Origin of the sequence: Candidatus Allofournierella merdavium (assembly GCF_944382735.1) — a bacterium.
Classification (GTDB): domain Bacteria; phylum Bacillota; class Clostridia; order Oscillospirales; family Ruminococcaceae; genus Allofournierella_A; species Allofournierella_A merdavium.
Window position 1 is genome coordinate 1 of record NZ_CALWND010000006.1, and the last position, 57,205, is coordinate 57,205.

Consider the following 57,205-nt stretch of genomic DNA (forward strand, 5'->3'; position numbering starts at 1 on the left):
TCATCTCCATAAAGCACGGTCATCCCGTAGGTGACCAGGTGCTTATAGCCTTTCGGAGAACTGTATACGGAAAAGCCGTCCAGATATTCATCGCCGCCAAGGGCCGCCCTGGATGTCAGCAGCGTTCCGAAATGATCGGGATCCTGCCCCGGATACAGCGTTTCAAAAGCGTCATCGATGGCCTGCCAGCCAGGCGAATAGGTTTCATCCTCTTTGATGCGCATTAGGAATTCTTCCTTTGTCATCGTATCAGCCTCCTTTTCGAATGGGAAAAAGCGCCCTGCGATGCACTGTCATGCAGGCAGGCCGACGCAAGGCGCGAAAAGGCCGCGCCGAAAGAACCACATCCTCTTGCCGATGGGGTCTCTTCTGCAGCGGGCATCTTTTTTCATATTGCAAAGCAGCGGATGGGGAAACTCCGGTTTTTGTGCGCATGGTTCTGCTCCGACAGGTTCATGTTCTTTTGCGGACCGGGGGCTGGATTCGAAGTAAATTATACCATAGATAAGAGCGTGTTTGGCGTGTTTTTGTGTGAAAGACCGGGATATTCATATTTGTTTTACGAATGGGACGGGGAGCCGGACTCGAACGGGCTCAGACCGCTCCGCGGCGCGGGGTGGCAGGACATACGCCATATTTCGGCAGGGTTGCCAATGCGCCGTTCCTTGTGGGATACTTCTGCCCATAAAAAGATAAACGATCCCTGTCGGATTTGGCGCGGCCGTTCCGTTTTAGCCGATGAGGCCGCCTCCTGTGCCGGGCCGTTTTGTGCGGCCTGCGTTTTTGCGACGTATTTTGCGCCCGGGCAGAAAATTTTTGCCGCAGGATGAAATATTGCCGTGCGCTCGTTCGCTTTTCTTTTGAAGGGAATAGCTTTTTTCCTGCGGGAACGGGCATCTGCCCGGCGGCAGGCCCCGCCGTCCGGCGGGGCCTGCCAAAAACACCTGCCGGCGAGTCGCCCCGCCGCCGGTCCCATCCCTTTTTCTATCATGACATCGCTGTGCGAGAAAGGAACTCCCATGTCTCACATTTCCCCCTTTAAACGCATCCTCAGCCTGCTGCTGGTCTGGGGCATGCTGTGCGGCCTGATGGCCTTCCCATCCGTGCAGGCGGCCGGCGGAACGCCGGATGCCGACGGATCGCTCTACAGCCAGCTTTCCGACACCAACAAAGAGGCGTATGACGCCATTTCCCGGCAGGTGGAGGAGCTGGCGAAAAACAGCACCGACCCCTCCGCCGTCTCCTTCACCCCCACCCAGGGGTCGCCCGACGGCGCCGCCATCTTCGCCTTTTTCCGGGATCACCCGGAGTGTTTCTGGGTGGACTCCTCCAAGCTGGCATGGACCGCGTCCGACGACAACGTGTACAGTCTGTGCACCGCGGTGACGGGCGAATCCTTCTTCTTCGAGGGCTTTGACGCGGCCACCCTGCCCGGGGTGCGCCAAAGCTTTGATGCGAAGGTACAGGAGATTATCGCGGGGATGCCTTCCGGCGGGGACGTGGTGGCCCAGCTGCGCTACCTGAACAACTGGATGGCCCAGCACAACGTGTACAATCCCCTGGGCATAGGGGCCAGCAACTACTCCCGGTGCGCCGCCAGCGGCATTTTGAGCAACAACGACCCGAACACCGCCCCGGTGTGCTACGGCTACGCCACCGCCTTCAAGGTACTGCTGGACGCGGCGGGCATCCCCAACGCCTACATTGAGGGCTGGGCCTACAACCAGAACAACTGGCCCAACGGCGAGCAGCACGCCTGGAACTATGTGCAGCTGGACAATGCGTGGTACGCCATCGACCCCACCTGGGATGACCCGAAGCTTACCGCGGGTCAGGCCCGTTTCCACTATTTCCTGGTGGGCAGCGAGACGGAGACCGAGACCTCCCTGAGCACGAAGGAGAAGTTCGGGCAGAACCACGACGCCAGCGCCGCGAAGTCGCCGGCATCGCAGTATTCGCTGACCTATCCCACCCTGTCCCGGACGGCCTCGGATCGGGTGGTCACCACCGGGTTTGAGCTGATCCAGGGCGGGACTTCCACGAAATATGACACCCTGGAGGAGGCGCTCCGCAACGCCGGCTCCGGCAGCACCGTCAAACTGTGGCAGACGGCCACCATCACCGGTGCGCTCACCATCCCGGACGGCGTCACGCTGGATCTGAACGGGCAGAAAGCGTCCGGCACCCCCAGTTTGAACGCTGTGGCGGTCTCGGGCGATGTTTCGCCCCTGTTCACCATCGAAGCGGACTCCCAGGCCTCCATCGTCAACTCCGGTTCCTTCACCTCGATCACCACCACAGACTCAGGGGCGTGCATCCAGAACGACGGCACGCTGAACCTGGGCACCAATCTGAAAATCGCCAGAGGGAAGTATATGATGGGCGGCGATCCCCTCTCCAGCCCCATCGGAGGAAACGCGCCGGAGTACACCTCCAATGCCTATGCCTCGCTGAGCGCCGCTTCACCTCATTTGCTGTTTGTCTATCAGGTGATGCAGCCCACCGTCTCCGGTTCGGGTTCCTACCAGGCCAGCGCGGGGGATACGGTGCAGAACCTGATCGACCAGTGCGCGGGCAGTATCCCCGCGCCCACCATTGAGTACTACATGCCCACCGGAACAAACGGCAAGGTGCCGTCGGAAACTGTCGGGCCGCTCAGCTGGAGCGTGGGCCGCTCGCCCAACGACGGCAACCGCATCCAGCCCACTGACCCGCTGGAGAACGGGGAGTATCTCTTTGTGGCCACGGCCTTCGGCTATCCGGTCACCTACGCCGTCCAGGTGAGCGGGGTGCCCGACCCGGCACAGCAGTACACCGTCACCGTCCAGGGCGGCAGCGGCGCAAGCGGCGGCGGTACCTACGCCGAAAACGACCCGGTCACGGTGACCGCCGGCACCAAAGAGGGCTATATCTTCCAAAGCTGGACGGCGCAGGGGCTCACCCTTGCCGACGCCACGAAACCCGAGATCAGCTTTGCCATGCCGGCGAACGACGTCACCCTCACCGCCAACTTTGAGCGGGACTATACCATCCGCGTCACCGGCGCCGCGCTGGCGCCCAAGACCTACGACGGCAGCGCCGCCGCCACCGTGACCAGTGTGGACTTCGGCGGCCTGCTGGAGGGCGAGCAGCTGAACCTGGGCACCGACTACACCGCCACCGCCGTTTTTGACAGCGCCAATGCGGGCACGGGCAAGACCGCCACCGTCACGGTGACGCTGACGGGCGGCAGCTACGTCTTTGCCGGCGGCGCAAAGACCGCCAGCTACACGCTGAGCGGCCAGAGCATCGGCAAAGCGGCCTATACCGGCGTGATCGCTCTTTCCGGCCAGGTGCGGGCCAACGCCTCCGGGCAGGTGGAACTGCCCCAGCCGCCGACCGGGGCCTCGTTCGGTGTGCCGGCCAGCGCCGCGGGCAGCGAAGCTGTCACGGGGCTGAGGATCGCCGGCAACACCCTGTTTTATGAGGGCGGCAGCGGCATCGTGAAGGATCGGACCTACACCGTCACCGTGCCGGTGAGCGGAGGCGTCAACTACAACGACTACAATCTCACCGTGACCCTTACTGGCTCGGATAAGCAGGCGCTTGCCATCGCCGGAGTCACCGCGCAGAACGGCAGCTACAACGGCGCGGCCCAGGCGGGCTACACCGGAAAGCCCGCCGCCGCGGGTTATGACGGCGCATTCACCGTCACCTACAGCACCCCCGACGGCCGGGCGCCCGTCAACGCCGGGACCTACACCGTGATCTTTGCCATCCCGGACAACGATCCCCGGTATGTGGGCCGCATCGCGCTGGAGTTCACCATCGCCAAGGCACCCCTGACCGTGGCGGCGCCCCGTCTGTCCGCTTATGCGGGGGACAGCGCCCCCGCCCTGGCCCTGGCCTACACCGGCCTGGTGGCCGGTGAGAGCGTGACGCCCTCGGCGGCTCCCGTCTTTACCGTCGCCAAAGCGGACGGCACCGGCATCGCCCTGGCGGACGCCATGAAGACCGCCGGCACCTACACGATCACCTGGAGCAACGCGGACAGCACCACCTTTGCCGGCGCGGGCAACTACCAGCTGACCAAGAATGCCGCCGGCACCCTGACCGTCTCCGCGCGGCCCGGCTCCGGCGATGCCCCCGCGGCAACGCCCGCGCCCACCCCTGTGCCCCCCGCGCCCACGGCCACCCCCAGGCCCGCGGCCACGGCCCGGCCGGCCGCCACCCCCAAGCCCACCGCCACGCCGGCTCCCGCTCCCGCAGGCCCCACCCAGGTGGAGGCGTCCCTGAAGGATGGCACCGCCGTGGTGGCCCTGGGCCAGGAGCAGTTTGCCCGGATCGTTGACCAGGCGGCAGAGCGTGCCAAGAAAGGCCAGGCGGCCCCCGCCGTGGAACTGGAAGTCACCGCCGCCCAGGGGGCCCGGGCCCTGCAGGTGACCCTGCCCGGGGCCGCCCTGGACACGCTGGCCCAGCAGGAGAAAGCCACCCTGACCATCGCCTCTCCGGTGGCCCGGGTCGCCTTTGACAGCCAGGCCCTCGGGGCCGTTGCCCAGCAGGCCGAGGGCGATCTGGTGCTGGTGGTCAGCCCCGTCGAAGCCGCCGCGCTGAACGAGGCCCAGACGGCCGCGGCCGGCGCGTTCCCCGTGGTGGAACTGACCCTTCAGTGCAATGGTGCCGTGATCTCCGACTTCCGGCAGGGCAATGCCACCATCACCATTCCGCACACCCTGGCCCAGGGCCAGCAGGCGGAGGGGGTCGTGGTGTGGTACCTGGACGAGGAGGGCGGCACCACCGCCTGCCAGACCAGCTATGACGAGGCCGCCGGCGAGGTGACTTTCGTTACCCCGCATTTTTCCAGGTACGTCATCGGCTATGACGAGACCCGGCTGCCCAGCCAGCCGGCGGTCCAGCAGCCCGAGCAGCCCCAGCAGGACGACACATCCCGGCAAAGCGGTTCTTTGCCGGTGCTGCCCATCCTGGGCGGGGTGCTCCTGGTGGTGCCGTCGGTGATCTTTGGGCTGTGGCGCTTTTTCCGGAATCGGTACGAGGAGTAAGCCCGTCCCTTCCATAAGGCCCCGCCGGCGCAGGCGCCGGGGGGCTTCGGCGGATGCCGGCAGGCCCTGCCGCCGGTTTCGCTGATCGCTTTTCCCGGCACCCATACCACCAAGGCCCGGTCGCACAAGACCGGGCCTTTTTTTGTCATTTTTTCGGGAAAAGCGTATACTCGTATCCGTGAGTGATCGGCGGACGACCTTGTGTTTTGCCGCGGAAAGGATACAGGTATGATCGGATTGGGGACTATTATCAATGTGGCGGCCATCGTTGCGGGCGGCCTGATCGGCCTGGCTTTCAGCCGGGCGATCAGCGCCAGATACCAGGAAACGCTGATGCAGGCCATCGGTGTCTGTGTGATCTTCGTGGGGATCAGCGGCGCGGTGCAGGAGATGATGACGGTGACCTCCGGCGGCCTGAAGAGCGGCGGGACGATGATGATGGTGATCAGCTATGCCGTCGGCTCCCTGCTGGGCGAGTGGATCGATCTGGAACATCGGATCGAGCAGTTCGGCAAGTGGCTGAAGGAAAAGACGGGAAACGCCGGCGAAAAACGCTTTATGGACGGATTCGTGACCGCCTCCCTGACCGTGAGCATCGGCGCCATGGCCGTTGTCGGCGCCATTCAGGACGGCATCTCCGGCGACTATTCCACCCTGGCGCTCAAGGCGGTGCTGGACATGGTGATCATCTGTGTCATGAGCGCGTCCCTGGGCAAGGGGTGCGTGTTCGCGGCCATCCCCGTGGGTGTTCTGCAGGGGACGGTCACCCTGCTCGCCAGGGCCGTTCAGCCGGTGATGACCGAGGCCGCGCTCTCCAACCTGTCCTTGACCGGGTCGATCCTGATCTTCTGTGTGGGCGTCAATCTGCTGTGGGAGAGAAAACTGAAAGTCGCGAATATGCTGCCGTCCATTGTCATCGCGGTGCTCTGCGCCTTTGCGGGCGTGTGACCCGCAAAGGCGGCCTCCGGCCCGGGGACTTTTGCATCGCCGGCTTGGCACACACCCCGGCGCAACCGATCGTTTACGGGATAGTTGATGGACAAAAACATCCCCCTTTTTTATAATGGAGTCAGGAAAAGGGGGCGGGTGCGATGACCATCGGAGAAAAGATCAAGGAGCTGCGAAAGGAAAGGGGCCTGACGCAGGAGGTCGTTGCGTCTGCCCTTGCCGTAAGCAGGCAGGCGGTGGCCAAGTGGGAAAGCGGCCGGAGCGTTCCCAGCACGGACAACCTTCTGAAGCTTTCGGGAATGTTTGGGGTCCCGCTGGAGGAATTGGTGGACGCAAAACAGCGCGAGATGCCGGCGCTGGAAGAATACGCGCGCAGAAAACTGGAAGAGGAACGGACCCGCGGGGAAATGAGAAAGAGGGTGTTCCAGAAGGGGAAAGAGCTTGCCGTCACCGCGGCGGCCTACGCGGCGGTGTATGCCGTGTGCCAGTTCCTCTTTTACATGGCGGGCGTCAAAAACTGTGTGTGGCATTGGATGCAGGCCTGGCATGTTCTGCCGGTCACCTGCGCCCTCACGGCGGCGGCGGTCCTTCTGGACAGGAAAATCACCGGCGTCTGCCTGTTTCTCGGCACGGTCGCGGCCATAGCCGTGGCCAATGTTGCGGGAGTGTCGGCCATGCAGCGCTCCCCCGTCGGATACAACAACGGGTGGGTGTTTTACCTGGCGACCGTGTACACGATCGCCGCTGTGGGATGGCTCGTGGAACGCAAGGCCGCGGGTGGGCGGCCCGGGCCCCGGCGGGGATGGCGCAGAGCGGTAAGCGCGGCCTCGCGCGTGTTCGTGTGCCTTCTCGTTTTGGGCAGCACATTCCTGGCCGTCCGTCACATCCAATACGGGATGGGCGCGGAAGAGGGCTATACAGCGGGCTTTGCCGCGGGCGCGGCGGACGCGCAGGCCGGAAAATCGATGAATTCAAATCGTTCCGCCGGGCGCTTTCCCGCACAATATGAATTTGGCACCGCCGCGTTCAAGGGGTACGCGGTGCACTGGTCGTCGGGCTACAAAAGCGGTTACGGAGCTTCCGCGGACTGATGCCGCTGTGCGGTGAACGGGAGAGCATTCGCCCGTGACGAAGAAAAGCGACGCAGAGCGCCGCGGGGCGGCAACGGGAGCGGATGCCCGGAACAAGTGGTTACTTTGCGATAAAACCCCGGCGAAAATTCGGCGAAGCGACGAAATCCGGCGCCGCACGCCCCGGGTGCCGGCGTTCCTCTTGACAAGACAGACCGAACAGGGTATATTGACTTTTGCTGGATACTACACAAATATGACGCACAGCTGAAAGGAGGCGGGCAGAATGACCAACAAGGGGTTCACCAATCACACGGCTTCGCTGAGCCGACGGGAAGAACTGTCCGCACCCCCTCTCTGCCTGTTGTGACGGGCAGACGTTCGTGCGATGCATTCCACGCTTCCGGCTTTGCGCCGGAGGCTTTTTTGTTTGTAAAAGGAGGGGAATCGTTTGAAGCGATCGAAACGGGCGCTGATCTGGCGTTTTTTGCGGCCGTATCTCTGGATCTTTGCGCTCACGCTGGCGTTTTCGGTGGGGCACACCGCGCTCGGCCTGCTCACGCCGCAGGTGGTGCGGGTGGCGGTGGACTCCATCCTGGGCGGGGAACCCTTCCCCGCCGCGGTGCAGGCGCTGGCGCCGGGGCCGCTCCTCGCGGCCGACCCCATGACGCAGCTGCTGGCGGCGGCGGGCATCGTGCTCGTGGTGGCGGTGCTCTCGGGCCTGTGCACCTACGGCAGCCGCATGGGCACGGCAAACGGCTCCGAGAACTTTGTCAAGTCGCTGCGGGACGAGCTGTTCCGGCACATCCAGCGGCTGCCCTATGCGTGGCATGTGCGCCACAGCACCGGGGAGATCATCCAGCGCTGCACCTCGGACGTGGAGGTGGTGCGCAACTTTGTGACCAATCAGCTGCTGGAGGTGTTCCGCATCGCCCTGCTGGTGGCCTTTTCGCTGGCGGTGATGCTGTCGATGAACGGCGGGATGACCCTGATCGCCGCCGGCTTTTTGCCGGTGATCCTGCTGTATTCGGCCTTTTTCTACTCCCGCATCGCCCGGCGGTTTCTCACGGCGGACGAGGCGGAGGGCGAGCTCTCCGCGCTGGTGCAGGAAAGCCTTGCCGGCGTGCGGGTGGTGCGGGCCTTCGGCCGGGAAGCGTTCGAGGTGGAGCGCTTTGACAAAAAGAACGAGCGGTTCGCGTCGCTGTGGATCCGCCTCGGGCGGCTGCTGAGCGCCTACTGGGGCGTGGGCGATCTCATCACCGGCCTGCAGATCCTCACGGTCATCTCGGTGGGCGTGCTGCAGGCGGTGGACGGGGCGATCACCCTGGGCGAATTTCTGGCCTTCGTGTCCTACAACCAGTCGCTCGTGTGGCCGGTGCGCAGCCTGGGCCGGATCCTCTCGGAGATGAGCAAGGCGGGGGTTTCCATCGAGCGCCTGGCCTATATCCTTGACGCTGAGCCGGAGCGGGAGCCGGAAAACGCCCTGACGCCGCCCATGGACCGGGACATCGTTTTCCACCATGTTTCGTTTGCCTACGGCGGGCAGCCGGTGCTGCGGGACGTGAGTTTCACCATCCCCGCCGGCAAGACCTTCGCGGTGCTGGGGGCGACGGGCAGCGGCAAATCCACCATGATGCACCTGCTGGACCGCCTCTACGATCTCCCGCCGGAGGGCGGGCGCATCACCATCGGCGGCGTGGACATCGCCCGGATCAGCCGCCCGTACCTGCGGCGGAACATCGGCATCGTGCTGCAGGAGCCGTTCCTGTTCTCCCGCAGCATCCGGGAGAACATTGCCGCCGTGCGCCCCGGCGCGACCATGGAGGAGGTGTGCCGCCACGCGGGCACGGCCCATGTGGACGACGCCATCCTCTCCTTTGCCCAGGGGTACGACACCATCGTGGGCGAGCGGGGCGTGACCCTCTCGGGCGGGCAGAAGCAGCGGGTGGCCATCGCCCGCACCCTGATGGGGGACGCGCCCGTCCTGATCTTTGACGACTCCCTCTCCGCCGTGGACGCCGAGACCGACGCGGCCATCCGGGCGTCGCTGCACCGGGCCAAGGGCACCGCCACGGTGATCCTCATCTCCCACCGCATCACCACGCTCATGCAGGCCGACCTGATCCTTGTGCTGCAGGAGGGGCGGGTGGCGGAGATCGGCAGCCATGAGCAGCTGATGGAGCGGCACGGCCTTTACCGCGAAATTTACGACCTGCAGATGACCGGGGAGGACCGGGATCTGCTGTTCGCCCCGGAAGGAGGGGAAAGCCATGGGGTATGACGAGCAGGACTATACAAAGTCCTTTGACATCCGCTCGTGGAAAAAACTGCTGCCGTTTCTGCGGCCCTACCGCGGCCTGGTGGCCGCGGTGATCGCGCTGAACGTGGTGTGCGCGGCCATCGACATCGCCCTGCCCCTGTTCCAGCGGTACGCCATCGACGAGTTCATCGAGACGGGGGACGTATCCGGCCTGCCGGGCTTCGCCCTCTTCTACGGCTGCGTCATCGGCCTGCAGGCGCTGGCGGTCATCCTGTTCACCCGCCGCTCGATGCGCATTGAGATGCAGCTGGGCCGCGACATGAAGCGCGCGTGTTTCGTGCATCTGCAGACCCTCTCGCTGTCGTACTACAATGTCACGCCGGTGGGCTATCTGCTCTCCCGCATCATGAGCGACACCAATCGCATCGCCAGCATGGTGGCGTGGAACGCCTTCGACATCCTGTGGGCCGTCTTCTACGTTCTGGGGGTGTTCGTGATCATGTTCCTCCTGCACCCGGGGCTCGCGGCGGCGGTGGTGCTCATCGTGCCGGTGATGTCCCTGCTGACGGTGTGGTTCCAGGACAGGATCCTGCGCTGGAACCGCCGGGTGCGCAAGATGAACTCCCGCATCACAAGCGCCTACAACGAGGGCATCATGGGGGCGCGCACCTCCAAAACGCTGGTCATCGAGGCGCAGAACGACCGCGACTTTCAGGCGGTCACCCAGGATATGCGCCTGTCGTCGGTGCGGGCGGCGCGGCTCTCGGCCGTCTACATCCCGCTGGTGATGTTTTTCAGCTCGCTGACAACGGCCATCGTCCTCGCCCGGGGCGGCGCGCTGGCCCTGGAACATCTGCTGCTGATCGGGACGCTGTCGGCGTTCACATCCTACGCGGTGGGCATCTTCGAACCCATCCAGCAGATCGCCCGCAACATCGCCGATCTCCTCTCGCTGCAGGCCAACATCGAGCGGGTGATGGGCCTGCTGGAGCAGCAGCCGCTCATCACCGACACGCCCGCGGTGATCGAGAAATACGGCACGGTCTTCCTGCCCCGGCGGGAGAACTGGGAGCCCATCCGCGGGGACATCGAGTTCCGGGACGTCTCCTTTCGCTACCCCGACGGCGGCGAGGACGTCCTTTCCCACTTCAACCTGAAGATCCCCGCCGGGTCCACCATCGCCATCGTGGGCGAGACGGGGGCGGGCAAGAGCACGCTGGTCAACCTGGCCTGCCGCTTCTTTGAACCCACCTCCGGCCAGGTGCTCATCGACGGCAGGGATTACCGCGAGCGCAGCCAGCTGTGGCTGCACAGCAGCATCGGCTATGTGCTGCAAAGCCCGCACCTGTTCTCCGGCACGGTGATGGAGAACATCCGCTACGGCCGTCTGGACGCCACCGACGAAGAGGTCATGGCGGCGGCCAGGGCCGTCTCGGCGGATCAGGTGGCCATGAAGCTGGAAAAGGGTTACCAGAGCGATGTGGGCGAGGGGGGCGACCGCCTCTCCACCGGCGAAAAGCAGCTGATCTCCTTTGCCCGCGCGGTGCTGGCCGACCCCCGCATCTTTGTGCTGGACGAGGCCACCAGTTCCATCGACACCCGGACGGAGCGCCTCATCCAGGACGCGACGGAGGTGCTTCTCAAGGGGCGCACCTCCTTCCTGATCGCCCACCGCCTGTCCACCATCCGCCGCGCCGACCTCATCCTGGTGGTGCGGGACGGCGCGATCGTGGAACAGGGCACCCACGACGAATTGATCCGCAAAAAGGGGTATTACCGCGACCTGTACCGCAGGCAGTTTGAACAGGAGCGGATGCAGCGGATGTGATCGCAGGCCGGGCGGCGCCCATGTCCGGAAACAACAAAAAGCCGCAGGGAAACCTGCGGCTTTTCTCTCTCTTCGCGCTCCGGTCAGGCGTGCGCCGACACGCTCCCGGCGCACGCCGGCGCGGCCGGCGCCTCGGCGGGGGCCGCCGGGGCGGACGTCTCCGGATGCGGCGTGTCCCCGGCTTTCAGCAGCGTTCCCCGGCGCTTGGGGTCGTCGTTCGGCTTTTGCATCAGGGTCGCCATCGCGTATTGCAGCGGGTCACGGGCCTTCAGATAGCGGCGGTCCTTCATCGGCACCCGGTCTCCCGCCCGGATGCGGGCGGCGATCCGGGCGCACAGCCGCCGCACCCGCGCCTGTTCGGACAAAAACTCGCTCATCGACTGGATGGAGGATTTTTCCTCTTTCTGTTTGGGCCGCAGCAATTCCAGCAGGGCTTTCTTCTCCGGGTCGAGGACCGGGCCGGAGGACCACTCCAGCCGGTCTGTGACCCGCGCCGCCGGGCCCTTCTGCGGCGGCGCCTTCGCGGCCATGGCCTGTTTGCTGCGCTTTGCGGCGCTGACGACCCGCCCGCCGTTTGTGACAGTCAATGACATGATGAATGCTCCTTTCCCGCGCGTTTTGCCGGTCGGGCATCGCCGCCGGCGCGGCGGGCGGCGATGCGGTATCTGTTTTATATATCGTCTGCTTCGGGCAGATGGATAACCGTGCTGTGGGCCGAAAAGGGCCGCGCCGCCCCGTACAGGCGCTTTTCGGGGCCCGGAGCCCCGCCGGCGGGGAGGGAAAAGCTGCCAAAAGTAAAGTTGACAACTCAACTTTTTGCCGCTATACTGTAAAAGTTGAATTTACAATTTATTAAAATCGGGAGGGGCTGTCCTATGGTGGAGCGGTTCGAGCGGTTCAGCGCGGCGATCGCCGAGATCTCGCGCTGCTGGCACAGGCTGGCCGGCGAGGAGATGAAGGCCTATGGCCTGAAAGGCGCGCACGCCACCTATCTCACCGCCATCTACCGCAGCCCGCAGGGGATCACGGTCCCCGAGTTGTGCGAGCTGTGCATGAAGGATAAGTCCGACGCGTCCCGGATGCTGGCCATCCTGGAGGAAAAGGGCCTGGTGTACAAGGAGGGCAAGCACAAGAGCGGCTACGGCGGGGTGATCCGCCTGACGCAGGAGGGGAGGCAGGCGGCGGAGCAGGTGTGCCGGCGGGCCAGCCGCGCGGTGGAACTGGCCGGCCGGGATCTGACCGACGAGACGCGGCAGGTTTTTTACGGCGCGCTGGATTCCATCATCCGGAACCTCCGGGTGCTCGCCGAGGAGGGCATCCCCGAATAAACGGTTCCAAGGAGAAAACCCGCTGTGAGGGTGGAACCGGGTAGCATGAAAAAGGCCCAAGGCGCCTTTTTCGCGCCGGCGCGGGGCCACGCGCCGGAGGCGCCCGGGGGAAAGGGCCGGTTTCACCTGTTCGCCGGCGGGATAAAAAGGAGGAAGCGAAATGAACGAATGCTATGAGGCCCTGTTCACCCCCTGGAAGATCGGCAATGTGGAAATAAAAAACCGCATCGTGCTGTGCCCCATGGGGGGCACCTCCCTCTTCGGCTGGATGGAGCCCAACCACTTTGACAAGGAGGCGGCCAACTTCTTTCTGGAGCGGGCGAAAAACAACGTGGGCCTCATCATCCCCGGCATCGCCCCCATCCGGGACACCCTGGGCGGGCGCTGGCTCTACCAGAACAAGAAGATGTTCCGCCAGCTGAAAGACTACATGGAGGAGCTCCACGCCACCGGCGCGAAGCTGTTCGTGCAGCTCACCGCCGGCATGGGCCGTGCCTGGGGCATCTCCGACGAGGTGCTGCCCATCCACAAGAACCCGGTGCTGAAGGTGCTGGCCAAGCCCATCCTGGACACCGACTACCAGCTGGCCAGCCCCAGCCCGCTGCCCTCCCGCTGGGCGGAGGGCGTCACCTGCCCCCAGATGACCGTGGCCCAGATCCAGGAGATCGTGGCGGCCTTTGCCAAAACGGCGGTCCTCTGCAAGGAGGCCGGGGTGGACGGCGTGGAGGTGCATGCGGTGCACGAGGGCTACCTGCTGGACCAGTTCGCCCTGAAGTACACCAACCACCGCACCGACGGCTACGGCGGCAGCTTTGAAAACCGCTACCGCTTCGCGGTGGACATCCTCAAGGCCATCAAGGCGGCCTGCGGGGCGGACTATCCCGTCTCCCTGCGCTACAGCGCCATCTCCAAGGTGAAGGATTTCTGCTACGGCGCGCTGCCCGGCGAGGAGTACGCCGAGATCGGCCGGGACAGGGAGGAGAGCCTGCGGGCCGCCCGCTATCTGCAGGACGCGGGCTACGATATGCTGGACGCCGACAACGGCACCTACGACTCCTGGTACTGGTCCCACCCGCCCATGTACATGCCGCTGAACTGCAACCTGGAGGACGTGGCCGCCATCCGAAAGGTGGTGGACATCCCGGTGGTGTGCGCCGGCCGCATGGAGCCGGACACGGCTGCCCGGGCCATCCAGGAGGGCCGCATCGACGCCATGGGCGTGGCCCGGCAGTTCCTGGCGGACGGGGAATGGGTCACCAAACTCCTGGAAGACCGGCTGGAGGAAATGCGCCCCTGCATCTGCTGCCACAACGGGTGCTTCAACCTCTCCCACTTCAAGGGCCACGCCAACGCCCAGACCCTGCCGGACACCCGGGGCATGGCCCGCTGCGCGTTGGACCCCCGCACCATGCAGTCCCGCAAATACCGCATCGAGCCCGCCGCCCGCCCCAAAGCCGTCGCGGTGATCGGCGGCGGCATCGGCGGCATGGAGGCCGCCCTGGTCTGCGCAAAGCGGGGCCACAGCGTTACCCTCTATGAAAAGAGCGGGAAGCTGGGCGGCGTGTTCAATGCCGCCGCCGCCCCCTCCTTCAAGGAGAAGGACCGGCAGCTGCTGGCCTGGTACGCCCGGGAGGTGGCCAACTGCCCCGGCCTCACCGTCCGGCTCAACACCGAAGTGAAGGATATCGCCGCCCTGAACGCCGACGAGGTGGTGGTGGCCACCGGCGCGGTGCCGGTGAAGCTGCCGGTGCCCGGCGCGGACAAGGCGGTGGAGGCGGTGGACTACCTGCTGGGCCGCAGGGCCGTGGGGCAGAAGGTGGTGATCGTGGGCGGCGGCCTCACCGGCTGCGAGATCGCCTATGATCTCTATCTCCAGGGCAAGGAGCCGGTGATCGTGGAGCAGAAGAACGACCTGATCGCCGTGGCCGGGGTGTGCCTTGCCAACGCCAGCTATCTGAGGGACTTCTTCCGTACCAACAAGGTGCCGGTGCATCTGGAGAGCGCCGTGGCCGAAATTCGGGAAAACGGCGTGACCATCACCGGAAAAGACGGCCAAAAGCAGGACATCGGGGCGGATTCCGTCATCCTGTCGGTGGGCTACCGCCCGGCGCCGCTGGCGGCCGGGGGCCGGCATGTGCACCTGGTGGGCGACGCCGCCAGGGTGGGCAACCTGCGCACCGTGATCTGGCGGGCCTGGGATGTGGCCATGAAGCTGTGAGGGAGGCGGAAAAATGAAACTGACACAGGAACAGCAGGCCCTGCTGAACGGGGCAAAGGGCGCGGCCATGGCCAAGGTGATGAAGACCCTGGTCATGTACGGCGAAATTTTCGGCGCGGAAAAGCTGGTGCCCGTCACCAGCCGCTACAACCATCTGGTCACCTCCTTCGGCCTCAAGGCCCTGGGCCCGGTCTACGACCTGATGGACCAGCTGATCGCGGCGGGGGCGGTGTCCGGCCAGAAGTTCTCGGCGGACCCCCGGCCCCTGGACCCCAAGGTGCCCGCGAACTTTTTGCAGAATCTGGTCTTCAAGAAGTTCATGTACAGCCGGCAGGACTTCTACGAGGGCCAGCTGAAGGCCCTGGGCCTGAAGGACGAGGACGCCTTCAGCTGCGCCTGCTATCTGGACGAACAGGGCAACCGCCCCGAAAAGGGGCAGGTGCTCAGCTGGGCCGAGTCCTCGGCGGTGGTCTACGCAAACTCGGTGCTGGGGGCCCGGTGCAACCGCAACTCCGGCATCATGGACCTGATGGGCTTCATCGCGGGCTTCGTGCCCTATTTCGGCCTGCTCACCGACGAGGGCCGCAAGGCCACCTGGGTGGTGAAGGTGGAGACCGCCCAAAAGCCCGAGGCGCAGCTGCTGGGCTCCGCCATCGGCATGAAGGTGATGGAGGACGTGCCCTATGTGGTGGGGCTGGACCGCTGGCTGGGCAATGAACTGGACGACGAAGCCTGCGCCTATCTGAAGGACTTCGGCGCGGCCACCGCCTCCAACGGCGCGGTGGGCCTCTACCACATCGACGGCCTCACCCCCGAGGCCAAAGAGCAGGGCAGGGCCCTCATCGCCCCCGGCGCGAAGGAGTACGTCATCGACGACGCGGAACTGCGGCGGGTGAGGGAGGGCTATCCGCTGGTGTGGAAAAACCCCGCCGCCAAGCCGAAGCTGTGCTTTGTGGGCTGCCCCCATCTGAGCCTGCGGCAGCTGAAGGACTGGACGGCGGCGCTGGAAGAGGGGCTGGGAGCCGCCGGCCGTAAAAAACTGGCGGTGCCCACCGTGTTCACCACCGCCCCCGGCGTGAAGGCGGCCTTTGAGGCTACGGAGTACGGCCGTCGGCTGGCGGCCACCGGGGCCGTCCTCTCCTGCATCTGCCCGCTGATGTACATGAACAACCCCCTGTGCGCGTCCATGCCGGTGATCACCTGCTCCAACAAGCTGCGCACCTACACCACCGCCCGCTACTACACCGAGGCGGAAATTCTGGAGATCATCACGAAAGGAGAGGGCCGCAAATGAAGGAATTCCACGGACGCGTGGTCGCCCCCGGCTGTGTGAGCGCACCCGCCCTTGTCTCCCATGGGGGGCTGAACACCCTGGCCTCCTTCCAGAAGGCGCTTCAGTTCGGCGACAAGGCCGCCACCTGCGGCGACCAGAACAACCCCGACCTCTACGGCAAGCCCATGGCGGGCAAGGCCCTATGCCTGCCCCGCACCATCGGCTCCACCACCGGCGGGCTGGTGCTCTACTGCGCCTGCTCCATGGGCCGGCAGCCGGCGTGCCTTTTGTTCTCCGAGCCCATCGACTCGCTGGCCGCCGCCGGCTCGGTGCTGGCCGCCGTCTGGCTGGACAACGCCCAAATGCCGGTCATCGACTGCCTGGGCGAGGCGTTTTTGAACTTTGTGCAAGACGGCATGACCGTCACCGTGAAGGAGAACGGCCTGGTCTGCGTGGACGAGGCAAACGGCTGAGCCGCCGCGGTGAACAAGGCAAAACGGAGGGCCGCCCCAAAGGGGCGGCCCTCCGTTTTGCTGTGACTGTTGGGGGACGATGTGCTCAGCACAGATCGGCCCTAAACGGAAAGCGCGTCGTAAATTGGCGAGTACAGCGTGAAATGAAAACAAATTTTTCCAAAAAGTGGGGAGGCCAGATCAAATGTGTAATATGCACTATAATGTTAATGAAAAAAGGTGGAAAATATAGAAAGTATGCGTATATGAAAAAAAGTTACATTTTTTAATTGACGGAGTAATATTTTTTCATGTATAATTCAGATAGGGTAACTGCTTTCTGTGCAGAAAGCAAAGATAAAAAAGGAGGAAAAGAAATGAAAAAACTGGTCACAAAAATCGCGGCCCTTCTGCTTGTTCCGGGACTGCTGTTGTCAGCGTGTGGCGGTTCTCAAGGAAGTACTCCCGCCTCCAGCCCTTCGGGGAACAGCCAGAATCCTGTAACCATCGAGTTTGCCCAATGGTGGGACAATGAATTGCCCGAAGGATATCTCCAAACGCTGATCGATAAATTCGAAGAGCAAAACCCGAACATCAAGGTGGAGATGATTAGCGCACCTTATGCATCCATTCAGGAGCAGCTTGTGGCTGGTGCAGCGACCGGTACGATGGCCGATGTAGTTGGCCTGAGCGGCGGATGGGTCAACGACTTTGTACAGCAGGGGGCGATTGCCAATCTTACGGAGCTGATGCAGCAGGCGGGATATGATGATTCTCAGCTTGCGTCGCAATGTCAGATCAATGGCGCCACCTACATGATTCCGGTGGTGACGTTTGTTTATGCGCTTTACACAAATACGAATCTGCTTACGGCGGCAGGCATCAGCGAGGTCCCGCGGACGCGGTCTGAATTTATCGCCACGGCCAAAGCAATGACAAATGCGAGTTCGAACACATACGGCTGGGCGCTTCCGCTCTCCCTCGAAGCACCCAACGGTGTGCAAAATGACGTCATGACTTGGGCTTGGGCCTCTGGAGAAAGTGCGCTCAAAGACGGGATGCCGGACCTGACGAATGAGGGGATTCAGAAAACGATCGAATTTGTTAAGGAACTCTATGATTCGGGGAGTGTGTCGCCCGGCGTTTTCTCCATGAAGGAACAAGATAAGGTGGAAGAATTCTGTAGCGGTCGGGTCGGCATGATTGTTAGTCCCATGGGACATATCAACACCATCAAGACCACCAACCCGGAGCTCAACTTCAGTGTGTCGTCGATCCCCGTAGAGGACGGCTTTGACGGCGAGCGCGGAGTCCCGTTCAGTATGTGGGGAATCGGCGTTTCGGAAAACAGCGAGCACAAAGAAGAAGCCTGGAAACTAATCGAGTTTCTGATGAGCCCTGACGCAAATTCTGAATTGTGCACGAATGCAAAGGCCTTCCCTGGCAATTTAAACGCCAAACCAGGATTTGTGGATGATGATGAGTTGTTTGCTTCCGCGTTTGAAATCTACAAAAATGGTCGACTGAAGAATGAATTCATTGGAATGCCTGTGGCGACCGAGCTGATGCGTGTGTTTGATGAACAGATGCAGTTGATGCTGGAGAACGAGCAGTCTGTGGAACAGATGCTCGAAAATGCACAGAACGAGTGGGTGGAACGCTTTAAATGATCAAACGTGGTCTGGCATCACAAAACAAGCGTGTTTCGAATGACGGAAGTGGACGCTTGTGAGCGATACATCGATGCAGGTGGGGAGGCGTTGCCTCCCCACCGTTTAATAAAATCAAAAGCCGCAAAAAGGGGGAGACCCAATGAAAAAACTGAAACAGCAGAACAGAAAGACGACGATGTTCAAGTTCAAACGCACGGCAACACCATATTTGTATCTGGCTCCAACGATGGTTTTGTTTTTTGCGCTGATGCTTGTGCCGGTAGTGACCGTTGTGGGGTACTCCTTTTTTGATAACGTTATTATGAACAGGCATCCTGTTTTTGATGGGTTGAACAATTATCGGATGATTTTGACGGATCCAGTATTCTATGAAAGCCTTTTGAACACAGCGATCTTTGTGGGGATGAGCGTGGTGGCCCATATTACACTGGGGATGTTTTTTGCCCTGCTGCTGAATTCCAGCCTGCTTCACGCCATACCGAAAGCCATTTACCGAGTGATATACATTATCCCGTGGGTATTCACTGTGTCGATTATTGCGGTTTTATGGAGACTGCTGTTGAATCCTAATGGCGTTATCACATACTTTTTGAATGTGCTCGGAACGGTACAAGGGCACATCGATTGGCTCGGCTCTCGCGACACCGCTCTCGGAGTGGTGACGTTTGTTAACATCTGGAGCGGATATCCATTCTACTTGGTGAGTATTTTGGCAGGGTTGCAGGGAATATCCAACCAGCTGTATGAAGCCGCAACTGTGGACGGCGCTGGGACTTTCCAAAAACTTGTGTTCATCACGATCCCGCAGTTGAAGCCTATCCTGATGAGCCTTACGATCCTGGACTGCATCTGGACAACGCAGCAATATGCACTGGTTTGGATGCTCACCGGGGGCGGCCCCGTGCACGCAACGGAAATGATTAGCACCTACACATACAAACTGGCGTTTAGCAGCTATGAGTTTTCGCGGGCTTCTGCCAGTGCGGTCATCGTTCTGATGATTTCGCTGCTGCTCATCTTCCTGTATGTAAAGGCCCAAAAAGCGAGGGAGTCAACATGAAGAGAAAACAAACAATGATTATGTTGCAAACGGCAATTTATGTCATTTTGACGATCGGGGCGTTTTTTTCGGCTTTTCCTGTGATTTGGATGCTGTCCTGCTCTTTTAAAGAGAATTCATCCATCTTTGATTATCCGCCGCGTCTGATTACCGAAACATTTTCGCTGGATGCCTACGCGGCGATCCTAACAAACAGCACACAGCTTCGATTTTTTATCAACAGCTACCTGGTCTCGATTTTGGTGACGGTATTAACTCTGGTCCTGGCGTCGTGCGCTGCATACAGTTTCAGTCGATACGATTTTCCGGGGAAAAACGTTTTGAACACGGTGATCATTGGCGTTCAAGGGCTGCCGCAGATTACCCTCTTGATTCCCTATTTTGGGTTGATTGTCACATTGCAGTTGTATGATACATATCTGGCGCTGATACTGACCTATATGATTTTTACGCTTCCCTATGCGATTCTCATTCTCACAAGCTATTTTAACACGGTTCCGAAAGAACTGGATGAAGCGGTGAAAATCGATGGGGCGAGTTCGTTTTGTACGTTATGGAAGATTATTCTTCCCATTTCGAAGCCGGGGATCGTTGCCGTGGGGATACGGACGTTTATGCAAGCGTGGAATGAGTACCTGTTTGCCCTTACATTGACGAAGTCTTTGTCCATGCGAACGGTACCAGTGGGCATACAGATGCTGATGGGAGAGTATTCCTACCAGTGGAACGAAATGATGGCGATGAGTATTCTTGGATCGCTGCCGGTCTTGATTTTGTATTTAGCTTTTCAAAAGTATTTTATTGGCGGTCTGGCGGCAGGCGCGGTCAAAGAATAAAGTGGAGGGAACAACGATATGTTGATTAGCTTAAAAGAAATCCTCGCGCCGGCGCAAAAGTATGGCTTTGCCGTGCCTGCGTTCAACATTGCCAATTTCGCAATGTTCGGCGGAGTGATCTCAGTATGTGAGCGAACAAACTCCCCCGTGATTATCGAGATTCACCCAAACGAATTGAATCACATAGGGCCGTATATGGTAAAAGGGATTCTGGAACAGCTGGTGAGAAGCCCAATCCCGGCTTGCCTGCATCTGGACCATGGGTCGACCTTCGATCAGGTTATGCTGGCGATCAGGCTGGGGTTTACATCGGTTATGATCGACGGTTCTCTGCTGCCTTATTGGCAGAATGTGGAACTATGCACAAAGGTGGCGCAAGCGGCACACGCGGTGGGGATTTCTGTTGAGGGTGAGTTGGGCACTATTGGTATCGCGGCAGCCTGTGACGAGCCTGGTGCGAATGAGATCGTATATACCAGCCCGCAGGAGGCGGTGGCGTTTGTTAAGGACGCTGGGATCGATGCCCTGGCGGTCGCAATTGGGACCTCACATGGGCTTTATCCAAAGGACAAGAAGCCAAAATTGCGGCTGGATCTATTGCGTGAGATCGCAGAAGTCGTGGACATCCCGCTTGTGCTGCACGGGGGATCGAACAATCCTGATAACGAGATACGGGCGGCGGTGAAAATCGGCATCAGCAAAGTAAACATCGCCAGCGATATCAAACAGGCATACTACCAGCAGATGAGAGTCGTGCTGAAGGACGATAAGATTTTGGAGCCCAAAAAGATCCAGATGCCTTGCATTGAGACGATGTGCCGGGTGGTAGAGTCTAAACTTCGGCTGCTGGGCACTTTGGGGAAAGCTGATTATTACAGGTGAGATTATGGAGCCTTTGACTGTTTTGGGGTTTAATAACTGCATTGACTATGAGATGGTGTGGAATGGGAAAAGGATGGAATCTCTCGTCAAAGAACACGGCATCCATCAAAAAGACATTCAAATGCCCAGGATCATAAACGACGAACGATCCATGATAGTTGCGCTCTTGTCGTTTCTGGAGTCGGGCACTGGCGGTGAGTGCACGGTGGAAAGAATGAGTGTGCTTCAACGGCTGGCCAGGCGGTTTGAATATCGGTGCACACTGGGTGGCACCTCCGTAAGAGCTGCGATTACACTGAACAACCTGAACTGCAAAGGAACGGTCCATCTGGCTGCCCAAAATCAGGTCGTTCGCGACCAGTTTCCTCAAGGGTGGAAGATCCTCTGCGGAAGACAACGGGATGAGCTGTACCCGCACATCATATTTCAATACCGTAAAAATGACAGGGTCTGCGTCAATGACATCGATATCTGTGCAAAACGCAGCAATCGCGTGATTTTCAGTTGTGATAAAAGCTGTGCGGAACTGGTGCTGAGCCAGGAACTCTCCAGTATCTTTAAGAATACCAGTGTGCTGATGGTTTCCGGGTTCCACACGATCTCGGATCGCGTGCTAGCGGACAAACGCCTTGATGAGTTGTGCGACGCAATGAACAGTCTGCCCGCTGCGGCGTTCGTGTTATATGAGGACGCTTGCTGCCGCAATGAGAAAGTGGGAGAAGCGATCCTTTCGCACCTGTTCGGAAAAACCACGGTGTTCAGTCTGAATGAAGATGAACTGTCTCGGTATATCGGAGAGCAGGTCGATATACTCAATCCAAACGCTGTTCTGAATGCGCTTGAGAGGCTGAGGAAGATCACAGGTAGCGGGCATATACTACTGCACACACGTCACTATGCGATGATTACCGGACAAAACGCGCGGGAATACAGGCGTGCGCTTGAGAGCGGCAACGTCTGTGCGGGCCTGCGGTTTATGCACGGGGACCAATGGACGCTTGAGGATTATCGTGACGGGTTTTTATTGCCACGCTGCCCGTCAGGGTGCCAGTTTGAGGAAAAAATTGTGGCTTTGGGCAGGGAAGATACCTGTTGTTGCCCAAGTTTATTGACAGATGAAAGGAAAGGTATTACGATTGGTTTAGGTGATACTTTTATTGGTGGGTTTTTGTACCGGATCATGCCCAAATGAACAGCACGCAGGCTTTGCAGAAGAAGGTGAGGAATTATCCAGTATTGCTACGATGATGATGTGATCACCATCATAAAACAAAAATATGATGTTATTTTTTTGGCGGAAAAAAAGGTGGCCGATTTTATTATCGAAAACCCGGATGATGTGGTCAATTATAATGTGTCTGAACTTGCCAATGCAAGCGGTGTTAGCGATGCCACTGTGATCCGCTTTTGCAAGCACATTGGGTTTCAGGGATACAACGAAATGCGGATTCGCCTTTCCCGTGACCTTGGCCGCCTGCAAACTGCCGCGCCCCGGTTTGGCCTGGAAGATTTCGACTCAGTTGATGAGATTTTGCAGGAATTCATTTCCAACACGCTCTCCCTGAGCAAGGAAATAGATATAGACACCCTGCTGGCCTGCGCAAAAAGGATTCGGGAAAGTGCAATGGTCCATGTCATTGCGGTGGGGAACACTTCGCCCCTTGCAATGTACACAGGCTATCGGTTCGAGCGCCTAGGGATACGTTGCACATACAATTCCATGCCAGAGTACTTTCTGAACCATATCAATCTGGCGGGCCCGCAGGACCTGGTCCTTGCGTTGTCGCTGTCCGGCTGCTCCAAACAAATCGTTGGGGGGCTGGAACTGGCAAAGGAAAAAAAACTTCATACAATCGTTATTTCCGGGCACAAGTATTCACCTGCCGCGCGGCTGGCGAATGTATTGATTTTGTGCGGAGTGATGCGCGGCTCTTCCCAGCAGAGCATCGAGCTTTCCCATTTGAACCTCATGGCCGTGATAGAACTGTTGCTGCACTGTCTGGAAAAAACCAGCCCCGCGACTGATCTGTACTCCGAGAAGCTGGTCAATATCCTCTCGGAGTACAAAATGTAAAACCATGCGAGTGATCCTCGCTTGAGGGCCGGCAAATTCGAGAGCCAGGGCGTGGGTAATTATGATGTTTGGATGCGTTCTTGCAAAATCTGAAAAGCGACCCTTAGCGTGCAATGTGGCAGAAAGCTTAAGAGGGCGTTAGGGGCTTGAAGCCTTTTTCGACAGCCGCATCCGAGACGACGTATTAAAGGCGGGTGCACCCGCCGCGGCGAACAAGGAAAAACGGAGGGCCGCCCCAAAGGGGCGGCCCTCCGTTTTTGGTCTTTGTCGCTGGATGCGGCGCCTTGTGGGCCCAGGCGCCGCGGGAAGGTGCGGGGAAAATGCGGGGGATCAGCGGACCAGTTTCTTGAACTCGTCGGCGACGAACTGGACCTTGGGCCCGATGATGACCTGCACGCTGGTCTTGCCCGGACGGACAACACCGGCGGCGCCGGAGGCATTGATCTTCTTTTCGTCCACCAGCAGGCGGTCCTTCACTTCCAGGCGCAGACGGGTGATGCAGTTGTCCACGCTGGTCACGTTCTCGGCACCGCCCACGCCCTCCAGGATGGCCTTGGCCATGGCGGCGTAGTTGTCGCTGCCCAGTTCGATCTTCATCTCGGCCTCGGCGTCGTCGTCCTCACGGCCGGGGGTCTTCAGGTCCATCACGGTGATGACGACGCGGAAGATCACATAGTACAGCACGAAGAACACCAGGCCGATGGGGATCAGCAGCCAGGGATTCTGGGCGAAGGGAGCCTTGAAGCTCAGCACCCAATCGATGAAGCCGGCGCTGAACTGGAAGCCCGCGCGGATGGGCAGCGCGGCCACGATGCCCACCGACAGGCCGGTGAGGATGGCGTGGATCACATACAGGACGGGAGCCAGGAACATGAAGGAGAACTCCATGGGCTCGGTGACGCCGGTGAGGAAGGAGCACAGAGACACAGACAGCAGGATACCGGCGGTGATCTTCTTGCGGTTGGTCTTGGCGGTGTGGTACATCGCCAGGGCCGCGCCGGGCAGGCCGAACATCATCACGGGGAAGAAGCCGGCCTGGTACATGCCGGTCACACCCAGCACGCCGCCGTCCACGGTGCCCCAGAACTTGCCGATGTCGTAGATGTTGGCCACGTCGAACCAGAACACGCTGTTCAGGGCGTGGTGCATGCCGATGGGGATGAGCAGGCGGTTCAGGAAGCCGTAGATGCCCGCGCCGATGGCGCCCAGGCCCATGATGCTCTCGCCGACCCACACCAGGAAGCTGTAGATGACGGGCCACAGGAAGTACAGGGGGATGCAGGCGATCAGGGTGAAGATGACGGTCATGATGGGCACGAAGCGGCGACCCGCGAAGAAGCCCAAAAAGTCCGGCATGTTGGTCTTGTAGAACCGGTTGTAGCAGCCGGCGGCGATCAGGCCGCACAGGATGCCGATGAACTGGGTGTTGATCTTGCTGAACGCGGCGGGCACCGCGGCAGCGTCAACGCCCATGATGGAGGCCACCACAGCGGGGCTGAGCATGGTCTGCACGGTCAGCCAGGAGATGATGGCGGCCAGGGCGGAGGTGCCCTCCTGGTCCTTGGACATGCCGATGGCCACGCCCAGGGCGAACAGGATCGCCATGTTGTCGATCAGGATACCGCCGGCCTTGATAAGCAGCATGGCGATCATGCTGTTGGCGCCCCATCCGGAGGGGTCGATCCAGTAACCGATGCCCATCAGCACGCCGCCGATCGGCAGGCAGGCCACAGGCAGCATCAGGGATTTGCCCAGACGTTGCAGAAAACGCATCATAAGTAATATCCTCCTAACACTGTCGTCGAACCGGGGCGTTTTGCCGCCGGTTCAGAATATCAGCAGGGGCGGCCGGCCCACAGCCGTCCCTCTTTGCCGCGGATCAGAGATTGGCCTTCAAAAACTCGGCCATGGACGCGGCGGCCGCGTCCTCGTCGGGGCCGTCAAAGGTGAGGGTGAGCTCCATGCCCTGTTTGGCGGCCAGCTTCATCACGCCCAGAATGCGCTTGGCGTCCACCGAGGCGCCGTTGACGCCCACCGTCACGGCGCAGGCGTGCCGCGCGGCCTCCTTCACCAGCAGGCCGGCGGGGCGGGCGTGCAGCCCCATCGCGTCGGTGATGACATATTTGATCTCTTTCATGGTTTATACCTCGCTTTCGCAAACTTTCTTGCGCAGTTCCAGCACCCGGCTGGGGGAGACGGAAAGCTCATCGTAGCCCATCCGCAGGAAGGTCTCGGTGAGGGAGATGTCCGCGCCCAGTTCGCCGCAGATGCCCGCCCAGATGCCTTCGGCGTGGGCGTTGTCCACGATGGTCTGCAGCAGCGCCAGCACCGCCGGGTGGTGCGCGTCGTAAAATTCGTCCAGCTTGGCGTTCTGCCGGTCGATGGCCAGGGTGTACTGGGTCAGGTCGTTGGTGCCCACGCTGAAGAACTGCACCTCTTTGGCCAGTTCCCGGCTCATGATGGCGGCGGCGGGGGTCTCGATCATGATGCCCAGTTCCACCTCGCCGAAGGGCACCCCCTCGGCGGCGAGCTCCGCCTGTATCTTGCCGCAGAAGGCCTTGATGCGGCGGACTTCCTCCACCGAGATGATCATGGGGAACATCACGCTCAGCGGGCCGAAGGCGCTGGCCCGGTAGATGGCCCGCATCTGGGGGCGGAAGATGTCCTCCCGGGTCAGGCAGATGCGGATGCCGCGGTAGCCCAGCGCCGGGTTCTCCTCCTTTTCCAGCCCGAAGTAGTCCACCTGTTTATCCGCGCCGATGTCCAGCGTGCGGATGACCAGCGGCCGCCCGGCCAGCTGCTCCACCACGCTGCGGTATCCCTCGAACAGCTCCTCCTCGGTGGGAAAGCTGCTGCGCCCCAGATACATGAACTCGCTGCGCAGCAGGCCCACGCCCTCGGCGTCGCAGTCCAGGGCGGTCTTCACGTCCTCCGGGCTGCCGATGTTGGCCAGCAGCTTGATGCGCCGGCCGCCGGCCGAGACGGTGGGCACCCCCCGGTAGGCCTCCAGCCGCAGGCGATAGGCCTGGGCTTCGTCCCGCTTTTGGGTCATGGCCGCCAGGGTCGCCTCGTCCGGCTCCACATAGTAGCGGCCTTCGAAGCCGTCCACGATCATCTGCTTGCCCTCCAGTTCCGGGTCCAGGGCGATCTGCGCCTGCACCAGGGAGGGGATGTTCATGATGCGCGCCAGGATGGCGATGTGGCTGTTGGAGGACCCCTGCCGGGTGATGAAGGCCAGGATCTTGTCCTTGGGCAGCTGCACCGTCTCGCTGGGGGTCAGGTCCTCCGCCACCAGGATGCCGGGCGCGGTCATGGAAAAGCCGCTCTTGCCGCCGCAGAGGATGGTCACGATGCGCTCGGCCATATCCCGGATGTCCACCGCCCGGGCCTGCATATAGGGGTCCTCCAGCGCGGCGAAGGCGGCGCTGAAGGCGTCGCCGGTCTCCCGGGCCGCCTGGGCGGCGCTGGCGCCGCCGGCGATCATGTCCCGCACGCCGTCCAGATAGTCCATGTCGTCCAGCATCATGATCTGCACGTCCAGGATCATGGCCTGTTCCTCGCCGATCTCCCGGCGGGTCTTTTCGAACAGCCCGGTGAGCTGGGCGCGGGCCGTCTCACGGGCGGCGTCGAATTTTTTCTGTTCCGCGGCGGCGTCGCCGCAGGCGCCGGGCAGCTCCCGCTGCTCGCGGCGGTAGACGTAGGCGGGCCCGATGGCCACGCCGGAGAACACCGGCCTGCCGGTTCCCTGTTGCATACTCGTTTTCCCCCCTCGCGCCGGGCGCGCGTTACTGTTTTACCAGGGTCAGCACCACGTCGCCCTCCTTGACCTCGGCGGCCGGATGGGCGTTCACCGCGGCGTAATCGGCGGTGTTGCAGATGACCATGGGGGTGATGGTGTCGAACCCGGCGGCGGCGATGGCCTCCCGGTCGAACTCGATCAGCAGCTGGCCGGCGCTCACATGATCGCCGTTTTTTGCGTGCACGGTGAAGTGCTTGCCCTCCAGCGAGACCGTCTCAAGGCCCACATGGATCAGCACCTCGGCGCCGCAGTCGGCCTTCAGGCTCACCGCGTGGCCGGTGTCGAACATCAGATCCACCGTGGCGTCGCAGGGGGCCACCACCCGGTCGGAGGCGGGGCGGATGGCCACGCCCTTGCCCAGGATCTCCTCCCCGAAGGTGGGGTCGCTCACCTCGCTCAGCGGCACGGCCTGCCCGGCCACCGGCGCGCCCAGCCCGATCTCGGCGGACTTCTTTGCAAACAGCTTGTCAAAAATACCCATTGTGTGTTTCGTTCCTTTCCGTTGTGCCCTTGGCTGTATCTTCGTTCCCGCATGGGGGATGGCTGTGGGGGCTGCCGGCTCAGACCAGCCGGCAGGTGCGGTGCAGGATGGCCGCCAGATAGGCCTGCTCCTCGGGGGCGAGGGTGTTCCGGGTGCGCCGCTCCAGGCCTTCCACGATCTGCTGCGCGCAGCGGAATTCGTCCGGATAGCACTGCCGCACCAACGCCACGAACCGCTCGTCGCCCCGGGGCGGGATGTCGCCCGCGAAGGCCCGCAGCACCAGGAATTTCAGCTGCACGGTGAACTCGTCGTAGAACCGGCTTTCGGTGTCCAGCCGCAGATGGGGCCAGCCCTCCAGCGTGGTGAGGATGTCGTGGAGGGTCTGGGTGATGCGCAGCGTGTCGCTGATGGAGTTTTCGTATTCCGCGTTCACCAGATGCAGCGCGATGCTGGCGGCCTCGTCGTCGGGGAAGTGGACGTCCAGCTCCCGCGCCAGCAGTTCCAGCGCGTACTTGCCCACCGTGTACTCCCGGGGATAGAAGGTGCGCACCTCCGCCAGCAGCGTGTTCTGAAAGGTGGTGCCGCTGCGCAGCCGGTCGATGGCAAAGCAGATGTGGTCGGTCAGGGTGAGGTACACACTGGGGCTGAGCTTGCGGCCAAGGTCCTGGGTGGCCCGGTCCACGATCACGCTGCAAAGTTCGATCTGCTGGGCGGGCAGGGTGGAGAACAGGTCGGTCAGGCGGCGGGCGTCGTCCGGCGTTTCCATCCGGAACCGCTTTTCTACCTTGGTGTCGTCCAGTTCGTCCCCGGCCCGCAGCGCAAACCCCAGGCCCCGCCCCATGGCGATCCACTCCCGGCCGTTTTCGTCGCGGCAGGACACAACGTTATTGTTGATGCATTTCAATACCTGCATACAATCGACCTCGCTGGCAGAAACAAAAAAGACCACATTCAAAACCGTTCCATCAATGGAATTTCCATGGAAAAGTTTTGAATATGGTCTTGCCTGCCGAACAGTAACAACCCAACACTTAACACCCTAAGCTTATCAATCGGTTCAAAGATTGTCAACAATTCCGGCAAAAAATACGGTGATTCTGCCTAATGCACAAATGCGGCTGGAATAATTTGTCTGTTTTGCGGATTGAAAACCGCCGAAAGATCGTTACATGGCCTGCAAAATCTGCTTTGCCCGCCGCACCAGGGCGGCGTCGGCGTATTCCCGCAGGTACTCGTCCGCCACCGGCAGGCCCATGGGCACCCCTTCCCGGCGAAAGCGCATGGGGCTGGGCACGGCCCGCTTGGCGGAAAAGTGGAACTGGCGCACGCCGGCGCGGGCGAGCAGGGCCAGGTTGTCCGGCCCCACGCCGCTGCCGGCCAGAATGGCGATGCGGCCGGCGGCGCGCGCCGTCAGCTGCCGCAGCAGTTCCGCGCCCTGAGGGGCTTTGGCCTGCTGGCCGGAGGTGAGGATGGTGTCGAACCCCAGGGCGATCGCGTCTTCCAGCCCCTCAAAGGGGTCGCGGCACAGATCGAAGGCCCGGTGGAGGGTGTGGCACATGCCGGCGGAGGCGGCGACGCAGTCGGCCAGGAAGGGGCCGTCCAGCCTGCCGTCGGGCAAAAGGGCGCCCAGCACCACCCCGTTCGCGCCCAGGGCGCGGCACTGCTCCACCTCCCACAGGGTCGTCTCCTTTTCCGCGGGGGTGAAGCAGAAATCGCCGAAGCGGGGGCGCAAAAGCACGTTCACCGGAATGCTTACCTCCCGCAGCACCTGGCGCACCAGCCCCAGGGAGGGGGAGGTGCCGCCGATCAGAAGGTTGGCGCACAGCTCCAGCCGGTCGGCGCCGCCCTCCTGGGCCGCCAGGGCGGATTCCAGCGAGTCCACACAGATCTCCAGCAGATGTTCCATTTCGCTCTCCTCGTTTCGTGGAAATAGGGCCGCCGGCGGCCCGGTATGGATATTGTACACCATCCTTGGCGCTCTGGCCAGCCCTCTTTTCCGCAAAGGGGAAAAGGGCGGAAGGCGAAAAAACAGCCGCCTCCCCGGCGGGGAGGCGGCTGCGGTTTGGTTTCGCGGCGGGGCGCTCACAGCACCACCATGCCGATGGACAGGATCACGATGTGGACCACCAGCATGGCGGCCAGGGGTTTCCAGATGTATCGCACCCAGGTGGAAAACTCCACGCGGCAGATGGAGATGGCGCCCATCAGGGTGCCGCTGGTGGGGCTGATGCAGTTGATCAGCGCGCAGGAGCCGCTGAGCACACAGACCATGATCTCCGGCACCAGGCCCAGGTTCTGCGCCAGCGGGCCCATGATGGGCATGGACACGGTGGCCAGGCCGGAGGAGGAGGGGATCAGCACCGACAGCAGCAGATACACGATGTAGGACACGCCGGTGAACAGGAGGGACGAGGTGCCCTGCAGCGCGCCGGAGGCCTTTTCCAGAATGTACATGTCCAGCCCGGTGCTGCTCATGATGACCGAGACGCCCCGGGAGACGGCGATCACCAGCGCCACGCCGATCAGATCGCCCGCGCCGCCCAGGAAGGAGTTCACGATCTCCCGCTCCTTCAGGCCGTATACCAGGCCGATCACGATGGCCATCACCAGGAACCAGGCGGTCAGCTCGCTGAAGTACCAGTCGCCCAGGTTGACGCCGGTCAAAAAGCTGGTGTGGTCGAACAGGTGGATGTCGAAGGAGTTCCAGGGGATCATGCCCACGATCATCACCACAAAGGAGATGCCGAAGAGCACCAGCACCACCTTCTGCCGCAGGGTGAAATCGGCGGAGGCGTCCGGCTGTTTGTCACCGCTGTACTCCTTTTCCACCGAGGCCCACTCGTCCTCGGTCAGAAGGGACGCTTTTCTGTCCGCCTTGACTTTGTTGGCGTAGCGCACCACAAAAACGGCGCCGATGAGGTAGCACACGATCCAGGAGACACAGCCCGCCAGGATGATGATGGTCTGGTTGGACTCGATGCCCACCGAGTTCAGCGCGTCCACGCTGGCGGAGACGCTGAAGGGGTTCACCGTGGCGCCCAGGGTGCCCGCCGTGGAGCCCAGCAGAATGGTGGAGGCGGCGATCAGCGGGTCGAAGCCGGCCGCCACCATGGTGGAGGTGACCAGGGCATAAAAGGCGATGGTCTCCTCAAACATCCCGTAGGTGGTGCCGCCCACGCTGATGAGGAACATCAGGATGGGGATCATCCAGGTCTCCTTGCCGTTCAGCTTCTTCACAACGGCGGTGATGCCGGCGTTCAGCGAGCCGGTCTTCATCACAACGCCCAGAAAGCCGCCCAGCACCAGCACGAACAGGGATACGCCCAGGGCGCTGGCAAAGCCGTCGATGGGGGCCATGACCACGTCGGACACCTTGGCCGGCGTGATGGCCGGGATGAACTGGGTAATGATGGCCACCACGATGGTGAGCAGGATCAGCACCGTGAACGCGGTGGGCATACGAAACTGTGTTTTCCGCTTTTCCACAAAAATTGCTCCTTTCGATCGGTGGAAACTGGTGCCCCTCCGCGAAATGCCGCGGCAAACGCTGCGCATAAACGCGAAAAGGCGGTTGACAGGGCTGAAAATGCTTTGTAGAATATGTTCATGGAATACATTCGATGAGCTGATTCTGTCACTCAATTGTCAAAAAACAACCCTTTCCGTAAAAAGTTTTTGGCGGAGGGGCAAAGGAAACAGATTCGCAGGGAGGCAGATTCACAATGAATGAACTGTTACAGCGCGCGAAGGAGACGCAGGCGGAACTGGTGGAAAACCGCCGGTGGCTGCACTGCCATGCCGAGGTGGGCTTTGAGCTGCGGCAGACGTGCGCATTTGTGGAGGAAAAACTGAAGGAGATGGGCTATGAACCCCGGCGGATGAGCGGAGCGGGCATCGTGGCCACCGTGGGCAAGCAGGGCGGAAAAACCGTGCTGCTGCGGGCGGATATGGACGCGCTGCCGATGAAAGAGGAGTCCGGCCTGGAGTTCGCGGCCACAGGCGACGCGGCCCACACCTGCGGGCACGATGTGCACACGGCCATGCTGCTGGGGGCGGCCCGGCTGCTGAAGGAGCACGAGGCGGAACTGAACGGCTGCGTGAAGCTGATGTTCCAGCCGGACGAGGAGGGCACCAACCCCCTGGGCTTTTCGGGCAGCCAGGCCATGCTGAAGGACGGCGTTCTGGAAGATCCCCATGTGGACGCGGCGTTCTCCATGCACATCTGGTCCAACACGCCCTATCCTGCGGGCACCTTCTTCTCCCGGCAGGAGGCGCTGATGTCCTCCTGCGACACGGTCACCGTCACGGTCACCGGCAAGGGCACCCACGGCAGCATGCCCCAGGACGGCGTGGACCCCATCAACGCCGGCGTGCATGTGTACCAGGCCTTTGAAAACCTGATCGCCCGGGAAGTGCCGCCCTATGAACAGTGCTCGCTGACCTTCGGCCAGTTCCAGAGCGGTTCCGCGGCCAATGTGCTGCCGGAGACCGCGCTGCTGGTGGGCACCCTGCGCACCGTGTCGGAGGACACCCGCGCCCGGCTGAAAAAGCGGATCGAGGCCATCTGTGCCGGCATGGGGCAGGCCTTCGGCGCCCAGATCGGGGTCACCTTCACCCAGGGCATCCCCTGCGTGTACAACGCCCCGGCCCTCACCGAGAGCGTGCTGCGCTATACCCGGGAGCTGACCGGCGAGCCGGTGGTCACCCTGAAGGTGCCGCTCTCCAGTTCCGACGACTGGAGCGAGATCTCGCAGAAGGTGGATTCCTGCTATCTGCTGCTGTCCAGCGGCACCGCGGAGGAGGGCTATCCGTACTCCCAGCACAACCCGAAGATCCGCTTCAACGAGGACGTGATGTACCGGGGCGCCGCGGCCTATTGCAGCGTGGCGCTGAACTGGCTGCGGGAGAACGGCTGATCCGCCGCGTGCGGCAGCCTGCGGAAAAAAACCGCCCGCGGGCCTTTTGGGGGCCCGCAGGCGGTTTTTGTGTTCGCCGTCGGTTGAGAACGGCGGCGGAACTTGTTATAATGAGTTACAACGAGGTGGGGCCCCATGGAAAAGAAACCGACAAAGCGCGCGCTGCAGGCACAGGAGACCAAACGGAAGATCTACCGGTGCGGCGCGGAGTTGTTTCGAAAATACGGCTATCAGAATGTGAGCGTGGAGCAGATCGCCCAGGCCGCCGGGGTGGGCATCGGCACGCTGTATCACTATTACCCCTCCAAGGCCGACCTGTACGGGGAGATGTTCATCCGCGCGGACGACTTCTTTTCCGCCTTTGAGGACGCCGCCGCGCTGCAAAAGCCCCCTGAGGAGGTGCTGATGGAGTACTTCCGCCAGTACGCCCGCCTGAACGAGGGCATGGGGGTGGAGTATGTGCAGCTGCTGGTCTCGCCCCAGAACCGGGAGGTCTTTCAGGGCAACCAGAACTTCGAACTGATCCTGGAGCGCCTGCTGGAAGGCTATCAGCGGGCCGGCCGGCTCAGCCGCCGGTACACGCCGGCGCAGTGGCGCACCTACCTGATGGTCTGCGCCCGGGGCGTGGTGTTCGACTGGCCCATCCACAACGGGCCGGGGTACGACCTGACCACGCAGATGGATTTTGTGATGGGGCAGGCACTGCGCCCGCTGCTGGAGGATGCAGAATAAAAACGACGGGCCGCCCGCGCGTATGCGCGGGCGGCCCGTTTGTTTCGGGCAAACCGCCGGCCGGACAAGGGGGCGGCGGTCATACCTTTTTGATCAGGCGCGGTTTCTGCTTTTCCGGTTCGCCCTGGGAAAGGGCCCGGTCCAGCTTTTCCAGGGCGGCGGTGAACACCGCCAGTTCGTCGTCGCTCAGGCTTTCCAGCTCGCTGAAAAAGCCCTTGAAGGAGGCCTGGTTGATGGCGGCGGCGTGCCGGCGGTAGATCTCGGCCCCCATGTCGGAGGGGCGCAGGATGATGTTCTTTCGGTTGTTTTCCGCCTGGTATTTGTCCACAAGGCCCAGTTCGCACAGCAGCTTGGCGATCTTGGAAAAGGTGCTCTGGGGGATGCCCAGCTGCTCGGAGATACAGTTCATGCAGGAGTCGTCCTCCTGGTGCTCCAGAATGTATTCGAATACCTGCCATTCCTGCGCGGTCAGGGAGATGCCCTCTGTGAGGGGGGCGCGTTTGCTGAAGGTCCGCTGCACAATGTTCGTGTGGCGCACCAGCGCGGCCACCAGCGGCCGGTAGCGGCCCATCCATTCCGTACCCAACGTGTGAGACGCCTCCTTTGCGGGGAGTTTCAATTCACTAAGATACTATCACAGAGGCAAACGCCGTGTCAATGCGCGCGGCGGCAGGAACGCCCGCACGAAAAATATGCGCAGAAAAAAAGCGGGGGAGGGACGCCGCACAGCGTCCCTCCCCCTGTGGTCGGCCGTCACGGCCGTGTCACAGCGCGTCCATATCCCGGCTGGCCACCAGGTCCGCCCCGGTGCCCAGCAGGTCCGGCAGGATCACCTGGCCCCGGCGCACCGGCGCGGTCAGCCGCACCTTGGCCACCTCGGCCATGGCGTCCATCAAAAGGCCCTTGGGGATGGCCCGGCTGGTCTTCACCGGAATCCGGGGATACAGCCCGCCCGCCACGCAGACGGTGGTGGTGAGCACCCGGGTGGGGTTGCGCAGTTCATTCTGGCCGTACTCCGCGCCCTTGGGGCAGGAATTGCCGGTGACCGCCCAGCCGTTTTCCTCGTCCACCTTCAGATGGCAGCCCCTGGGGCAGACGATGCAGATCAGTTCTTTCATGGCGTTACACCTCCTGGATGCGCAGGGTCAGCGGGCCCCGGGCCTGTTTCAAAAGCTGCGGCGGCAGCCCGATCTGCTCCATCTCGCCGGGGGCCATGTGCTCCCGCTTGAAGCGGGCGATGGTCTTGCCGTCGGCGTCGGTGGCAAGGATCTGGGCGTCCTTCGTCACCCGGTTCACCCGGAAGAACACCTGGGCGGGCTTTTCCAGCGCGTCCAGCCGCAGGTGCTGGGGCACGGTGTAACTCACCCCGTCGCCGTTTTGCAGCTCCAGCGCGTCGCCAGCGGCCCGCTTGCCCTGCACATAGGCGGCGGCCGCCGCGCCCGCCCGCTCGCTCTCGGCGGAGACGTAGTCCACCAGGTCGTGCACATGCACCACATTGCCGCAGGCGAAGATGCCCGGCACGCCGGTCTCCATGTTTTCATAGACCACCGCGCCGCTGGTGCGGCGGTCCATGGTGATGCCCGCCTGCCGCGTCAGCTCGTTCTCGGGGATGAGGCCCACGCTCAGCAGCACCGTGTCGCAGTCGAACACCATCTCGGTGCCGGGCACCGGCCGGCGGTCGGGGCCCACCTGGCTCACCGTCACCTGCTCCACCCGCTGATGGCCCTTGATGTCGGTGATGGTGTGGGAGAGATAGAGGGGGATGCCGTAGTCCTCCAGGCACTGCACGATGTTGCGGGTAAGGCCCCCGGAATAGGGCATCAGTTCCACGCAGGCCAGCACCTTGGCCCCCTCCAGGGTCATGCGGCGGGCCATGATGAGGCCGATGTCGCCGGAGCCGAGAATGACCACCCGGCGGCCCACCATGTAGCCCTCCATGTTCAAAAAGCGCTGGGCCGCGCCGGCGGTGAAGATGCCGGCGCACCGCTCGCCGGGGGTGCTGATGGCGCCCCGGGTGCGCTCCCGGCAGCCCATGGCCAGCACCACGGTTTTGGTCTCCAGCACCATGTAGCCGTCGGCGCCGTTGATGGCGTGCACCTGATGGGGCGCGCCGCCTTCGCCGGGCACGATCTGCAGTACCATGGTGTCCAGCCTGGCCTCCACGCCGGTGGCCCGCAGCATGTCAATGTACCGCCCGGCGTACTCCGGGCCGGTGAGTTCCTCCTTGAAGCGCTGCAGCCCGAAACCGTTGTGGATGCACTGGTTCAGGATGCCGCCCAGTTCCCGGTCCCGCTCCAGCACGAGGATGTGCTTTACTCCCTCGTCCCAGGCTTTGCAGGCGGCCGCCAGGCCGGCGGGGCCGCCGCCCACCACGATCAGATCATACATTTCCGTTCCCTCCCGTCTTGGTCTTGCCCGTCAGGATGTAGCTGCCCGCCTGCTCCAGCAGGACGTCGGCCTGGTCCAGACCCAGTTCCCGGGCGATGATCTCCTGTACCCGCGGGCCGCAGAAGCCGCCCTGGCAGCGGCCCATGCCGGCGTTGCACCGGCGCTTGACGCCGTTGATGGACCGGGGCGGGATGGGGCTGTGCAGCGCCGCCACGATCTCCCCCTCGGTCACGGTCTCACACCGGCAGACCACCCGGCCGTAGCGGGGGTCGCGGCGGATGAGTTCGTTCTTTTCCTCGGCGGAGAGCTCCTTGAAGACGATGTGCTCCCGCTTGTCCTGGAAGGAGGGGTCGGGCTCCAGGGTCAGGCCGTCCGCCGCCAGCATTTCCGCCGCCAGTCTGGCGATGGCCGGCGCGCTGGAAAGGCCCGGGCTCTTGATGCCCGCCAGGTCGATGAACCCGGGGTGGGCCTTGCTCTCCTCGATGATGAAGTCGCTGCGGGTGGTGTTGGCCCGCAGCCCCGCAAAGTTGCGGATGTTCTGCCGCCACTCGATGCCCGGCACGCTGCGGGCGGCCTTGGCGCGCACCTCGGCCATGCCGGCGGCGGTGTTGCCCAGGTCCAGCCGGTCCTCCACGCTCTCGGCGTTGGGGCCGCAGATCAGGTTGCCGTGCACCGTGGGGGCCACCAGCACGCCCTTGCCCTCCGGCCCGGGGCACTGGAAGATCACCCGGCTCACCCGGCTGTGCTCGGATTTGTCCAGCAGGTAGTATTCGCCCCGGCTGGGCAGGGTGTGCCAGTCGGCGGGCTCCAGCATCTCGTGCACCCGGTCGGCGTCCACGCCGGCGGCGTTCAGCACAAAGCGGGCGGACACGTCGCCCTGGGGCGTGTGCAGCACAAAGCCCCCGTCCACCGCCTCGATGCCGGTGACCGGGCAGTCCCGCCGCAGTTCCACCCCGCCGCGCACGGCGGTCTCCGCCATGGCGATGGCAAAGCCCCAGGGGTCGATGACCCCGGCGCTGGGCGCCAGCAGCGCGCCGCACACCTCCTCGGAGAGGCCCGGCTCCATCGCCCGGGCCTCCTCGCCGCTGAGCAGCCGCAGGCCGGGCACGCCGTTTTTGCAACCCCGGTCATAGAGGGTGCGCAGGGTGTCCATCTGCTCGGGGGCGAAGGCCACCACCAGCGAGCCCACCCGTTTGAAGGGCACCTGCAGCTTTTCGCAGATCTCGCCGGTGAGCCGGTTGCCCTCCACATTGAGCCGGGCCATCAGGGTGCCCGGCTCGGGGTCGTAGCCGGCGTGGATGATGGCGCTGTTGGCCTTGGTGGTGCCGGCGGCGATATCCGCCGCGGCCTCCAGAACCGCCACCCGCAGCTTGTAGCGGGCCAGCTCGTAGGCCGTGGCCGCGCCCACCACGCCGCAGCCGATGATGACAACATCGTACATAGAAAAACCTCCCAAACCGAATTGTCGTCAGCCGGAGCCGCTGCCCCGCGATCGACAAAATAAAAAAGAGCAAAGCAAACACCCCCCGCCATGCGGGAAACGGGCTGCTTTACTCTCAAACACGAAGCAGTTGTTCATTTGACAGTGCCAATTATACCAAACCGGCGGCGCAAATTGCAATAGGCCGGGATCGTTTCAGCGAAACAGAGATCTTTTGTGCGCGCTGATGCGCGTTCTGCACAAAAGTTTGTCAATAAATTCTCAATGTCGTTTCGTCCTTTAATGTAATAAAGGGCGAGGGGAGAGGCCTCCCGGAGGTCACAAAAATAATCGTCCGCAGAATCAAAAAGTATTCAGATTGACAAATAAACATTTCGGATGTAACATAAAATTGCTTTGAAGGTCCGCCGGAGCGTTTGAGGAGGGGGGCAAAGGCAGCAGTGCCTTTGCGCCCTTTTTTTGCGGCGGCCAGAGAAAGGAGGGAGGACGCGCGCCCGGGCGCGGGCATACAGGCGGGCAAAGCCGCCTGAGAGCAGGAGCCAGGAAACGACAGGAGGAATCGACATGGAAACGACGACAAAGAAAAAGATCTTCGATTTGAACACGGCGCTGGGCTGCAAGCGGCTGCTGGCGGTGCTGGTGGCCGTGATGCTGGTGTGCAGCCTGTTTGCCCAGCTGCTCACCACCGACGGAGGGCGCATCAAGGTGGAGAACATCTCCATCGACGCCCGGGGCGCGGTGCTGGAGGGCGAGCTGTTCTATCCCGTGGGCACCACCGACGAGGACAAGTATCCCGCCGTGGTGATCGTGCCGGGCGCGGGCGTCATCTACGCCCAGATGCGCAGCTTTGCCCAGGAACTTGCAAAGCGCAATTATGTGGTGTTCAACATCAACGCCTACGGCTCGGGCGCCAGCGAGACGCCCGTCTACAACGAGAACGACCAGGGCATCCTGGAATACAATATCTTCGGCACCCCCATGGGCTGTCTGGACGCGGTGGACTTTGTGCGCACCCTGCAGTTCGTGGATCAGGAGAACATCGGTGTGATGGGCCACTCCCAGGGCTCGCGCCGTTCGGGCTACGCGGCGCTGATGGACTGCGGCTACTACACCCTGAACGACATCCTGCTCACCGTGCTCAACGAGAAGCTGGGCGTGGAGATCAGCGCGGCGGACATTGAGAAAAACGCCGACGACATCGCCGCCGAGCGGCTGGACGAAAGCGGCCTGAACGCCTACAACATCCTCAAGGAGCAGGAGACCCAAAACTATAACACCATGATCCGCAGCGCCTGCCTGGTGGGCTCCACCGCGGAGTACGTCAACCCCACCGCGGTGGTAACGGTGGCCGGCCATGAGGTCACCCGCAGCTGCCAGGTGAATCTGTGCATCATCAACGGCACCTTCGATTACGGCTATGTGGGCTTCAATACCTCGGAAGACCTGAAGAACGCCTGGTACATCGCCCCGGAGGACGAGGTGGTGCAGGGCGCCTATTACAGCCTGAACGACGCCGCCGGCGCCAACGAGATCATCGGCACCTACCGGCAGGATACCGCCGCCGACAATCAGGCCCTGGCGGACGCCATCCGGAACCGCACCCTGCGCACGGTGCTGCTCACCAACGAGACCCACTCCAAGGAGTTCTTCTCCAACCAGACCACGGCGATGGTCATCGACTACTTCAACCAGACCCTCTCCGCCGACCCCGCCCGCGCGGTCACCGACCCCGGCGAGATGACCTTCATGTGGCGTGAGGCCTTCAACTTTGTGGCGCTGCTGGCCATGGTGGCCATGCTGGTGCCCATCGTCCGCCTGCTGGCCATGACCCGCAAATACCAGCCCTGTGTCAGCGGCCGGGCCACCATCCCCGCCGCCCGCAATCAGAAACTGGGCAACATCCTGGTGGTGGTGGGCACCATCCTGCTCAACGGCGCGGCCATCTACTTCGGCAACGCCCAGAAGGCGCCCTTCACCTTCACCGCCAGCGGCTTCTTCCCCCTGATGATCACCTGCTGGGCGCCCATCTACTTCCTGGAGTGGCTGGCCATCTTCGGGGCGGTCATCGCGCTGGCCTACACCCTGGTCACCTCCAGCTTCGCCAGCCTCAAGGCCTTTGTGAAGGAGATGTTCACCTGCGGGCCCAAGATCATTCTGAAGGACCTGGGCATCGCCGCGGTGTTTGTGGCGGCGGCGTATCTGATGATGTCCCTCACCCGGTACCTGTTCTATCAGGATTTCCGGCTGTGGATGGTCATGTTCTCGCCCCTCACCGCCGACCAGTGGCTGATCGTGGCCCGGTATGCCCTGCTCATCCTGCCCTTCATGTTCGTCACCAACCTGGCCACCAACTACCTGTCGGACATGACCATCGGCAAAAAGGGCCCCACGCTGGACGTGGTCATCACGGTGGCGCTGGCGGTGGCGGGCGTCTGGGCGCTGTGCGGCATCACCCACATCGTAGACTACAGCGGCATGATGCCCGGCAAGTCGGTCACCTCCTTCCTGCTGACCTACGGCGCGGTGCTCTTTTTGCCCATCCTCACCTTTGTCAGCCGCAAGGCCTACCAGCTGACCAAAACGGTTTGGGTCGGCACCTTCGTGAACACCATTCTCATGGCCTGGATGCTGGTGTGCATGTCCGGCACCAACGGCTCCTATGTGCCCCAGACCTGGATCACCAACTTCCTGGGCTGACGGGTACGCCTTGTACATTTTGAATAGAAAAACGCTTTTCGGATGGTGGTATATAACAAAAACCACAGGGCCCGCTTTACAATGGTAAAAATATCTGCGATAATATATATCGTCCAAACGAGAGCGGAGCGGGGCGAACGGTGGTTCGCCCCGCTTTTTCAAATGGTTTATTTTTTGTCAAACCCGGCCGCGCAGGCCGTCAAGGGAGTGTTGGGGTTGGAGAATGCACAGGCCAAAAAACAGCGCATGGTGGACTGCCCGGTGATCGCGGCGGTGAAGGACGAGGCGGGCCTTGCCGCCGCGCTGAAAAGCGAGTGCGAGGTGGTCTTTCTTTTGTTCGGCACGGTGGTGAACATCCCCGACCTGGTGGAGCGGGTGCGGGCCGCCGGCAAGCTGGCCATTGTGCACATCGACCTGTTGGACGGGCTGAGCCAGCGGGAGGTGGCGGTGGACGGCCTGGCGCGGATGTGCGCGCCGGACGGCATCATCTCCACCCGGCCCGCCCTGGTGCGCCGGGCGCGGCATCTGGGCCTGCTCACGGTGCAGCGGGCCTTTATCCTGGACTCGCTGGCCCTGTCCAACCTGCCTGCCCAGCTGGCGGTGGGCAAGCCGGACTTCATTGAAATATTGCCGGGCATCATGCCCCGGGTGATCACCGAGATCACCCAGGCCACCGCCACGCCGGTGATCGCCGGCGGGCTGATCAAATACAAGGACGAGGTCATGGCCGCCATGCGGGCGGGGGCGGCGGCGGTGTCCACCACCTGCCCGGCGGTCTGGGAGATGTAAAATGGCCCGGCGGGCGCAATGCCCGAAGCGGGAGAAACATATACAGAAGGAGGCGCCACGCCGTGAAGAAGTATGTGATCGCCCTGGATCAGGGCACCACCAGCAGCCGCTGCATCCTGTTCGACGAGCATCAGAACATCGTGCAGCTGGCCCAGAAGGAGTTCACCCAGCACTATCCCCATCCCGGCTGGGTGGAACACGACCCCATGGAGATCTACTCCAGCCAGTACGGTGTGCTGATGGAGGTGCTGGCCCAGAGCGGGGTGGACGTGCGGGAGATCGCCGGCATCGGCATCACCAACCAGCGGGAGACGGCGATCGTGTGGGACAAGGAGACTGGCCGCCCGGTGTACAACGCGATCGTGTGGCAGTGCCGGCGCACCGCCGCGCTGTGCGAAAAGTTGAAGGAGGACGCGGAGTTCACCGCCTATGTGAAGGAGCGCACCGGCCTGTTGGTGGACGCCTACTTCTCCGCCACCAAAATCCAATGGATCTTGGAGAACGTGCCCGGCGCCCGGGAGAAGGCCGAGGCGGGCAAACTGCTCTTTGGCACGGTGGACACCTGGCTCATCTGGAAACTCACCGGCGGCAAGGTGCATGTGACCGACTACACCAACGCCAGCCGCACCATGCTTTACAACATCCGGGACCTGTGCTGGGACGAGGCCATCTGCGCCCGCCTGGGCATCCCCATGGCCATGCTGCCCCAGGTGAAGGGCTGCAGCGAAATTTACGGCTGCATGAACATTCAGGGGGTGGAGGTGCCCATCGCGGGCATCGCCGGCGACCAGCAGGCGGCCCTCTTCGGCCAGACCTGCTTTGAGCCGGGCGAGGCGAAAAACACCTACGGCACCGGCTGCTTTTTGCTGATGAACACCGGCGACCGGATGTACCAGAGCAAAAACGGCCTGCTCACCACCATCGCCGTGGGCATCGGCGGCAAGGTGCAGTACGCCCTGGAGGGCAGCGTGTTCGTGGGCGGCGCGGTGGTGCAGTGGCTGCGGGATGAGCTGCACCTGATCACCGAGGCGTCGGACACCGAGTACTTCGCCACCAAGGTGAAGGACTCGGCCGGCGTCTATGTGGTGCCCGCCTTCACCGGCCTGGGCGCGCCCCACTGGGACATGTACGCCCGGGGCGCCATCCTGGGCCTGACCCGGGGCGCGGGGCGCAACCACATCATCCGGGCGGCGCTGGAGTCCATCGCCTACCAGACCGCCGACGTGCTCTGGGCCATGGAGGAGGACACCGGCATCCAGCTGCGGGAGCTGCGGGTGGACGGCGGCGCCTCCGCCAACAACTACCTGATGCAGTTCCAGGCGGATATCGTCTGCCGCACCATCCGCCGGCCCATGATCCGGGAGACCACCGCCCTGGGGGCGGCCTATCTGGCCGGTCTGGCCACGGGGGTGTGGTCCAGCCTGGACGACATCCGCAGCCAGTGGACGCTGGATAAACTCTACGAGCCGGCCATGGAGGAGGAAAAGCGGGCCAGGCTGGTGGCCGGCTGGCACAAGGCCGTGGCCCGCGCGAAGGATTGGGTGGAGGACTGAGCCCCCGTCATATTGGTGTTTTGCCGCCCCCGGCGGCCCGCACAGGGCCGCCGGGGGCGGCTTTTGCATACCGGGCGAGGATTTGGGAACACTGACACCAAACCGCGCGCCGCGCGAAAAAAGGAGAGAAAAGGAATATGGCTATGACCAAAAAGGAGCAGAGCCTGTTGAAGGACCTGCAGAACGAGGAAAAACTGTGCGCCGAGAAGTACCAGAAGGCCGCGGAGGCGGCCTGCGACCCGGCCCTCAAGACCATGCTGGGGCAGATCGCCCAGGCGGAACAGAACCACTACGACACGGTGACGCAGATGCTGGCGGGCAAGGTGCCCGAACCCCAGACCACCCAGCCCAAAGCGGCAAAACAGCAGCCGGCGCCCGGCCAGTCCGCGGCGAACCGGGCGGGGAAAAAGAAGGACGCCTATCTGGTGGCGGACCTGCTGGCCACCGAGAAGTATGTCTCCGCGGCCTACAACACCTCCGTGTTTGAATTCTGCGACGAGAAGAGCCGCCAGGTGCTCAGCGGCATCCAGCAGCAGGAGCAGCACCACGGCAAACAGCTGTTTGACTATATGCAGGTCAACGGCATGTATCGCTGACAAAAAAAGACGGGTCCCGCCAGGCACAGCGGGGCCCGTTCCCCTTTGTATGGCAGCTTTCACCGGGGCCTATGCAAACAGGGGAACATCTGCTATACTTATATAAAATAAGGAGATGCGCCCGGCTTTGCGGAAGGCCGGCGCAGGGAGGAGCGAACATGGAACCGATCGCGAGCATGGCCCCGGCGGCCACGCCGGCCCCGCCGGCCCCGCTGAGCGGCGCGGAGGCGATGTTTTTCGAGAACTTCTATAACGGGCTGCACGAGGGTCTGGTGACCCTGGTGAATCTGTCGGTGGTGCTGCTGGAATTCATCGGTGTGGGCGTCATTGTGGTGGCGGCGCTGCAGGGCATCTACAACTATGTGCGCCGCGACCCCCTGACCCGCCTGAAGCTGGCCAAGGGCATGGCCATGGGCCTGGAGTTCAAGCTGGGCAGCGAGATCCTGCGCACCGTGGTGGTGCGCCAGTTCAGTGAGATCGCCATCGTGGGCGCCATCATCGTGCTGCGGGCGGCGCTGACCTTCCTCATCCACTGGGAGATCAAGACCGAAGAGGCCCAGATGGAGCAGGAACTGGAGCAAAAGCAGGCCCTCATCCAGGGCGGCGAGGAGACCGCGGACCGGCAGCAGGAATGAACCCGGCGCGAAAAATCAAAAAAATTCGTCCCTCCGCATTGACGCGGGGGGATGAATCGGTTATAATAGCAAAAGCGCCCTGCCGGGCGGCCGTGTCACACGGCGTCTCCCGGCGGTTCGTAACGGGATGCGGCGCGGTTCTCAAAACGACAGGACGCGGCCGGCCTCCAGCCAACGGGATGTAGCGCAGTTCGGTGGGCGAAGCCGAGCGCCGCCGGTGGCGGATGCAGCGAGGCGGAGCCCTTGATGCGCAACCGAGCGGGCCAGCCGCCCTTTGGTGCGGCGCCGCACGCGACGATTGCGCGAAGGGAGCTGCGGTCCTCTTTATCTGTGCTTTTGGGTCCGATCGGCCTGAAAGTGAGATCAATGACGGGATGTAGCGCAGTTCGGTAGCGCGCCTGCTTTGGGAGCAGGATGCCGCAGGTTCAAATCCTGTCATCCCGACCATAGGCGGCTTTAGCTCATCTGGTAGAGCGCCACCTTGCCAAGGTGGAGGTAGCGAGTTCGAGCCTCGTAAGCCGCTCCATACGCCTCTGTAGCTCAGTTGGTAGAGCAGGGGACTGAAAATCCCCGTGTCATTGGTTCGATTCCGATCGGAGGCACCACGTCGGAATGGACTTCGCTCCATTCAAAAAGCCCAGCCGTTTGGCTGGGCTTTTCTCATACCGCTCCGTCATTCCTCCTTCTCCCCATGAAATTTTGCTTGCGCAAATTTTCATGGGGGCCCCGGCCGCCCGGGGGGCGGCTGTCTGGACTCCGCACCATTCAGAACACCCGGCCAAAAGGCCGGGCTTTTCTCATACCGCTCCGTCATTCCTCCTTCTCCCCATGAAATTTTGCTTGCGCAAATTTTCATGGGGGCCCCGGCCGCCCGGGGGGCGGCTGTCTGGACTCCGCACCATTCAGAACACCCGGTCAAAAGGCCGGGCCTTTCTCATACCGCTCCGTCATTCCTCCTTCTCCCCGCGAAACTTTGCTGACGCAAATTTCCGCGGGGGCCCCGGCCGCCCAGGGGGGCGGCATCGCGCTTGCGGCGGCGAAGGGCCGCGGCGCAAGGTTTCGGGCGAGCAAAACCCTGCGGGGCAAAATCGTTCCTTCGGCGGCTGAAATCGGCACACAGGGCCGAAGATGTCGTTCCCTTTTGGCCTGTTCTCCTGTATGATCGTATCAGCAGCTGCGAAAGAACGATCATAAAAGGAGAATTTCACCATGAACACGGATAAAATTTTCGCGGAAGCCATTGCCAACGAATACGCCCCCAAAGGCACCTCCAAAGTGGTGGCCCTGCGCAAGCTGGACCGCCGGGCAAAGGGCCCGGCCAACATCTTCGCCTACAGTTTCGGCGTGCTGATGACCCTGGTGCTGGGGCTGGGGATGTGCCTTTCCATGCAGGTGATCGGCGGCGGTGTGCTGCTCACGGGGGTGGGCATTCTGCTGGGGCTGCTGGGCATCGTGGGGGTGGGCCTCAACTACCCCATCTACAAAAAGCTGCTGCGGGCCGGCAAGGAGAAGTATGCCTTCGAGATCATGCAGCTGGCGCGGCAGATCAGCGATTCGGCGGAATGAGCAAGGGGAGGGCGGCAGATGAACAAGTCCGAGAGCAAATATTTCAACACCGCCCTGCGGATGGACGAGGCCCTCATCGCACTGCTGGAAGAAAAGGATCTGGAATACATCACGGTGAAGGAGATCTGCCGCCGGGCAGGCGTGAACCGGTCCACTTTTTATCTGCACTATGAGACCGTTGCCGATTTGGTGAGCGAGGCGCTGGAGACCATCGACCGGCGGTTTCTGTCCTATTTCCCCCGGGGGCAGCAGGAGGTGCTGGAAAACCTGGGCAGCCGCCGGCGGGAAGAACTGGTGCTGGTCACCCGGGAGTACCTTGTGCCCTATCTTCACTTTATCCGGGATAGCAAAAAAGTCTACCGGGCGGCCTTCCGCAACCCGGGCAGCGTGGGGGCGGACGCCCGCTACGGGGAACTGAAACGGCATATCCTCGGCCCCATTCTGGAGTGGTTCCAGATCCCGGCGGCCCACCGCCCCTATTATATGGCCTACTATGTGGAGGGCATCGCCGCCATCGTAAAGGAGTGGCTGGGCCGGGACTGCGCGGACGATGTGGAGATGATCGCCGGCATCATCGAGTCCTGTGTGCGCCCCCGGGAGGGCGGCCATGAAGTGTAACGGCCCGGCCGCGGGCGCCCTCCGGGCGTGGCGGGAGGACTATGTGCGCCGCACCCTGCTGGGCGCGGAGGCCTCCGCCGGCTGCACGGCGCTCTTTGCGGCGTACAACGGGTATCTGGGGCTTTTCCACCGGTCGGCCTGGCACGGGAGCATCGGGGTGTTCTACCTCCTGCTCACCGCCGTCCGGGGCATCGCCCTTCTGGCGGAAAAAAGGAACCGGACGCTCCCGCCGGAGCAGCAGGACCGCTGCCGCAGCAGCGCGTTCCTCCTCAGCGCCGGGCTGCTGCTGGCGCTGGACCTGGCGCTGATCCTGCCCATTTCCATGATGGTGGTGCTGGACAAACCCGTGTCCATGGGGCGCATCCCGGCCATTGCCATGGCCGCCTACACCACCTGGAAGATCACCATGGCTTCCCTGCACCTGGGCCGGCAGCGGCGCCGGCCCTGCGGCAATACACTGGCGGGGGAACTGCGGACGGTCAACTTCATCGACGCGCTGGTGGCGGTGCTGACGCTGCAGAATACCCTCATCATGGTGATGGGCACCGGGGAGGAGAACGGGATGCTTTCGCTCTCGGCCGTCTCCAGCGGGATTATCTACGCAGCGATCGTGGCCATCACGCTGCGGATGCTGAAAAAGGGGCTGCAACAGAGAAAAACATGACTGAAAAGAAGAAACGCCCACCGGCGGAACGGGGAAAAGACCGTGTCGCCGGTGGGCGTTTTCTTTCGTGCCACAGGGCTTATCCCTTCGCCGGCAGCCGCAGTTCACAGCGGAAGGGCGGCCCGGCGAAAAATTCCGCCCGGCCGCCGTGGGCGGCGGCGATCTGGGCCACCAGCTGCAGGCCGGTGCCGTGGGCGGCGCTCCCGTCCGGTTCCGCCGGCCGGGCGGGGGCAGGCTTTTCGGCCTCCATGATCCCGCCGTCCACCCAGAGCAGCAGCCGGCCCTTTTCGGCCCGCGCCCCCAGGCGGATGGCGCAGCCGGGGGCATTGTGCCGCACGCAGTTGGTGAGCAGATTGTTCACCGCCCGCCGCAGCAGGAAAGGATCCGCCTCGATCGCCGGCAGCGGCTCGTCCGGCAGGTCTACCTCCAGATCGAACCCCTCCGCCATGCCTCCGTTGAGAAAATCCGCCGCCGTCTGCCGCACAAAGGCCTCCGGCCGCAGTGCCGTGCGGCGCAGCGGCTGCATGGCGCAGTCCAGCCGCATGGTCAGGTTCAGGTCGTTCACCAGATCCCGGATGACCTGGCTCTGGGCCCGGACGGCGGCCGCCTGCCGCCGGCGGGCGGGGGGCAGGTCCGACGCCTCCTCCAGCTGGGCGGCGTAGCCCATCACCACCGAGAGGGGGGTGCGGATGTCGTGGGACACGCCGTTGATCCAGCCCGAGCGGGCGGTGTCCCGAACCTTCTGAGCCTGCCAAAACCAGTGGCGCACCGCCAGGCAGGCCAGCCCCAGCACGCCGCCCAGCGCCAGCCCAAAACAGCCCAGGAACCAGACGGGGGCCCGCAGCAGGGCCCGGGTGTCCAGGACGATGTCGTGTTTCCACACGCTGCCTTTTGGCGCGCCCTCCACCAGCAGCCCGTCCTCCCGCACCCAGCAGCGCACCGGGTAGTCCTCCAGATACCACCGGGTGAAGGAGGCCACGTCGGTGAGGGCAAACTGCTCCGGCACATCCTGCGGTTTGCGGAGCGACCAGACCACCCGCCCCTCCTCGTCCAGCAGCATCGCCCAGTGGCCTTCTTCCAGCAGCGGTTCCCCGGCGAAGGAATAGGCCGTCCCCTCCCGGGTCAGGGCGGCGGAGAGCTGCTCCATGGTGGTGCCCCAGCCCCGGCCGTCCGCCATGTTCCACCAGACAAAAGCAAGGAGCCCCAGCAGCGACACCGCCGCGATCAGCAGCGCCGAGCCCGCCACCAGCAGTGTGCCCTTCCACAAACTGCGCAGTTTCATGGCCGCTCCTCCCGGCGGAGCCGGTAGCCCAGCCCCCGCACCGTCAGCAGGAAGCGGGGGTGGGAGGGGTCGGCCTCCACCTTTTCCCGCAGCCGGCGGATGTGCACCATCAGGGTGTTCTCATAGCCCACCAGCGGCCCGTCCCACAAGGCGGAACACAGCGCGTCGATGGTGACGATGTTGCCCCGGGCCTCCCACAGGGCCTTCAGCAGGGCGAACTCCTTGGCGGTGAGGGGGGTCTCGGACCCCGCCCGGCGCACCACCCCCTTGCCCCAGTCGATCTCCGCGTCCCCCAGCCGCGCCGGGGCGGGCTGCTCCCGGTAGACCCGCCGCAGCACCGCCCGCAGGCGCAGCAGCAGCTCCTGGGGCAGAAAGGGCTTGGTGATGTAGTCGTCCGCCCCGAGGCCCAGCCCCCGCAGCCGGGCCTCGTCCTCGTCCCGGGCGGAGACGAACAGCACCGGCACGTCCCGCCCCTGCCGCAGCCGGCCGAAGAGGGAAAAGCCGTCCCCGTCCGGCAGCATCACGTCCAGTAGCACCGCGTCCGGGGCCGAAGCGCGGAATTTTTCCAGCGCCTCGGCGCAGCACAGCGCCCCCTCGGTCTCGTACCCCGCCTGGGTCAGTATCTCCTTCACCATGGCCTGCAGGGCCGGTTCGTCGTCCACGATGAGTATTCGAAGGGCCATCCCGCGCCGCCTCCTTCTCTTTTGACTTCCTTTATTATAGGAAAAAGCCGCCCCGCCGTCCACAGCGCCCGCCCCGATTTAAGGCAAATGTAAGGCTGGCTTCATGGGCCTGTAAGGCACGGGCGGTAGGATGAAAGGCACAAGGAGGCATTGCTATGAACATCATCGAGACGCGCGATCTGTGCAAGCGATACGGCGGCGTGATGCGGGTGGCCCATCTGGACCTGGACGTGCCCGAGGGCAGCGTCTACGGCTTTCTGGGGCCCAACGGGGCGGGGAAGTCCACCACACTGAAAATGATTTTGGGTCTGGTGCGCCCCACGGCGGGCAGCATCCGGGTGCTGGGCGAGAGGATGGAGGGGGCCGGCCGCCTGGCGGTGCTGCGGCAGGTGGGCAGCCTCATCGAGAGCCCCAGCTACTACGGCCACCTCACCGGCGAGGAGAACCTGCGCATCGTCCAGACCCTGCGGGGCGCGCCGGAAAAGAGCGTGGGGGAGGTGCTGGGCATCGTCCGGCTGGAGGGCCAGCGGAACAAAAAGGTGGCCCACTACTCCCTGGGCATGAAGCAGCGGCTGGGGCTGGCGGCGGCGCTGCTGGGCCGGCCCAGGCTGCTCATTCTGGACGAGCCCACCAACGGCCTGGACCCGGCGGGCATCCAGGAGATGCGCCAGCTCATCCGCGACCTGCCCGGCCGGTTCGGCATGACGGTGGTGGTGTCCAGCCACCTGCTGAGCGAGATCGACCAGATGGCCGACCATGTGGCGGTCATCCGGGAGGGGGAACTGGTGTTCCAGGACACGCTGGCGGCCCTCCACGGCCGCAGCACCCACCACCTGGCCCTGCGCACCGACAACAACGGGCTGGCCTGCGACCTGCTGGCCCAGCGGTCGGTGCCCTGCCGGGAGGAGGAGGGCTGGCTCATCCTGCCCGTCCTGCGGGACGAGGACGCCGCCCGGCTCACCCGCTTTCTGGCGGAGAACCGCCTGGGGGTGGTGCGCCTGGAGGAGCGGCAGAAGAGCCTGGAGGACATTTTCCTGGAGTTGACGGGAAAGGCGGCGAGCCTGTGAAACTGCTGAAACTGGAATTTTACAAGTGCCGCCGGCGCAGGATCACGCTGGTGTGCGCCGCCGTGCTGGCGGTGGAGCTGCTGTGGATGGGCGCTTTCTTTGACCGGCAGAGCGCGGAGGACATGCGCTGGGGCTGGATGCTGCTCCTTTACAACCTGGCTATGGTGGACGCCATCGTGATGCCCCTGAGCGTGGCCACCCTGGCCAGCCGCAGCTGCGAGCTGGAGCACAGGGGCAACACCTGGAAGCTGCTGGAGACCATGGCCTCCCCCGGCGGGCTGTACGCCGCGAAACTGGGCTGGGGGGCGCTGGTGCTGGCGGCGCTGCTGGCCCTGCGCGCGGGGGTGTTCCTGGCGGCGGGCGTCGTCATCGGCTTTCCCGGCCCCGCGCCCTGGGGGCGCTTTGGGTTGTTCACCCTGCTCTCCTGGGCGGTGTCCATGATGGCCTGGGCGCTGCAGCAGGGGCTGTCGCTGCGCTTTGCAAACCAGGCGGCGGCGCTGGTGTGCGGCATCGCCGGCAGCTTTCTGGGCCTGCTCTCCCTGCTGTTCCCGCCGGCCCTCACCCGATGCGTGCCCTGGGGCTACTACGGCCTGCTGGCGCTGGCGGGCATGAACTGGGACGAGGCCACCCGTGTCACCAGCTTTTACTGGCGCTGGCCGCTGCCCGGCGATCTGGCCCTGCTGCTGGCCTGGACGGCGGTGTTCCTGGCCGCGGGCCGGGCGCTGTTTCTGAAAAAGGAGGTGTGAGGGATGTTTCTTCGCTGCCTGAAAGCGGAGCTGCAAAAGTGCCGCCGCGCCCCGGTGTGGCTGGCCTTCGTGCTGCTGCCCGCGGTGCCCGCGGCGCTGGGCACCGGCAACTACCTGGCCAACCGGCAGGTGCTGGAAGACGGCTGGTACAGCCTGTGGGGCCAGCACACCCTGTTCTCCTCCACCTTTTTCCTGCCCGCTCTGCTGGGGGTATTCTGCGCCTGGCAATGGCGGCTGGAGCACGCCGGCCACAACTGGAACAGCTTCCTCACCGCGCCGGTGGGGCGCTTTCGGCTGTACGCCGCCAAGCTGACCCTGGCCGCGGGGGCGTCGGTGCTGGCCCAGGGATGCATCGGGGCGCTGTTCGTCCTCAGCGGCAAGCTGGCGGGCGTTCCCGGCCCGGTGCCGCCCCAGCTGCCCGGCTGGCTGCTCTGCGGGGCGCTGGGCGGGGTGGCGGTGTGCGCGGCCCAGCTGTTTTTGAGCCTCGTCGTTCGGGCCTTCGCCCCGCCGGTGGCCTTCGGGCTGGCGGGGGGCATCCTGGGCCTGCTGGCCACCGCCCAGGGCCTCGGGTACGCCTTCCCCTACTCGCTGCTCTGCCTGGGGATGCGTGCCAACAACCCCCGGCTGGAATTGGCGCTGCCCGCCTTCGCCCTCTCGGCGCTGGCGTACACGGGGGCCTTCGTCCTGCTGGCCGTGGGGTGTCTGCGCCGGCGGGACGCGGCGGCGGAGTGATCCGGATGACGCTTGAAAAGGGAAACGGCATGCCGTTTCCCTTTCTTTTTGCGCCGTGGGGCAAACTCCGGGTCGATTTTTCTTGACGAACGGCCCCGGCGGGCTTACACTGTTAAAAGACCCAAATCATCACGCCGCAGCCAGCGGCGGGGAAAAGGAGTATTGTGCAATGAACAACCGTGAAAAGAATTTCGACACCATCGTGGCCCTGTGCAAGAGCCGGGGCTTCGTCTTCCCCGGCAGCGAGATCTACGGCGGCCTTGCCAACAGCTGGGACTACGGCCCCCTGGGCGTGGAGTTCAAGAACAATGTGAAGAAGGCGTGGCTGAAGAAGTTCGTGCAGGAGAGCCCCACCAATGTGGGCCTGGACGCCGCCATCATCATGAACCCCCAGACCTGGGTGACCACCGGCCATGTGGCGGGCTTCTCCGACCCCCTGCTGGACTGCAAGAGCTGTAAGGCCCGCCACCGGGCGGACAAGCTGGTGGAGGACGCCCACCCCGAGGTGAACGCCGACGCCATGAGCCAGGAGGAACTGGACGAGTTCATCGCCACCCATGACGACGTGGTCTGCCCCGTGTGCGGCAAGCACGACTTCACACCCATCCGCAAGTTCAACCTGATGTTCAAAACCGCCATCGGCGTCACCGAGGACTCCTCCTCCGTGTGCTACCTGCGGCCGGAGACCGCCCAGGGCATCTTTGTGAACTTCGCCAACATCCAGCGCACCACCCGCCGCAAGCTGCCCTTCGGTGTGTGCCAGGTGGGCAAGGCCTTCCGCAACGAGATCACCCCCGGCAACTTCACCTTCCGCACACGGGAGTTCGAGCAGATGGAGTGTGAGTTCTTCTGCAAGCCCGGCACCGACCTGGAGTGGTTCGCCTACTGGAAGGACTTCTGCAAGAACTGGCTGCTGAGTCTCGGCATCAAGGAGGAGAACCTCCGCCTGCGGGACCACGACCCCGCCGAGCTGGCCTTCTACTCCCGCGCCACCACCGACATCGAGTACGCCTTCCCCTTCACCGACTGGGGCGAGCTGTGGGGCATCGCCGACCGCACCGACTACGACCTGGGCCGCCACCAGGAGGCCAGCGGCAAGAGCCTGGAATACTTCGACCCGGAGACCAACGAGCACTACATCCCCTACGTCATCGAGCCCAGCCTGGGCGCCGACCGGGTGGCCCTGGCCTTCCTGTGCGAGGCCTATGACGAGGAGATCGTGGACGAGGCCAAGAACGACAAGCGGGTGGTGCTGCGGCTGCACCCGGCGCTGGCACCCTACAAGGCGGCGGTGCTGCCCCTGAGCAAGAAGCTGGGCGAGCAGGCCCGGCCCATCTGGCAGCAGCTGGCCAAGTACTTCATGGTGGACTACGACGAGACCGGCTCCATCGGCAAGCGCTACCGCCGCCAGGACGAGATCGGCACCCCCCTGTGCGTCACCGTGGACTTCGACACCTTCGGCGACGGCGAAAAGGCCGGCGACGGCTGCGTGACCATCCGCGACCGGGACACCATGGAGCAGGTGCGTCTGCCCATCGACCAGGTCAAGGACTACATCGAGAAAAAGATCGAATTCTGAACCCCCGCGCAACCAACCCCCCTGGGCCTGCCGGCAGCGGCAGGCCCTCTTTGCGTGGATCAAGGAGAAACAGCAAATGAACGTGATCCGTCAGATTCTTATTGTGTTCGGCATCTGTCTTGCCGCCACCGTGGTGAGCGGCCTTTTGCCCTTCACCCTGCCCGCCAGCGTGCTGGCCATCCTGCTGCTGGCCGGCCTTTTGGGCGTCGGCCTTGTCAAAGAGGGCTCGGTGGCCGGCGTGTGTGATTTTTTGCAGAAAAACCTGACCTTCCTCTTTTTGCCCGCAGGCGTGGGCCTGCTGGAATATCTGGACGTGCTGGCCGAGAGCGGCGTCGCCCTGGCGGCGGTCTGCGTTGTCAGCGGGTTTTTTACCTTTGCTGCCGCCCTCACCGTGCGGCTGGTGCAGCGAATCCAGAAAGGAGTGCGTCATGAAAGAACTCATCTGTGACAACAACGTCTTTGGCATTGTGCTCTGCGCCCTGACGTGGCAGATCGGTCTGTGGGTGGCAGCCAAGTGCAAAAATCCGCTGATCCACCCGCTGCTGGTGGCCATCGCCCTGACGGTGGCGGCGCTGGCGGCCTTCCGCATCCCGCTGGAGTGGTTTTATAAGGGCGCCGATTATCTGGACATGCTGCTGCTGCCCGCCACCGCGGCGCTGGGCCTGTCGGTCTGGCGCCAGCGCCAGGTGCTGAAAGAAAATTTCTGGCCGGTGGTGCTGGGCTGCGCCGTGGGCGCGGTGGTCAACGCGGTGGTGGCCATCGGCCTGTGCCGGCTGCTGGCCATGGACGACTCCCTCGCCGGCAGCGTGCTGCCCCACAGCGCCACCACCCCCATCGCCATCGCCCTCAGTGAGGCCGGCGGCGGCCTGCCCGCCGTCACCACCCTCTGCGTGCTCTTCACCGGCATCGTGGGGGCGGCCTTCGCGCCGTTGCTGGTCAAACTCTTCCGGTTGGAGGAGCACCCGGTGGCGGCGGGGGTAGCCATCGGCTCCGCCAGCCACGCCGTCGGCACCGGCCGCGCCATGGAGATGGGCCCGGTGCAGGGCGCCATGAGCAGCGTGGCCATCGGTGTGGCGGGCCTGCTCACCACCCTGCTCTCGCTGGTGTGGTGAGGGCTTTCCCTTCCCATACTGAAAATACGCCGGCGCAAGGCGGCGAAGAAAAGGAGAATGATCCATGGACAAGAACCTGATGAACAAGTACGCCGAATTCATCGTCAAGGTGGGGGTGAACGTGAACCCCGGCCAGACCCTCATCATCCAGAGCCCGGTGGAGACTGCCTTCTTCGCCCGGGCCTGCGCCGAGGCGGCCTTTGCCGCCGGCGCCGCGGACGTGGTGGTGAAATATTCCGACGAGCAGCTCACCCGCATCCGGATGGACAAGGCCAGCGAGGCGGTGCTGTGCGACGTGAAGCCCCATCTGCTGCGCAGCTATCTGGACTATGTGGAGAGCGAGGGCGGCGCCTGCGTTCTGAACATCCACGCCGACGACCCCGAGGCCCTGAAGGGCCTGGACGCGGGCAAGCTGAACCGGGTGAACATGGCCCGCCGCGCCGCGCTGGAGCCCTGGCGCAACTATACCATGAACGATCTCATCCAGTGGTGCGTGGTGGCCATCCCCAGCCCCGCCTGGGCGGCGGTGGTGTTTCCCGGCATGGAGACCGGGGCGGCGGTGGAAAAGCTGTGGCAGCTGATCTTTGAGGTCTGCCGCATCGACGCGGACTCCGACCCGGTGGAAGTCTGGAAGGCGCACACCGCCCGCATGAGCGAAAACCGCGACAAGCTGAACGCCCTGGACCTGGAGAGCATCCACATGACCAGCGCGAACGGCACCGATCTGGTGGTGGGCCTGGCGGACGACCACACCTGGGAGGGCGCGGCCGGCGTGGCCGCCAACGGCATCCCCTTCATCCCCAACATCCCCACCGAGGAGGTGTTCACCGCGCCCCACCGGCTGCATGTGGACGGCGTGGTCAAGGGCACCAGGCCCTATGTCTACAACGGCCAGCTGATCGAGGGCTTCTCGGTGACCTTTAAGGACGGCAGGGTGGTGGCCCACTCCGCCGAAAAGAACGATGAACTGCTGGCGGAACTTCTGGCCAGCGACGAGGGCGCTTGCCGCATCGGTGAGATCGCCCTGGTGCCCGCTTCCAGCCCCATCAACCGCAGCGGCGTTTTGTTCTACAACACCCTCTTCGACGAGAACGCCGCCTGCCACATCGCCTTCGGCGCGGGCTACCCCGGCACCGTCAAGGGCGGCAATTCCATGAGCAAGGACGAGCTGCTGGCCCTGGGCGTGAACGACTCCGCCGTCCACGAGGACGTGATGGTGGGCGCGGCGGACATGACCATCACCGGCCGCTGCAAGGACGGCCGCACCGTGACCATTTTTGAGAACGGCGAGTGGGCGCTGTGAGCGGAGGATAAAGCGCCTCGCGAAAGGCTGCGCCCGGCCGGGCAAAAAGCCCAAAGCCGCCGGGCGCAGCCCCCAAACCCCGCAAAAAGGCCAAAACCGCGCCGCGAAAGGCTTGCAAAAGCAAAAACGGCGTGGTATAATGCCAGAGTAAGAATGTTTGACTGGAGAGTGAGCCGCAAGGCTCGCTCTCTTTGCATGTTTGGGAGGTTTTGCCATGGCGAAAGGAAACGGCGGCGGCAACACGGCGCGCACGGTGGAGCAGCTGGTGCGGCCGGTGGTGGAGGGCATGGGCCTGCGGCTGTGGGACGTGCGCTTTGAAAAGGAGGGGCCGGACTGGTTCCTTCGCATCTTCATCGACCGGGACACCCCGCTGGACACCGACACCTGCGAGGCGGTGAGCCGGGCCATCGACCCGGTGATCGACGCCGCCGACCCCATCGACCAGAGCTACTTCATGGAGGTGGGCAGCCCGGGCCTGGGCCGGCGGCTCACCCGGCCCGAACATTTTGAGGCCTGTCTGGGCCAGAAGATCGCCGCCCGCCTCATCCGCCCGGACGCTTCCGGCGCACGGGAGCTGGAGGGCATCCTGCACGGCTTTACCAATGGCGACATCACCCTGGAGGGCCCGGCGGGCCCCGTCACCTTCCCCCTCGCAAACGCCAGCTTCGTGAAGCTGTGCGACGACGAGGACCTGTTCTGATCCCGGCGCAGTTTTCGCGCCTTTACAAAATTCTACGGCCCGTGTGCGCGGTCGGTCAAAATTGGAGGAAACGGAAAAAATGAACGCAGAGTTTTTTGAGGCCCTGAACATGCTGGGCAAGGAGCGCGGCCTCTCCCCCGAGTACCTGATCGAGAAGATCAAGGCGGCCATCGTCATCGCCGTCAAGAAGGACTACGAGGTGGAGGATGACAACGTGCTGGTGGAGATCGACCCCGCCACCGGCAAGTTCTCGGTGAACCTGGTGCAGGACGTGGTGGAAGAGGTGGAGAACCCCCACACCCAGCTTTCGCTGGAGCAGGCCCAGGCCATCCGCAAGACCTACCAGGTGGGCCAGCGGGTGGTGACCCCCCTCAAGACCAAGGAGTTCGGCCGCATCGCCGCCCAGACCGCCAAGCACGTCATCCGGCAGGGCATCCGGGAGGCCGAGCGCAGCCAGCTGTACAGCGAGATGCAGTCCAAGGCCCACGAGATCGTCACCGCCCAGGTGGTGCGCATCGACACCGAGCGGGGCATCGTGGTGCTGGACATGGGCAAGGGCGAGGCGGTGCTGCCCCGTTCTGAGCAGGTGCCCGGCGAAGAGTTCTACGAGGGCCAGCATGTGCAGGTGTACGTCAAGGACGTGATCGTCACCGAGCGCGGGCCCCGCATCATCATCAGCCGCACCAGCGAGCAGCTGGTGAAGCGGATGTTCGAGATGGAGGTGCCCGAGATCTTCGACGGCACCGTGGAGATCCGCGCCATCGCCCGGGAGGCGGGCGTGCGCACCAAGATGGCCGTCTGGTCCAAGGACGAGAACGTGGATCCGGTGGGCGCCTGCATCGGCGCCCACGGCGCCCGGGTCAATCAGATCGTGGAGCAGCTGCACGGCGAGAAGATCGACGTGGTGCGCTGGAGCGAGGACATCACCGAGTTCATCGGCGCGGCCCTCAGCCCCGCCAAGGTGCTGAAGGTGGAGATCCTGGAGGGCGAGCGCAAGGCCTGCCGGGTCACCGTGCCCGACCATCAGCTGAGCCTGGCCATCGGCAACAAGGGCCAGAACGCCCGGCTGTGCGCCCGGCTCACCGGCTACAACATCGACATCCGCCCCGAGAGCGGCTATTACGGCGAGGACACCGACGACTGAACTCCTCTTTGCCGTTCATACTAAGAGAAGAAAGGAAGCTGCCCCGTGCAACAACGAAAGATCCCTTTGCGCCGCTGCACCGGCTGCAATGAGCAGAAGCCCAAAAAAGAGCTGGTGCGCATCGTGCGCAGCCCTCAGGGCGAGATCGCCCTGGACCGTGTGGGCAAGATGCCCGGCCGGGGCGCCTACCTGTGCCCCAGCGCCCAGTGCCTTGCCAAGGCCCGCAAGGCCAAACGCCTGGAGCGCGCGCTGGACGCGCAGATCCCGCCCGAGGTCTACGAGCGGATCGAACAAGAGATAGAAGGAGCCCAAGGTGGAGACAAATAACCAAAAACTGTTTGCAGCCCTGTCGCTGTGCAAAAAGGCGGGCAGGCTGGTGCTGGGCTTCGACGCCGTGATGGACAGCGTGTACCGGGGCAAAGCCCGGCTGGTGCTGCTGGCCGGCGACGTGAGCGAGGGCACCGCAAAGCGGGTGCGCCGCAATTGCGAGGATCTGGTGCCCTGTTTGCAGATGCCCCTCGCCCAGGCGGACCTGTGCCCCATCACCTGGAAAAAGGTGGGCGTCTACGCCGTGACCGACGAGCAGCTGGCCGTTTTGTGCCGCCGCAGCCTCGAGCAGAACAAGGAGGACAACGCATGATCATTAAATACAAAGTGAGCGAGGTCGCCAAAGACCTGAACAAACCCGCCAAGCAGATCATCGACCTGCTGGCTGCCCTGGGGGGCGAACCCAAGAAGGTGGGCGCCAACCTGGATGAGACGGAACTGAACTACATCTTCGAGCGCATGACCCAGGAGAACGCCGAGGCGGACCTCGCCGCCTACCTGGACAGCGCCCCCAAGCCCAAGCCCAAGGAGAGCGAGATCCTGAAAAAGGCGGACGGCACCGTGGTGGAGATGCCCCGGCCCAAGCACCACAAGACGGAGAAGAAGCCGGAGGACGCCGCCCCCGCCCCCAAACGGGAGGTGGTCACCAAGGTGGTGGACACCCGCACCGTGGACGTGAACCTGGACAAATTCAACGAGAAGTACACCGAACTG

General features: G+C 63.2%; 51 protein-coding genes, 3 tRNA genes and 1 pseudogene (1 of these 55 cut by a window edge). 40 read left to right on the forward strand and 15 right to left on the reverse strand.

Annotated features, from left to right (window positions below):
* Positions 1-245: pseudogene (locus tag ACH2A7_RS05815) on the reverse strand (suppressor of fused domain protein); the annotation flags it as partial.
* Between the two features lie 774 nt (positions 246-1,019).
* Here ACH2A7_RS05815 and ACH2A7_RS05820 point away from each other — a divergent pair.
* The 5 genes from ACH2A7_RS05820 (at position 1,020) to ACH2A7_RS05840 (ending at position 11,145) form a co-directional block, all read left to right on the forward strand.
* Entirely contained in the window at positions 1,020-5,039 is a 4,020-nt protein-coding gene (locus ACH2A7_RS05820) for a YDG domain-containing protein (protein ID WP_394960738.1), read from the forward strand.
* Positions 5,040-5,267: 228 nt separating this feature from the next.
* On the forward strand, positions 5,268-5,987 hold the full coding sequence (locus tag ACH2A7_RS05825; RefSeq protein WP_394960739.1) for a DUF554 domain-containing protein: 720 nt from the start codon (positions 5,268-5,270) through the stop codon (positions 5,985-5,987).
* Between the two features lie 143 nt (positions 5,988-6,130).
* Positions 6,131-7,078 carry a helix-turn-helix domain-containing protein gene (locus tag ACH2A7_RS05830; protein WP_394960740.1) on the forward strand — a complete coding sequence of 316 codons (948 nt, stop codon included), beginning with the start codon at positions 6,131-6,133 and terminating at the stop codon, positions 7,076-7,078.
* A gap of 430 nt (positions 7,079-7,508) precedes the next feature.
* Positions 7,509-9,338 carry an ABC transporter ATP-binding protein gene (locus ACH2A7_RS05835; protein WP_394960741.1) on the forward strand — a complete coding sequence of 610 codons (1,830 nt, stop codon included), beginning with the start codon at positions 7,509-7,511 and terminating at the stop codon, positions 9,336-9,338.
* The gene (locus ACH2A7_RS05840; protein ID WP_394960742.1) at positions 9,328-11,145 is read left to right on the forward strand and encodes an ABC transporter ATP-binding protein; all 1,818 of its coding nucleotides are present in this window, start codon (positions 9,328-9,330) and stop codon (positions 11,143-11,145) included. Before ACH2A7_RS05835 ends, ACH2A7_RS05840 begins: the two co-directional genes overlap by 11 nt.
* 83 nt (positions 11,146-11,228) lie before the next feature.
* Here ACH2A7_RS05840 and ACH2A7_RS05845 read toward each other — a convergent pair whose 3' ends face one another.
* Complete coding sequence (locus ACH2A7_RS05845) at positions 11,229-11,738, reverse strand: hypothetical protein (protein ID WP_394960743.1); 510 nt, start codon at positions 11,736-11,738, stop codon at positions 11,229-11,231.
* A 282-nt stretch (positions 11,739-12,020) separates the two neighbouring features.
* Here ACH2A7_RS05845 and ACH2A7_RS05850 point away from each other — a divergent pair, with 282 nt between their 5' ends.
* The 10 genes from ACH2A7_RS05850 to ACH2A7_RS05895 all read left to right on the forward strand — a co-directional run bounded on the left by ACH2A7_RS05850 (position 12,021) and on the right by ACH2A7_RS05895 (position 22,941).
* The gene (locus tag ACH2A7_RS05850; RefSeq protein WP_394960744.1) at positions 12,021-12,473 is read left to right on the forward strand and encodes a MarR family winged helix-turn-helix transcriptional regulator; all 453 of its coding nucleotides are present in this window, start codon (positions 12,021-12,023) and stop codon (positions 12,471-12,473) included.
* A gap of 160 nt (positions 12,474-12,633) precedes the next feature.
* Positions 12,634-14,691 (forward strand): FAD-dependent oxidoreductase, encoded by a 2,058-nt coding sequence (locus ACH2A7_RS05855; RefSeq protein WP_394960745.1) that lies wholly within the window; start codon positions 12,634-12,636, stop codon positions 14,689-14,691.
* 13 nt (positions 14,692-14,704) lie between these two features.
* Positions 14,705-15,985: an aconitase X gene (locus ACH2A7_RS05860; RefSeq protein WP_394960746.1), complete on the forward strand. Its 1,281-nt coding sequence runs from the start codon at positions 14,705-14,707 to the stop codon at positions 15,983-15,985.
* Positions 15,982-16,437, forward strand: a complete 456-nt coding sequence (locus ACH2A7_RS05865) for an aconitase X swivel domain-containing protein (RefSeq protein WP_394960747.1) — start codon at positions 15,982-15,984, stop codon at positions 16,435-16,437. The genes ACH2A7_RS05860 and ACH2A7_RS05865 overlap by 4 nt, the downstream gene beginning before the upstream one ends.
* A gap of 356 nt (positions 16,438-16,793) precedes the next feature.
* Positions 16,794-18,086, forward strand: a complete 1,293-nt coding sequence (locus ACH2A7_RS05870; protein ID WP_394960748.1) for an ABC transporter substrate-binding protein — start codon at positions 16,794-16,796, stop codon at positions 18,084-18,086.
* 142 nt (positions 18,087-18,228) lie between these two features.
* On the forward strand, positions 18,229-19,149 hold the full coding sequence (locus ACH2A7_RS05875) for a carbohydrate ABC transporter permease (protein WP_394960749.1): 921 nt from the start codon (positions 18,229-18,231) through the stop codon (positions 19,147-19,149).
* Positions 19,146-19,985, forward strand: a complete 840-nt coding sequence (locus ACH2A7_RS05880) for a carbohydrate ABC transporter permease (RefSeq protein ID WP_394960750.1) — start codon at positions 19,146-19,148, stop codon at positions 19,983-19,985. The genes ACH2A7_RS05875 and ACH2A7_RS05880 overlap by 4 nt, the downstream gene beginning before the upstream one ends.
* Positions 19,986-20,003: 18 nt before the next feature.
* Positions 20,004-20,867 carry a ketose-bisphosphate aldolase gene (locus tag ACH2A7_RS05885; RefSeq protein WP_394960751.1) on the forward strand — a complete coding sequence of 288 codons (864 nt, stop codon included), beginning with the start codon at positions 20,004-20,006 and terminating at the stop codon, positions 20,865-20,867.
* Positions 20,868-20,871: 4 nt separating this feature from the next.
* Entirely contained in the window at positions 20,872-22,059 is a 1,188-nt protein-coding gene (locus ACH2A7_RS05890; protein WP_394960752.1) for an ADP-dependent glucokinase/phosphofructokinase, read from the forward strand.
* 60 nt (positions 22,060-22,119) lie between these two features.
* Positions 22,120-22,941 (forward strand): MurR/RpiR family transcriptional regulator, encoded by an 822-nt coding sequence (locus ACH2A7_RS05895; protein ID WP_394960753.1) that lies wholly within the window; start codon positions 22,120-22,122, stop codon positions 22,939-22,941.
* Between the two features lie 330 nt (positions 22,942-23,271).
* Here ACH2A7_RS05895 and nagE read toward each other — a convergent pair whose 3' ends face one another.
* From nagE to ACH2A7_RS05930, 7 genes are all read right to left on the reverse strand, one after another.
* Complete coding sequence (gene nagE / locus ACH2A7_RS05900; RefSeq protein WP_394960754.1) at positions 23,272-24,717, reverse strand: N-acetylglucosamine-specific PTS transporter subunit IIBC; 1,446 nt, start codon at positions 24,715-24,717, stop codon at positions 23,272-23,274.
* Between the two features lie 103 nt (positions 24,718-24,820).
* Positions 24,821-25,078 carry an HPr family phosphocarrier protein gene (locus tag ACH2A7_RS05905; protein WP_394960755.1) on the reverse strand — a complete coding sequence of 86 codons (258 nt, stop codon included), beginning with the start codon at positions 25,076-25,078 and terminating at the stop codon, positions 24,821-24,823.
* Between the two features lie 3 nt (positions 25,079-25,081).
* On the reverse strand, positions 25,082-26,695 hold the full coding sequence (ptsP, locus tag ACH2A7_RS05910; protein ID WP_394960756.1) for a phosphoenolpyruvate--protein phosphotransferase: 1,614 nt from the start codon (positions 26,693-26,695) through the stop codon (positions 25,082-25,084).
* A 31-nt stretch (positions 26,696-26,726) separates the two neighbouring features.
* Positions 26,727-27,221, reverse strand: a complete 495-nt coding sequence (locus tag ACH2A7_RS05915; protein ID WP_394960757.1) for a PTS glucose transporter subunit IIA — start codon at positions 27,219-27,221, stop codon at positions 26,727-26,729.
* A 79-nt stretch (positions 27,222-27,300) separates the two neighbouring features.
* On the reverse strand, positions 27,301-28,134 hold the full coding sequence (locus ACH2A7_RS05920) for a PRD domain-containing protein (RefSeq protein ID WP_394960758.1): 834 nt from the start codon (positions 28,132-28,134) through the stop codon (positions 27,301-27,303).
* A gap of 252 nt (positions 28,135-28,386) precedes the next feature.
* Positions 28,387-29,127 carry a copper homeostasis protein CutC gene (locus tag ACH2A7_RS05925; protein ID WP_394960759.1) on the reverse strand — a complete coding sequence of 247 codons (741 nt, stop codon included), beginning with the start codon at positions 29,125-29,127 and terminating at the stop codon, positions 28,387-28,389.
* A 176-nt stretch (positions 29,128-29,303) separates the two neighbouring features.
* Entirely contained in the window at positions 29,304-30,707 is a 1,404-nt protein-coding gene (locus ACH2A7_RS05930; RefSeq protein WP_394960760.1) for a YfcC family protein, read from the reverse strand.
* Positions 30,708-30,943: 236 nt separating this feature from the next.
* On the opposite strand from ACH2A7_RS05930, the gene ACH2A7_RS05935 reads away from it, so the two are divergent.
* Both ACH2A7_RS05935 and ACH2A7_RS05940 read left to right on the forward strand, forming a co-directional pair.
* Positions 30,944-32,137, forward strand: coding sequence for a M20 family metallopeptidase (locus ACH2A7_RS05935; protein WP_394960761.1), 1,194 nt, complete (start codon positions 30,944-30,946; stop codon positions 32,135-32,137).
* A 135-nt stretch (positions 32,138-32,272) separates the two neighbouring features.
* The gene (locus tag ACH2A7_RS05940) at positions 32,273-32,869 is read left to right on the forward strand and encodes a TetR/AcrR family transcriptional regulator (RefSeq protein WP_394960762.1); all 597 of its coding nucleotides are present in this window, start codon (positions 32,273-32,275) and stop codon (positions 32,867-32,869) included.
* 79 nt (positions 32,870-32,948) lie between these two features.
* Here the strand turns inward: ACH2A7_RS05940 and ACH2A7_RS05945 are convergent, their stop codons facing one another.
* The 4 genes from ACH2A7_RS05945 to ACH2A7_RS05960 form a co-directional block, all read right to left on the reverse strand.
* The gene (locus ACH2A7_RS05945; protein WP_394960763.1) at positions 32,949-33,455 is read right to left on the reverse strand and encodes a MarR family winged helix-turn-helix transcriptional regulator; all 507 of its coding nucleotides are present in this window, start codon (positions 33,453-33,455) and stop codon (positions 32,949-32,951) included.
* Positions 33,456-33,633: 178 nt separating this feature from the next.
* Positions 33,634-33,987, reverse strand: a complete 354-nt coding sequence (locus ACH2A7_RS05950; protein ID WP_394960764.1) for a DUF1667 domain-containing protein — start codon at positions 33,985-33,987, stop codon at positions 33,634-33,636.
* A 4-nt stretch (positions 33,988-33,991) separates the two neighbouring features.
* Positions 33,992-35,257 carry an NAD(P)/FAD-dependent oxidoreductase gene (locus ACH2A7_RS05955; protein ID WP_394960765.1) on the reverse strand — a complete coding sequence of 422 codons (1,266 nt, stop codon included), beginning with the start codon at positions 35,255-35,257 and terminating at the stop codon, positions 33,992-33,994.
* On the reverse strand, positions 35,250-36,698 hold the full coding sequence (locus ACH2A7_RS05960; protein WP_394960766.1) for an NAD(P)/FAD-dependent oxidoreductase: 1,449 nt from the start codon (positions 36,696-36,698) through the stop codon (positions 35,250-35,252). The genes ACH2A7_RS05955 and ACH2A7_RS05960 overlap by 8 nt, the downstream gene beginning before the upstream one ends.
* A gap of 564 nt (positions 36,699-37,262) precedes the next feature.
* Between ACH2A7_RS05960 and ACH2A7_RS05965 the strand changes: the two genes are divergently transcribed.
* From ACH2A7_RS05965 to ACH2A7_RS06015, 11 genes are all read left to right on the forward strand, one after another.
* The gene (locus tag ACH2A7_RS05965; RefSeq protein WP_394960767.1) at positions 37,263-39,395 is read left to right on the forward strand and encodes an alpha/beta hydrolase; all 2,133 of its coding nucleotides are present in this window, start codon (positions 37,263-37,265) and stop codon (positions 39,393-39,395) included.
* 216 nt (positions 39,396-39,611) lie between these two features.
* A complete protein-coding gene (locus ACH2A7_RS05970) occupies positions 39,612-40,184 on the forward strand; it encodes a glycerol-3-phosphate responsive antiterminator (protein ID WP_394960768.1) in 573 nt (190 codons plus the stop codon).
* A gap of 62 nt (positions 40,185-40,246) precedes the next feature.
* Positions 40,247-41,737, forward strand: coding sequence for a glycerol kinase GlpK (gene glpK / locus ACH2A7_RS05975; protein ID WP_394960769.1), 1,491 nt, complete (start codon positions 40,247-40,249; stop codon positions 41,735-41,737).
* Between the two features lie 137 nt (positions 41,738-41,874).
* Positions 41,875-42,333, forward strand: coding sequence for a spore coat protein (locus ACH2A7_RS05980; protein ID WP_394960770.1), 459 nt, complete (start codon positions 41,875-41,877; stop codon positions 42,331-42,333).
* A gap of 158 nt (positions 42,334-42,491) precedes the next feature.
* On the forward strand, positions 42,492-42,968 hold the full coding sequence (locus ACH2A7_RS05985; protein ID WP_394960771.1) for a DUF1622 domain-containing protein: 477 nt from the start codon (positions 42,492-42,494) through the stop codon (positions 42,966-42,968).
* A 370-nt stretch (positions 42,969-43,338) separates the two neighbouring features.
* Positions 43,339-43,415, forward strand: a tRNA-Pro gene (locus tag ACH2A7_RS05990).
* Between the two features lie 3 nt (positions 43,416-43,418).
* Positions 43,419-43,494, forward strand: a tRNA-Gly gene (locus ACH2A7_RS05995).
* A gap of 3 nt (positions 43,495-43,497) precedes the next feature.
* Positions 43,498-43,573 (forward strand) — tRNA-Phe (locus ACH2A7_RS06000).
* A gap of 604 nt (positions 43,574-44,177) precedes the next feature.
* On the forward strand, positions 44,178-44,534 hold the full coding sequence (locus tag ACH2A7_RS06005; RefSeq protein WP_394960772.1) for a dihydropteridine reductase: 357 nt from the start codon (positions 44,178-44,180) through the stop codon (positions 44,532-44,534).
* Between the two features lie 18 nt (positions 44,535-44,552).
* On the forward strand, positions 44,553-45,152 hold the full coding sequence (locus ACH2A7_RS06010) for a TetR/AcrR family transcriptional regulator (protein ID WP_394960773.1): 600 nt from the start codon (positions 44,553-44,555) through the stop codon (positions 45,150-45,152).
* Positions 45,142-45,816, forward strand: a complete 675-nt coding sequence (locus ACH2A7_RS06015; RefSeq protein WP_394960774.1) for a hypothetical protein — start codon at positions 45,142-45,144, stop codon at positions 45,814-45,816. Before ACH2A7_RS06010 ends, ACH2A7_RS06015 begins: the two co-directional genes overlap by 11 nt.
* A 79-nt stretch (positions 45,817-45,895) precedes the next feature.
* Here the strand turns inward: ACH2A7_RS06015 and ACH2A7_RS06020 are convergent, their stop codons facing one another.
* Both ACH2A7_RS06020 and ACH2A7_RS06025 read right to left on the reverse strand, forming a co-directional pair.
* A complete protein-coding gene (locus ACH2A7_RS06020) occupies positions 45,896-47,098 on the reverse strand; it encodes a sensor histidine kinase (RefSeq protein ID WP_394960775.1) in 1,203 nt (400 codons plus the stop codon).
* On the reverse strand, positions 47,095-47,781 hold the full coding sequence (locus ACH2A7_RS06025) for a response regulator transcription factor (protein WP_394960776.1): 687 nt from the start codon (positions 47,779-47,781) through the stop codon (positions 47,095-47,097). The genes ACH2A7_RS06020 and ACH2A7_RS06025 overlap by 4 nt, the downstream gene beginning before the upstream one ends.
* 155 nt (positions 47,782-47,936) lie before the next feature.
* Between ACH2A7_RS06025 and ACH2A7_RS06030 the strand changes: the two genes are divergently transcribed.
* From ACH2A7_RS06030 to infB, 12 genes are all read left to right on the forward strand, one after another.
* Entirely contained in the window at positions 47,937-48,848 is a 912-nt protein-coding gene (locus ACH2A7_RS06030) for an ATP-binding cassette domain-containing protein (protein ID WP_394960777.1), read from the forward strand.
* The gene (locus ACH2A7_RS06035) at positions 48,845-49,594 is read left to right on the forward strand and encodes an ABC transporter permease (RefSeq protein WP_394960778.1); all 750 of its coding nucleotides are present in this window, start codon (positions 48,845-48,847) and stop codon (positions 49,592-49,594) included. Before ACH2A7_RS06030 ends, ACH2A7_RS06035 begins: the two co-directional genes overlap by 4 nt.
* 3 nt (positions 49,595-49,597) lie before the next feature.
* Positions 49,598-50,326 (forward strand): ABC transporter permease, encoded by a 729-nt coding sequence (locus ACH2A7_RS06040; protein WP_394960779.1) that lies wholly within the window; start codon positions 49,598-49,600, stop codon positions 50,324-50,326.
* Positions 50,327-50,495: 169 nt separating this feature from the next.
* Positions 50,496-51,905 (forward strand): glycine--tRNA ligase, encoded by a 1,410-nt coding sequence (locus tag ACH2A7_RS06045; protein WP_394960780.1) that lies wholly within the window; start codon positions 50,496-50,498, stop codon positions 51,903-51,905.
* A gap of 76 nt (positions 51,906-51,981) precedes the next feature.
* Complete coding sequence (locus ACH2A7_RS06050; RefSeq protein WP_394960781.1) at positions 51,982-52,353, forward strand: CidA/LrgA family protein; 372 nt, start codon at positions 51,982-51,984, stop codon at positions 52,351-52,353.
* Positions 52,334-53,017 (forward strand): LrgB family protein, encoded by a 684-nt coding sequence (locus tag ACH2A7_RS06055; protein WP_394960782.1) that lies wholly within the window; start codon positions 52,334-52,336, stop codon positions 53,015-53,017. Before ACH2A7_RS06050 ends, ACH2A7_RS06055 begins: the two co-directional genes overlap by 20 nt.
* A gap of 64 nt (positions 53,018-53,081) precedes the next feature.
* A complete protein-coding gene (locus ACH2A7_RS06060; protein ID WP_394960783.1) occupies positions 53,082-54,320 on the forward strand; it encodes an aminopeptidase in 1,239 nt (412 codons plus the stop codon).
* A gap of 214 nt (positions 54,321-54,534) precedes the next feature.
* Positions 54,535-55,020 (forward strand): ribosome maturation factor RimP, encoded by a 486-nt coding sequence (gene rimP, locus ACH2A7_RS06065; RefSeq protein ID WP_394960784.1) that lies wholly within the window; start codon positions 54,535-54,537, stop codon positions 55,018-55,020.
* A gap of 79 nt (positions 55,021-55,099) precedes the next feature.
* Complete coding sequence (nusA, locus tag ACH2A7_RS06070; RefSeq protein ID WP_394960785.1) at positions 55,100-56,164, forward strand: transcription termination factor NusA; 1,065 nt, start codon at positions 55,100-55,102, stop codon at positions 56,162-56,164.
* A gap of 45 nt (positions 56,165-56,209) precedes the next feature.
* Complete coding sequence (gene rnpM, locus ACH2A7_RS06075; protein WP_394960786.1) at positions 56,210-56,491, forward strand: RNase P modulator RnpM; 282 nt, start codon at positions 56,210-56,212, stop codon at positions 56,489-56,491.
* The gene (locus tag ACH2A7_RS06080) at positions 56,478-56,804 is read left to right on the forward strand and encodes a L7Ae/L30e/S12e/Gadd45 family ribosomal protein (RefSeq protein ID WP_394960787.1); all 327 of its coding nucleotides are present in this window, start codon (positions 56,478-56,480) and stop codon (positions 56,802-56,804) included. The genes rnpM and ACH2A7_RS06080 overlap by 14 nt, the downstream gene beginning before the upstream one ends.
* Positions 56,801-57,205: the beginning of a translation initiation factor IF-2 gene (infB, locus tag ACH2A7_RS06085; RefSeq protein ID WP_394960788.1), read on the forward strand. 1,911 nt of this gene lie beyond the right edge of the window; 405 of the gene's 2,316 nt are visible here — the first part of the coding sequence; its start codon is at positions 56,801-56,803; its stop codon lies off the right edge, out of view. Before ACH2A7_RS06080 ends, infB begins: the two co-directional genes overlap by 4 nt.

Bases quoted from the DNA above. Each gene is read 5' to 3' on its own strand.
- ACH2A7_RS05820 (WP_394960738.1), top strand. From the start codon at position 1,020: ATGTCTCACATTTCCCCCTTTAAACGCATCCTCAGCCTGCTGCTGGTC.
- ACH2A7_RS05825 (WP_394960739.1), top strand. From the start codon at position 5,268: ATGATCGGATTGGGGACTATTATCAATGTGGCGGCCATCGTTGCGGGC.
- ACH2A7_RS05830 (WP_394960740.1), top strand. From the start codon at position 6,131: ATGACCATCGGAGAAAAGATCAAGGAGCTGCGAAAGGAAAGGGGCCTG.
- ACH2A7_RS05840 (WP_394960742.1), top strand. From the start codon at position 9,328: ATGGGGTATGACGAGCAGGACTATACAAAGTCCTTTGACATCCGCTCG.
- ACH2A7_RS05845 (WP_394960743.1), bottom strand. From the start codon at position 11,738: ATGTCATTGACTGTCACAAACGGCGGGCGGGTCGTCAGCGCCGCAAAG.
- ACH2A7_RS05850 (WP_394960744.1), top strand. From the start codon at position 12,021: ATGGTGGAGCGGTTCGAGCGGTTCAGCGCGGCGATCGCCGAGATCTCG.
- ACH2A7_RS05855 (WP_394960745.1), top strand. From the start codon at position 12,634: ATGAACGAATGCTATGAGGCCCTGTTCACCCCCTGGAAGATCGGCAAT.
- ACH2A7_RS05860 (WP_394960746.1), top strand. From the start codon at position 14,705: ATGAAACTGACACAGGAACAGCAGGCCCTGCTGAACGGGGCAAAGGGC.
- ACH2A7_RS05865 (WP_394960747.1), top strand. From the start codon at position 15,982: ATGAAGGAATTCCACGGACGCGTGGTCGCCCCCGGCTGTGTGAGCGCA.
- ACH2A7_RS05870 (WP_394960748.1), top strand. From the start codon at position 16,794: ATGAAAAAACTGGTCACAAAAATCGCGGCCCTTCTGCTTGTTCCGGGA.
- ACH2A7_RS05875 (WP_394960749.1), top strand. From the start codon at position 18,229: ATGAAAAAACTGAAACAGCAGAACAGAAAGACGACGATGTTCAAGTTC.
- ACH2A7_RS05880 (WP_394960750.1), top strand. From the start codon at position 19,146: ATGAAGAGAAAACAAACAATGATTATGTTGCAAACGGCAATTTATGTC.
- ACH2A7_RS05885 (WP_394960751.1), top strand. From the start codon at position 20,004: ATGTTGATTAGCTTAAAAGAAATCCTCGCGCCGGCGCAAAAGTATGGC.
- ACH2A7_RS05890 (WP_394960752.1), top strand. From the start codon at position 20,872: ATGGAGCCTTTGACTGTTTTGGGGTTTAATAACTGCATTGACTATGAG.
- nagE (WP_394960754.1), bottom strand. From the start codon at position 24,717: ATGATGCGTTTTCTGCAACGTCTGGGCAAATCCCTGATGCTGCCTGTG.
- ACH2A7_RS05905 (WP_394960755.1), bottom strand. From the start codon at position 25,078: ATGAAAGAGATCAAATATGTCATCACCGACGCGATGGGGCTGCACGCC.
- ptsP (WP_394960756.1), bottom strand. From the start codon at position 26,695: ATGCAACAGGGAACCGGCAGGCCGGTGTTCTCCGGCGTGGCCATCGGG.
- ACH2A7_RS05915 (WP_394960757.1), bottom strand. From the start codon at position 27,221: ATGGGTATTTTTGACAAGCTGTTTGCAAAGAAGTCCGCCGAGATCGGG.
- ACH2A7_RS05920 (WP_394960758.1), bottom strand. From the start codon at position 28,134: ATGCAGGTATTGAAATGCATCAACAATAACGTTGTGTCCTGCCGCGAC.
- ACH2A7_RS05925 (WP_394960759.1), bottom strand. From the start codon at position 29,127: ATGGAACATCTGCTGGAGATCTGTGTGGACTCGCTGGAATCCGCCCTG.
- ACH2A7_RS05935 (WP_394960761.1), top strand. From the start codon at position 30,944: ATGAATGAACTGTTACAGCGCGCGAAGGAGACGCAGGCGGAACTGGTG.
- ACH2A7_RS05940 (WP_394960762.1), top strand. From the start codon at position 32,273: ATGGAAAAGAAACCGACAAAGCGCGCGCTGCAGGCACAGGAGACCAAA.
- ACH2A7_RS05950 (WP_394960764.1), bottom strand. From the start codon at position 33,987: ATGAAAGAACTGATCTGCATCGTCTGCCCCAGGGGCTGCCATCTGAAG.
- ACH2A7_RS05955 (WP_394960765.1), bottom strand. From the start codon at position 35,257: ATGTATGATCTGATCGTGGTGGGCGGCGGCCCCGCCGGCCTGGCGGCC.
- ACH2A7_RS05960 (WP_394960766.1), bottom strand. From the start codon at position 36,698: ATGTACGATGTTGTCATCATCGGCTGCGGCGTGGTGGGCGCGGCCACG.
- ACH2A7_RS05965 (WP_394960767.1), top strand. From the start codon at position 37,263: ATGGAAACGACGACAAAGAAAAAGATCTTCGATTTGAACACGGCGCTG.
- ACH2A7_RS05980 (WP_394960770.1), top strand. From the start codon at position 41,875: ATGGCTATGACCAAAAAGGAGCAGAGCCTGTTGAAGGACCTGCAGAAC.
- ACH2A7_RS05985 (WP_394960771.1), top strand. From the start codon at position 42,492: ATGGAACCGATCGCGAGCATGGCCCCGGCGGCCACGCCGGCCCCGCCG.
- ACH2A7_RS06005 (WP_394960772.1), top strand. From the start codon at position 44,178: ATGAACACGGATAAAATTTTCGCGGAAGCCATTGCCAACGAATACGCC.
- ACH2A7_RS06010 (WP_394960773.1), top strand. From the start codon at position 44,553: ATGAACAAGTCCGAGAGCAAATATTTCAACACCGCCCTGCGGATGGAC.
- ACH2A7_RS06015 (WP_394960774.1), top strand. From the start codon at position 45,142: ATGAAGTGTAACGGCCCGGCCGCGGGCGCCCTCCGGGCGTGGCGGGAG.
- ACH2A7_RS06020 (WP_394960775.1), bottom strand. From the start codon at position 47,098: ATGAAACTGCGCAGTTTGTGGAAGGGCACACTGCTGGTGGCGGGCTCG.
- ACH2A7_RS06025 (WP_394960776.1), bottom strand. From the start codon at position 47,781: ATGGCCCTTCGAATACTCATCGTGGACGACGAACCGGCCCTGCAGGCC.
- ACH2A7_RS06030 (WP_394960777.1), top strand. From the start codon at position 47,937: ATGAACATCATCGAGACGCGCGATCTGTGCAAGCGATACGGCGGCGTG.
- ACH2A7_RS06040 (WP_394960779.1), top strand. From the start codon at position 49,598: ATGTTTCTTCGCTGCCTGAAAGCGGAGCTGCAAAAGTGCCGCCGCGCC.
- ACH2A7_RS06045 (WP_394960780.1), top strand. From the start codon at position 50,496: ATGAACAACCGTGAAAAGAATTTCGACACCATCGTGGCCCTGTGCAAG.
- ACH2A7_RS06050 (WP_394960781.1), top strand. From the start codon at position 51,982: ATGAACGTGATCCGTCAGATTCTTATTGTGTTCGGCATCTGTCTTGCC.
- ACH2A7_RS06055 (WP_394960782.1), top strand. From the start codon at position 52,334: ATGAAAGAACTCATCTGTGACAACAACGTCTTTGGCATTGTGCTCTGC.
- ACH2A7_RS06060 (WP_394960783.1), top strand. From the start codon at position 53,082: ATGGACAAGAACCTGATGAACAAGTACGCCGAATTCATCGTCAAGGTG.
- rimP (WP_394960784.1), top strand. From the start codon at position 54,535: ATGGCGAAAGGAAACGGCGGCGGCAACACGGCGCGCACGGTGGAGCAG.
- nusA (WP_394960785.1), top strand. From the start codon at position 55,100: ATGAACGCAGAGTTTTTTGAGGCCCTGAACATGCTGGGCAAGGAGCGC.